Source organism: Pantoea sp. sgz302252 (assembly GCF_047713085.1).
Lineage (GTDB): Bacteria > Pseudomonadota > Gammaproteobacteria > Enterobacterales > Enterobacteriaceae > Scandinavium.
In genome coordinates this window covers 1-56,280 of the sequence record NZ_JBLFJW010000032.1, presented here as the reverse complement: position 1 = coordinate 56,280, position 56,280 = coordinate 1, and the positions used below count along the sequence as shown (strand labels likewise).

Genomic DNA, 56,280 nt, shown 5'->3' with positions numbered 1-56,280 from the left:
AAATCAGTGTTTGGAACTGCTCCGTTAAATCGTTCCCTAGTTGATCAGGATAAAGCGCTGGAAGCAGCAATCAAGGATATTTCATGAATTCAGTTGAACAAAAGCCGATATGCTCACGGTTTGTCAAACCCGAAAAACTGGCAGATTTACGTACTAAACAAGAAATTGAGGTGATGAACGGCAGACCCTGGACACGAGAGCTGCCTCCTCCACCGGTATTACCGCCTTATGGGCCTCTGGAAAAAATCAGTGGGCGGCTGGAATCCTTCAGCAGTGAATACTTTAGAGAGTACTTTGACGTAAAAGCCTACAGGACCAGCAGTCTGCCGGAGATATCCGATGCTCAGCGTGGCGCGGCGGCGGCGGCGGCAATCTCTGCAGGAAGCCCCGGCGTTGGGATTGCAATTATGGCCGAGAGCGAATCTTCGAATGATTCAGCGGAGTACGTCCAGGGGATGATTAATGGCAGGCCGTTTCGTGGCTGGGTCGGAATAACCCGGCTTAAAGCAGGTGATGATGTTGATATGGTGGTTGAGTGGCAGCATGACCACTATGAGGTGTATGCCATTGCACTACCAGAGGAAAGAATAGTTTCAATTTGCCCAAAATGCGATATGGGCCATATGGCTCATATGCTTTGGCGAATAAAAAATATGTTTATTCTCACTGCAATATTCATTTTCACAGTGACGCTATTTGGCATTATTAGTGATGTAATGGATGGCTCCTGGAGTGGATTTTACAATTTTATTTTTATATATCACTGGTTATACATTATCGCTTTGCTGGGGGGAGGGGGGCTTTCTGGGTTGATAGCACTTTCCGCCTATAAAGCCTGTGCTCCCACTCGCTGCAAACTGACAGAGGAAATATGTCAGTTTCTATGTGTGCAAAACGTTGCAACTACTAATCTTAATAAAACAACAAAAGAACGAGAGCAACAGTTGAAAGATAAAGGTATGTGGCATGAGCCTGGTGATAAGAATAAGCCTGCATGCCCTAGTGGAAAGGTCCTTTATTCGGCGGAATATTGGTTCTATTACTAATTGTCATCTTTAAACGTATCAGGCTAATAAAGATAAAACGCTGGAAGCAGCAATCAAGGATATTTCATGAATTCAGTTGAACAAAAGCCGATATGCTCACGGTTTGTCAAACCCGAAAAACTGGCAGATTTACGTACTAAACAAGAAATCGAGGTGATGAACGGCAGACCCTGGACACGAGAGCTGCCTCCTCCGCCGGTATTACCGCCTTATGGACCTCTGGAGAAAATCAGTGGGCGGCTGGAATCCTTCAGCAGTGAATACTTTAGAGAGTACTTTGATGTAAAAGCCTACAGGACCAGCAGTCTGCCGGAGATATCCGATGGTCAGCGTGGCGCTGCTGCGGCGGCGGCAATCGCTGCAGGGAGCCCCGGCGTTGGGGCTGTAATCATGGCCGAGAGCGAATCTTCGAATGATTCAGCGGAGTACGTCCAGGGGATGATTAATGGCAGGCCGTTTCGCGGTTGGGTCGGAATAACCCGGCTTAAAGCAGGCGATGATGTTGATATGGTGGTTGAGTGGCAGCACGACCATTATGAGGTGTATGCCATTGCGCTACCAGAGGAGAGAATAGTTTCAATTTGTCCAAAATGCGATATGGGCCATATGGCTCATTTCCTTTATCGCTTAAGGAATATGTTTTTTTTGACCATGATGTTAATAATGATGTTTATTATTGTATGCCTGATAAAATCAGTGACTGGAGCTGGTTGGGGAAGTGTCGAGTTCTGGAAATATTTTGGGTTTCCTATTTTTATATTTTCATGTGGAAGTTTTGTTGTTTCAGGATTAATTGCATTTTCTGCTTATAAAGCTTGTGCGCCAACGCGTTGTAAATTGGCAGAGGAAATATTTTATCTATTGGGTATGAAAAAAATAGAGAGAGTTAACCTTAATAAAATCACAAAAGACTACGAGCAATATCTTATCGCTAAAGGTAAATGTCATGTCCATGGTGATAAAAATAAACCTGCTTGTCCCAGTTCGAAATTCATCTATTCTATGGAGTATTGGTTTTATTATTAGTTCTTTTTTACAAAATGTGGTGCTTGAATGTTAATTGGCTAGGTAAAATAATTTACGGTATCGTACTACAGACATGAATTTATTCTGAACTGGATATCGGATGGTAAGCTTCAAAACCAGTCTTTGGCACGGCTCCATTCAATAGAATGCATGGCAGAGCAGGACACGGACCTGGAAGCAGCAATTAAGGATATTTCATGAATTCAGTTGAACAAAAGCCGATATGCTCACGGTTTGTCAAACCCGAAAAACTGGCAGATTTACGTACTAAACAAGAAATCGAGGTGATGAACGGCAGACCCTGGACACGAGAGTTGCCTCCTCCGCCGGTATTACCGCCTTATGGGCCTCTGGAGAAAATTAGTGGGCGGCTGGAATCCTTCAGCAGTGAATACTTTAGAGAGTACTTTGACGTAAAAGCCTACAGGACCAGCAGTCTGCCGGAGATATCCGATGGTCAGCGTGGCGCGGCGGCGGCAATCGCTGCAGGGAGCCCCGGCGTTGGGGTTGTAATCATGGCCGAGAGCGAATCTTCGAATGATTCAGCGGAGTACGTCCAGGGGATGATTAATGGCAGGCCGTTTCGCGGTTGGGTCGGAATAACCCGGCTTAAAGCAGGCGATGATGTTGATATGGTGGTTGAGTGGCAGCATGACCATTATGAGGTGTATGCCATTGCGCTGCCAGAGGAGAGAATAGTTTCAATTTGTCCAAAATGCGATATGGGTCATATGGCTCATATGCTTTGGCGGATCAAAAATATGATTGTACTAACGGTCATAATAATTACTGTGATTATGGTTATGCTTCTGATTAGAGATATAATAAATGGCTATGCAGTGATTTATTATTGGGAGAGATATGCGGGCCCGATATATATGTTTTGGGGTGGTGCTTTGGGTGTCGCAGGCTTAATTGCTTTCTTCGCTTACAAGGCCTGCGCCCCTACCCGTTGCAAATTGACAGAGGAAATATGTCATTTGTTAGGGGTGAAAAACGTTGCAGCAACTAATCTAAATAAAACAACAAAAGAACGAGAGCAACAGTTGAAAGATAAAGGTATGTGGCATGAGCCTGGTGATAAGAATAAGCCTGCATGCCCTAGTTCTAAGTTAATTTTCTCAGGTGAGAGCTGGTTTTACTATTAAAAATAGTGCATTTGTGGGACCTGGCTTAATTGATGATGTTTTTGTAATGCTGTAGGTGTTAGCAAGCTATGGCAGATAACTTCAGGTTGGCTTGATGGGGTTTATTATGGAAAGTGAATCTTTTTACGATCTAAAAGAAAAAATCACTAATGCAGCATTTGGAAAAAGTGGAGAATGTTTTCTTTTAATAGATGCATCTTTAGCGCAATATCAATCAGATACATCTCTGCATGATGTGCTGAAAGACTATAAATCATATCCTGTTATATTCCATCAGGATGAACTCCTTGGCGCTTTACCGCTTTTCATTTTTCCTCTTCATGCAATGGATGAAATAGATGGAAAGTTATTTGAAAATAGTATTCAGCATGCGTTAAATGAGTTGAAAGCTGAGCGGCTTGATGCAGGCGAAGGACGCAGTGTCTGTGCGTGGATCTCGACGGAATTAACAGGGGAACAGCTTGCCGAACAAATCGCTTTGTCTGCTGTTCAGTCGATTCAATCTGTTGGTGATATACTGCTGCGTTTTTTCGACCCCTCTGTATTTGGGCCGTTAATGCCTGTTCTCGATAGCTGGCAAAAACAACAACTGCTAAGCAACATTAATACATGGACTTTCATCGATGGGGATGGTGTTGTGCAGGTAGTGAATGGCGACAGTGAGTGCAAGAAAAAATTGAACTACTCACTTGGACTAACCGAGCTAAATTTATCAGAAATGAGTCGGGTGTTGGTTGTCAATAAAATTTTGCGCGTATACAGAAAAATAAATTCGGATGATAAGCTCAGTGAGCGTGAAGTGGTAGAGTTATTGCATCCTGCACTGAAGTATTATTATTCATCTTTCACCCCATCCGATAATGATGCTGTAGAATTTGGCCTTGATGTGCTGAAAGTTCAACGCCTATTTTATCAAAATGGGGTGCTTGATAAATACATATCTAACAATCGTAACAAAAATCTTCAGTCATACTCAGATGTGAAATCCAGAATTGATAGACAGATATATTAAGAAATGGTGCTTTAGCTTAATGGAAGTGTGCCATTGATAATGATGGAGAGTGATATGAGTTGGCCGGTGCAAATAATTCCTCCTGGTGATAAGATTCCCTCCATAAAATGGAAGCGGTGGTTTTATTTTTTTATCTGTTTTTTAATGGTAATGATTGTGGCTTGGGGGAGTGTTAAAATCATTGCGCCCGCCGAAGAGCATAATTTTTCAAAAACATTCACTATGTTGTTCTTTATATGGTTGTTTGTCTACTCTGTTATTCTTTCCATTAGAACTTATTACTATGGTGTTTGTTTGTCGGCATACGAAGCAAGAGAGCAGGAGGCTATGTTGACAAGGCAGGGTTGGACGGAATGGGCTAGTCGAAAGTTTTATGTTCCTGCTTATAAGTTATTTCTCCCTTCTGTCATATCACAATCTGATATAGCGACCTCTCATTTCGTTGAAATATATAGCGAGCAGCAATTAAAATTACGTGGCCATAATGGGGATGCTTACACAGAAGAACAATTAATTTATGAGCTATTAGCGTCCGTCAGAGCGCAACTGATAAACTTGAAGAAAACATGCGTATTTGACGTAATATTCACCTATGGTAGTGGCTATGCTACGTTCTCAACATTCAAAGAATGTTGGACTGCAATCGGTTTTTCAGATGACTGCCTTGGTAATTGTTTTTATTGGAACGATATATTAGAGCCAGAATTCGACTCGCTATCTAATATTGAGGCTGGCAGAGTGTCGATAATAATATCTGCAAACATTGAAAGTATTGAGAGATATTGCTCAGACTCAACCGAGTTTGCTTCAATTTTGTTGGTGGCGCACCGAGAAATACTGGCAAAGAACGAAAGTGGTGGCGTGGCATTGCGAACGATGGCATGCGACAAAGATTCAATGAAACAAGAGGTTATTCAAATGATGACTTACCAGCCGGATGTATTTAAGTCGTCAAAGGTACTTTTTAGCAATATGAGTGTGAATGATGCTTTAGATGTTTCGGAGGTGCTAAGAACGTTAAGCTTATCCATGGATATCAAGTGGGAGTATGAGACTCAGCATTTAAATTTAATACTGGGTAAGTTAAGCGATACTCATTTTTGGTTGGTGTTTGCACTGGCTCTCTTCATATCTGAAACAAACAATGAGCCGGTTTTGATAGTCGCCAGCGTTGGTGATGACTATGTGTTTAATGTCATTGGACCGTTTGATAATAGCAGGGAGCTTTAAATTGAGAACCTCAGCAAAATGGAGAGTCATCGGACTTGTATCCTGTCTTATTATTTTTGGCGTGCTGATTTTTATTGGATGCTACTACTATGGGGATACCTTTGGGTGGGCATCACCTAAAGAAAAAGTGAGTCTTTGGTTCTTATGCATGTTTTTGTTCTCCGTGTTCCTGATGTTAATGAATTTCGGAGTGTGGTTCTACCAAAGGGAGCCTCGTTTTCAGCCTAATAAAATAGGTGGGGCAGGCGCAGCTAACTTCCATGGTAAAGATAAAAAGTCCAACAAAAAAGATCCTTTAAAAGCCCACCTCCGCCGCCGCTATGGCATCTTCTGGCGAAACAAAACCCGCCTGCTGTTAGTGACCGGCGAAGAGACAGCCATTGAACAGCTGGTTCCTGGCTTACAAAGCAGTCAATGGCTGGAAGGTGACCGTACGGTATTGATTTACGGCGGCAGTCTGACTGTTGAGCCCGATAAGGAAAAATACTCTGCGCTGCGTAAATTGCGGCGTGGACGCCCGCTGGACGGCATTGTCCGGGTGATCAGCGAAGAGCAGAATCTCACGCCTCAGGTGAGCGACAACGATTTGCGCGGGCTGGAGAAAATCAGCGAAGCATTACGTTACTCTGCGCCCGTCTGGCTGTGGCAACTTTGTGGCAGTGAGTGGTCTCAGTCTGGGCGTGAAGCACAGTCTGTGGGTATCACTCTGCCGTTACGGGCGCTGCCGGATTCCGTGTCAACACAGCTCAGAACGCTACTTCCGCAACTACGGGAACAGGGGATTTCTCAGATTGCTGAGAAGCGTCAGTTCGATTTTCTGTTGCGTCTTGCTCAGCAACTTGAGCAGGGGGAAAGCAAGCTCTGGGCATCCCGCCTGATGCCATGGTTATACGGTTCTCAACAGCGCGTCCCGCTGCGGGGGCTGATGTTCAGTCAGATCAATAAGCCAGAACTGTTCAGCGATGAGACTGAAAAAGAAACGGCGTATCTGCAGCCTTTACACCAACACGCACTGACTTTGCCGGCCACCTGGCTTGGGGTTACTGAAGATTGCACTCGTGTTCGTGGCCGCCGTGTTGGCATGGCCTGGGAACAGATTTTGGCCTGGTGCCTCATGGCTGTAGTGGGGTTGTGGGGCGCTGGTCTGCTGCTCTCTTTTGCTCTGAATTACGGCCAGATTTCTTCGGTGGCGGGTAAAGCTCGCGCCCTGGTGAATCACCCGTCCGTTTCTGACTACCAGCTTACGGCGTTGCATGAACTGCGAAACGCCGCGGGTCGCTTGCAGCATAACGTCCAGGAAGGGACTCCGTGGTATCAGCGTTTTGGCCTTGACCATAATCAGCAATTGCTTAGCGCAATGTTGCCCTGGTACGGCGTGGCGAATAATCGTTTGATTCGTGATCCGGCCAGTGAAGCTCTGATGCAAAAGCTCACTGCGTTGGCAAATTCAGCCCCGAACAGCGATCAGCGCACGCAACTGGCGAAACCAGGTTACGACCAGTTGAAAGCCTGGTTGATGATGGCCCATCCGGACAAAGTGGATGGCGCGTTTTATGCCCAAACCATGAAAACGGTGCAGCCAATACGCATGGGGATTTCTACCGGTCTCTGGCAGAGTCTTTCACCAGATTTATGGGCGTTCTCTATTTCTGAACTGCCGCAACAGCCACAGTGGAAAATTACTCCAGACCCGTCGCTGGTCAGCCAGAGTCGACAGGTTCTCTTGCAGCAGATTGGCCGCCGCAACGCGGAAAGCACCCTCTATGAGAACATGCTCAAATCCGTGCGCCGCAACTTTGCTGATGTCTCACTGGAAGACATGACGGGTGGCACAGATGCCCGGCGCCTGTTCAATACCGATGAAGTCGTGCCCGGTATGTTTACCCGTCAGGCCTGGGAAGGCGGCATTCAGCAGGCGATTGATAAAGCGGCAAATTCACGTCGGGATGAGATTGACTGGGTGCTCAGTGACAGCCGCAAGGCGGTGTCAGTCGACCTCTCACCGGAAGCGCTAAAGGAACGTCTGACACAGCGTTACTTTACTGATTTTGCGGGTAGCTGGCTGAGCTTCCTCAATAGCCTGTCCTGGAACCCGGCTTACAACATTGCGGATGTGACGGACCAACTGACATTGATGAGCGATGTTCGTCAGTCGCCGCTCATTGCCTTGATGAATACGCTCGCCTGGCAAGGGCAGACCGGCCAGCAAAGCGAAGGTATTTCCGATTCACTTATCAAGTCAGCGAAAAACCTGATCGGCAACAAAGATAAACTCGCTATCGATCAGAGCGCTGCAGGTCCACAGGGGCCGCTCGATGATTCATTTGGGCCGATCCTGACGCTGATGGGCAAAAACAATGCCAGCAATGTTATGTCAGCTGACAGCACCTTGAGTTTGCAGACGTATCTGACCCGAATTACCCGCGTCCGTTTGCGCCTGCAACAGGTGGCAAGTGCCTCTGATCCGCAAGAGATGATGCAAACGCTGGCGCAAACCGTGTTTCAGGGGAAAAGCGTTGATCTCACCGATACCCAGCAGTACGGCAGTCTGGTTGCGGCGAGCCTCGGTGAAGAATGGAGCGGTTTTGGCCGTACCATGTTCGTGCAGCCGCTGACCCAGGCCTGGGAAACGGTTTTGCAGCCGTCTGCCGCCAGCCTGAACGATCGCTGGAGTCGTTCGGTGGTTGCCAACTGGCGCACCGCCTTTGATGGCCGCTTCCCCTTTGCTGTAAGCAAAAGCGATGTTTCATTGCCTATGTTGGCCGAGTTTATCCGCAAAGATACGGGCCGTATCGACAGATTCCTGACGACTGAACTGAGCGGTGTGCTGCACAAAGAGGGGAGTCAGTGGGTGCCAGACAATACACACAGCCAGGGATTGACGTTTAATCCAGCCTTTCTCCGCGCGGTTAACCAACTGAGTCAACTGTCGGACATTCTGTTTACCGACGGCAGCCAGGGGATCAGTTTTGAGCTGCAGGCACGCCCGGCACCGCAGGTGGTAGATACGCAGTTAACGATTGACGGGCAGCAACTCCATTACTTCAATCAGATGGCGGACTGGCAGTCCTTCCGCTGGCCGGGTGATACCTACAAACCAGGCACGATGCTGACCTGGACCTCGACCAACGCAGGTGCACGTCTGTTTGGTGATTACGGAGGAACCTGGGGCTTTATTCGCTGGCTGGATCAGGGCAAGCGACAGCAGCTCGACCGTAGCCAGTGGATGATGAGTTTTACCGCCCCTGATGGACGCACGTTGCAGTGGGTTCTGCGATCTCAACTGGGTAGTGGGCCGTTAGCCCTGCTGGAATTACGTAACTTCAGTCTCCCGGCACAGATATTCAGTGTCGATGCTTCTGCTACGGCACAGGCTCTGGCTGGCGGCGATCACTTAGCCATGGATGGAATGGAATAATGGCAACACTACAAAGCGTGCTTCTCGCCTGTGGATCTGATGAAGAAACCCTACTGAATCAGGCTCGAATTCGCAGCGCTGAATGGGAAAGTTGGCTGTTGCCGATTACAGGGCAAGAACCCGCCGGGGAAGATCCTGGTTATGACGATGATTTCCAGCGCATCCGTGAGGAGGTCAACAAGCTTTCCGGCATTGATACTGGCCTGATTTGCCAGTTGGCTGAAAAGCTGTTGACCCACACCTGCAAAGATCTGCGGGTGATCACTTTTTATGTCTGGGCGCGTCTTCATCAGGACGGAGAGACGGGTTTTGCGCAGGGCGTTGAGCTTCTCGCGGCCATGCTTGAACGGTTTGGTAGCCAACTGCACCCTCAGCGTGACCGCAGCCGTAAAACTGCCCTTGAATGGCTTGGCAGCAATCGTGTCACAGACAGCCTGTCTCTGTACCCTGAAGTCGATATGTCCATCATGCAACGTATTGCCGCGGTGCTGTTGCTGGCGGAACAGTCGTTTTTGTTATTCAGCGAAGACGCCCGTCCGGATCTCGGCGCGTTGTATCTGGCTCTGGATAATCGGCTGGTACAAAGCGGGGGAGCCAATAGCATGGTGCCGCAGACCAGCCGTGAAGAAAGCTCTTCAGCTGCGGCAGCGCCTTCTGCACCTGTGATGAACGCAGTCACTTCAGGGCGTGATTTGCTCGATCAGGCCAAAGTGCTGGCTAAATACCTGCGCGATCAACCTGGTGGCTGGCTTGCGGGGCATCATCTGTTGAAAAGCGTCCGCTGGGATACGTTGACGGAGTTACCGCCTCTGGATGCCTCAGGACGTACCCGGCTCGTCCCGCCAAAGCCTGACAATAAAGCTCATCTCAAACGGCTTTACCTGCAAAAAAGCTGGTCTGAACTGCTGGAACATACTGACACATTGTTGGCGCAGGGCGTGAATCATCTGTGGCTGGATGTGCAGTGGTACGCCTGGCAGGCGCTGGTGAAACTGGATAGCGACAGCATACGCGCAGATATCCTTTGTCGAGACTTACAAGGCTTACTGGCCCGTCTTCCGGGGTTAGAAGCGCTGGCTTTTAATGACGGAACTCCCTTTGCCGATGAAGTCACCACCAACTGGATTAACGAAAGCGTGCTGGATGACATGCCAGGCTGGAAAGATGAGCCCGTTACGTCGACGGCAGCCAGCGGTGATGATGTGTTAACGCTGGAACCTGAAGTACTGGCTAAAGCCGACAATGAGGGCGTTGAAGCTGCGCTCAATTGGTTGCAGATACAACCGGGCTACAGTTCCTGTCGGGACAAATGGCTGATGCGCCTGCTGATGGCCCGAGTCAGTGAGCAGTACGGCAAGAATGAAATGGCACTGCATCTGCTGGGAGAACTCGACAGTAGCGCTCAATCGTTGACGCTTCAGCAATGGGTGCCAGAGCTCATGTTTGAAGTCAAAGCCCGCCGGCTCAAGTTGCTGCGTGGTAAAGCCGGACGCAATGAGGCAGATAAAATCCGCCTGCAACCTGAAATGGACTCATTGCTCTCCGGGCTAATCTCTTTGGATCCTGCTCGTGCCGCGGTGCTGTGCAGTTAACTCCCAGACTATAAAGATTATAAATATGGACGATTTAACCCTGCGTTATTATGACGCTGAAATGCGCTACCTGCTTGAGGCGGGTGAAGAGTTTGCCCGTGCTCACCCCGAGCAGGCAGCAATGCTCAATCTCGATAAAGCGGGGGCGCGCGACCCTTACGTGGAGCGGCTGTTCGAGGGCTTTGCCTTCCTGATGGGCCGGCTGCGCGAAAAGCTCGATGACGACCTGCCTGAGCTGACCGAAGGGCTGGTCAGCCTGCTGTGGCCGCATTACCTGCGTACCATTCCTTCTATGTCGGTGGTCGAGTTCACCCCTGACTGGCGCGAAATGAAAGAGCAGATGCGCATCGCCAAAGGCTTCGAGGTCAATTCCCGGCCGATTGGTGAAAAAGGAACGCGTTGCCGGTACACCACCACAAAAGAGATTCATCTCCAGCCGCTATCGCTGGATTCAGCTCACTTGACCACCGACTCTGATGGTCGTTCGGTTGTAAAGCTTCGCTTCAACTGTAGCGATTTGGCTGACTGGAGCCGTATCGATCTTAGTTGTATATCTCTGTATTTCAACGCCGATGCCCCGTTGGCTTGCGCAATGCACGAAGCCTTCACGATGAATGTGGCTCGCATGTGGTTACGGATGCCGGGGGATGTGGACAGAAGGCCATTTGATGGGCACTTTACCGCGCAAGGCTTTGGCGATGACGATACGCTGTGGCCGAAGGGCAACAGCAGTTTCAGTGGCTATCAGTTGCTGCTGGAATATTTTACCTTCCGTGAGAAGTTCATGTTCACCGGCTTGCGTGGTCTGGAGACGGTAGCCTTCCCTGCGGAGATCCCCTGGTTTGAAATCGACGTGGTACTGGCGGAGCGCTGGGAGCATGACTTCAGCTTTACCGAAAAGCATTTGCGCCTGAACTGCGTGCCGGTGATTAACCTGTTCCCGCTGGAATCTGACCCGCTGACGCTCAACTCCCTGCAGACCGAATACATGCTGCGCCCGATGCGCGTGCAGGATGGCCATACGGAGATATACGCGGTGGATTCGGTGATGTCATCGAGCCAGCACACCTACGTGCCGTTTTCGAGTTTCCGCCACAAAGGTGGAATGATGCGTCATGAAGCGCCGGAATATTACTACCACACCCGCGTGCGCCGTGGCCCGTCCGGGCTGCATAACACCTGGCTTATTCTTGGTGGCGAAGCGTTCGATAATCACACGGTGCCAGAGGATGAAAGCCTTTCATTAACCCTCACCGGAACCAATGGACAATTACCACGACGCGCCCTGCAAAGTACGGTGCTTGATACGGTGATGAAAACCACCTCAGCCAGTATTGCCGTACGTAATCTGTGTGCCCCAACGTTGCCTTGTTATCCACCCGATCAGGATCGTTTTCACTGGCGAGTGCTGAGCCATCTCGGCAGTGGTTTCCTGTCGATGATGGATAACGCCGAAGTACTGCGCGGTACGCTGGCACTGTATGAATGGACGCACAGTGAGATGAACCGCCGCCGTCTGGAAGCCATCATCGATGTGAAACACAGTGAAGCAGAACGCTTCGAACAAGGGTATCTGGTGCGTGGTGTGCAGATAGAAGTCACGCTCGATAGCCACGGCTTTGCCGGGCGGGGTGATATCTGTTTGTTTGGTGAGATGCTGAGCCGCTTCTTCGCGCTCTACACCGACATCTACCTGTTTAACCGTCTGGTTATCATTTTGCAACCCACTGGAGAACGCCTGGAATGGGAAGAGAAGCACAATCGCCGCATTCCCGGCTGAGTCCGCGGCTGGAAGCCGACCTTCATCGTATAAATTTTTATCGCTTTTGCCAGCTGCTGGAAAAACGTCAACCAGGTAAGCCGTTGATGGGCTCGACCAGCCATCCTTCCGACGATCCGGTAAGGTTCAGCCCGCATCCAGGAATGGGGTTTCCGGCCAGTGAGCTAAGAGCCGTTGAATACGATGAAGAGGATGAGAGAAAACCACCGGTTATTCGTACCACTTTTTTGGGAATGTACGGGGTTGATTCTCCGCTGCCGACGGCCTATCTCGATGATATTGCCCAGCGCAGGGAAGGTCATGAGGCGCTGCAGGGCTTCCTCGATATCTTCAGTCACCGCATTCTGACGCAGTTTTACCGTATCTGGCGCAAATACTCTTATCCGGCGACGTTTGAACCCGGAGGAACAGACAGTATTTCTCAATCACTGCTGGGATTGGTGGGATTGGGTATTCCCGGCACAGCAGAACACATCGCCACCCCAGTATCACGTTTTCTGGCATTGCTGGGCGTACTTCGTCAGCCAGGTAAAACCCAGGAAGGGATGCAGGCATTGGTCAGTTTGCTGGCACCGGACACGACGGTAAAGGTGAGTCCGTACTGTTTGCGGCCCATTGAAATTAGCCAGCCTCTAGGATTCTACGGTGATGAAGATTTTCTTCTGGATGGCAACACGCCTCTCGGCGATGAAGCGATGGATGCCAATAGCCAACTGCTCATTGCCTTGAAGACAGATAACGATCAAGAAGCGAAGGGCTGGAAGCCAGACGGTAAGCTCTACCAGGATTTTCTGGTGATGCTTCGGGTTTATCTGGGTTGGCGATTCAAGGCAAAGATGACGCTGACGGTCAGCACTCGCTTGCTGACAGTGCCTCCTCTGGGAGAGGGGCCTTTCTGGCTGGGCATGAATGGCGTGTTAGGTGCAGAAGAAGAGAATCCCTCAGACGATATTCCACAGACTTTTACCACGGAACTGGGCTATTACAGTGGCCTGCAGCCTGCAAAAATACAACAAGGAAACCGACGTGTTACGTATAAGTTTGACTAAATCCGCACGCTGGCTGCTGCCAGTCATCGCCCTCAACCTGGCAGGCTGTGGGCTGACGCAGAGCGTTGCCGACGGGAGCAAGTCGGCATTCAACGCTGTTTTTTACAAGAAGATTAAAGTGCTTCATCTGGATTTTACCGCCCGTGAAGCACTGAATACCGATGCCCGAGAGAGTAATTCGTTGTCCGAGCCGGTGGTGGTGCGTGTTTATCAATTAAAAGACCGCAAAACCTTCGATAAGACCGTCTATCAACAATTGCTCAAAGACGGTGAGACCTACCTTAAAGCGGATTTACTGGCTAGCCGTGATGTTGTTGTGAAACCAGGTGGTGACGCCACTCTTGATATGCCAATGGAGACAGAAGCTCAGTTTGTGGCTGTCATCGGTTTGTTCCGCCATCCGGATATGGTGAATAACACCTGGAAGATGGTTATCCACCGTGAGGACCTCGATCCTGATAAACCGCGCATCCTGGAGGCCGGAAACAACCATCTGACGCTACAGCCCCTTAAGGACGACTGATGCCACAGGGACACAACACCCCCTCACTCTACGAAATCCTCTACGGTAATTTCACCGGTGGTCTCGACCTGCATCAGGTTAACGAGCAGAACCAGGTGATTTTGTCGGTGCTGGATAACATGCAGCGCATTCTGAACTGTCGCGCGGGCACGCTGGCGCATCTGCCGGATTACGGTTTGCCGGACATGACCAAAATCCTGCAAGGCATGCCGGGTACCGCGCATCAGTTGATGAATACGCTGTCTTTGGTGCTGCTTAAGTATGAGCCGCGTCTGAAAAGTATCTCGGTGGTGCTGCTGGAGCAGGAAATCCCCGGTGAGCTGTGTTATGCCATTGATGCTGAATTAAAAGGGATCGGCCTGGTGCGCTATGGCACAGATTTTATGCCAGAAGGACGCGTGCTTATCCGTCACCTGAAACAGCAAAACTACCTCGATAAGCAGACGTCACTTTGACGTTGGCGAGGTCAAGCGATGAGGATGTCTCCGCCAAATGGGCGGAGGGGATGAACCAGTATCAGCGTCGCGCTGATTTGATCCCGAATCTGGTCTCCACGGTGAAAGGCTATGCTGCGCACGAAGAGAGCGTCTTTGGGGGATGATTTTTTTCTGAATCTTCCGGGCGCTGGTAAGCATTCGACTAAACACATCAAGTCAGGTCGTTAAGAACGCACAACGCAGGTAAACATGACAGCAAAAGCGCAGTTTCTAAAAAAGCTCCAGGAGCAAAAATCCAGAAAAGGAGCATCGACAGGCAGTAACCAGGCAGATATAACGGAGTTTCGCCAGCGTATCGGCGAGCTTCAGGAAAATATGGAAGCCTGGTTGGCGGGTACCGGGATTGGCATTGAAAGTACAGCGGTGTCATTAATTGAATATTTGATTGGCGGGAAAGCATTTAATGTTCCTGGCATTCTGCTTCGTTATGAAAATAAAACGGTGGAGTTTACGCCGGTGTTTTTATACGGGCAGGGCGTGACAGGTTGCATGGAGGTCATCTTCTGTGCAGACAGAAACAGCACCTCAGCTTATCGACTGTTTATGCGTTCAAGTGAAAATACTCGCTGGACGTGGGGCCCGACGGGACCTGGCTGGATGCCACGTTGTGAATTTAACGAGGATGTATTTTTTGACATGGTAAGCCGCTTGCTCTCATAACAGGCGGGTTTTCGTCGAAAAATAAAGTTTGCTGCCTATGGTTTTTTTCTTCTTTTATCTTGGTCTGCTGTTGTGGTTATTCACCCTGCTGGCCTGGGTTCTGTTTCAGCCTTATATAGCCGGAATGCTCGCTATTTTATCGGCTGGAGCGTTTATTGTTCATGGTACAAAAAGGATACCGTCACTGATGTTTGGAAAAAATATGACGAAGAAAGAGAATATCACGCTTAATTCTGCGACAAGTGTCGATCCGACTCAGGGCACCGTGATTGCTCAGGGCGTTATTTTTGAAGGGAATATCACCACCACCGGGCAGGTTTTTATTTACGGCCAGGTGAACGGCAACATTCATGCGAAAGACGGGCAAATTACCGTCATGCGGGATGGTCTGGTCACCGGGAATGTGGCATCGCCAGTTTTGGTGGTAGACGGCACCCTCGACGGTGAATGCAGTGCAGAAAGCGTTGAGGTTTGCGAGCACGGGCGAATTGAGGGCAAGTTGCGCTATGTCACCTTGTCGGTCGCTCAGGGCGGCGTGCTGGTAGGACAAATGGAGCATTGTGCGGATATGCAGGCCAGTAATGTGGTTGATTTTTCGCATGATCAGGAAGACAACCAGACGGTAGCGTCGGCCTGAAACGCATCCTGCGCTACTCTCTCCTCTCTCATTTCCAGGACATGACTATGCATGATGTACAACCTCGTCCCGTTAAAACGGGCAGCGATCCTCGTTCGTTAGCCGATTTTATTGCCTTGCGTGAAGAGATGAGCAAGTTGACACATCCGGCCCGCCCGGATGTGAACTGGAAGCTCGTTGAAACGCTTTCTCTTTCGCTGTTTGAGCTGAACGGCGTCGAGCTTCAGACCGGGGCGTGGTATACCCTCGCGCGCAGCCATCTGGCGCGCGTTCAGGGCATGAATGAAGGGCTGGCCATTCTGAACGCGTTACTGAGCCATCAGTGGGCGCAGCTTTGGCCGCAAACCGTGCACGCCCGGGCGGAAATTCTGAATGGTCTGTTCCAGCGGCTGCAGAAAATATTCCGGACTTTCTCTCTCAGTCACAGTGACTTACCATCGCTGGATCAGGCTGAAAAACTGTTGGTCTCACTGGATGAGATCCTGACTCGCCAGGCGTTAAAACATGCCTGTCCGGCGACAGCACTGGCGCAGCAAGTGCGCAGCGCCTTGACCCGGCTGGAAAACAGCTCACCGCAGGACGCGAACACTCCCGCAGTAACGCTTCCGCCTCAGGCACTGGCTTCTGTGCCCGCCGATGACTCAGTGCCGCCGGTTAGCCGCCTGGTGTATGTCATTCGCCCAGAGCCGGAAGTGAGTGTTGAAGTGGTGCATGAAACGCTGCCACCGCCAAAGCGTTGGCCGGTATTTCTGGCAGGCGTTTGCTCCGCGCTGGTGGTGGGCGCGATTGCGCTGTGGGGCTGGCAATATGTGAATCGTGTCGATACGGCATCACAGGCTTTAACCGCCTCCGTTGCGCCATTGCCGCAAGCGCTGACAGGTGAACAGGTGCAAACGCTGAGCCAGGCAAAGGAAAACACTGTCGACCAGTCAAAATGGCTGGCGAGCGCCACGCAACAGCTGGAATCCTTATCTGCGCTTTCACCCGATTGGGCCTTTCAGTATGGCAATGCCTTGCTGAAGCAGGCGAACACCCTCTGGCCTGAAAGCCCGGAAGTGGCGGAAATGCAGAAGCAATGGCAGCAGAGGCAAGCAGTGAATGCACTGCCAGAGGTCACCTTAAACGGCTGGCACAATGGCATGCAGCAGTTGCAGACGCTGGTGGATAAACTCAATGCGCTGGACGGGCAGAAAGGCAAATACATCACCGTCAGCGAGCTGAAATCAAGCGTTTACGAAATGATGAACAGCTTCCGTCAAACGGTCCCTCTTGAAGAACAGCTCCGTGTCCTCCAAAACCAATCCAGTGATGAAGCCGTGGCAACGCATCAGCAAGTACAACAGCATTTAAAAGGATTGATTCAGACCTGGTCGAATCAAACGCAGCAGTCAGATAAGTAATTTATTTTCTTTTAACGTTTTCGTGAATGGTCCCGACAGGGGCCATTTTTTTGGCTGCAATCACCTACAACGCGATAGAGCTGATGATTACTCAACCACCACTTTCACCTTCGGTTTAGACAGCAGGATTTTGACCAGCTCAGGAAGCGGAACGGGTTTGAAAAAGTAGTATCCCTGGAGAAAAGTGATGTTATTTCTATTGAGATAGTCGAGCTGCTCTTTTGTTTCCACACCTTCAGCGACGATGCTTATTGAAAGTTTACGTGCGAGGTCCAAAACGGAATCAAGAATTCGGGTAGAGTCCTCGTGGGCATTCACCCGGGCGACAAAACTTTGGTCAATTTTGATGTAGTCGATATGCAAATCCTGTAAATAAGACAGCCCTGAATAACCGGTGCCAAAGTCATCCAGCGCGATGGTAAAGCCATTGTTATGCAGAACATTTAGGGTATTAACAAGATGCTCATCGACATCCAGAGGTTCGCGTTCCGTGACTTCTATAACCAGGTTTAAATCTTGTCGGCTAAAACTGCGCTTATAGCTGAGGCATTCCTCCACGAAGGTAGGGGAGGTGATATGCGACGCGCTGAAATTAATGCCCACATGAAAACCTTCCGGCAACTTACTGGCAATGGCATTCATGTTTTTGACCACCTGAGCCATCAGGTTTTGCGTTAATGGCACGATTAATCCGGTTTTCTCCGCCACCGGAATAAAGACCGCAGGAGAAATATACCCTCCGCCAGGAACCTTCCACCTTGCCAGCACTTCAACCCCACGCAGTGTCCCTTCTTTACCGTTTACGACGGGCTGATAAAAAGGGACGATCTCATTTCTGGCAATCGCTCTTCGCAGCGCTTCATCCGGTAAGGTATTTTTGTTCAGATACTTATAAAGGATGCAACCCGCGACGCAGGACGTCAGCAGTAAAAAAAGCAATATGCTCCCGCCCTTGTTAATGAGCCTCGCCAGGCTAATCATCGGTGGAATGTTGTATTCAATACTGTAGGGATAGTTTGTCGCCACAGCGCGGCCAGAAAAATGCTGTGTATCGTCTAACGCCGAAACCCCGCCAGTTACCCCTATCACGCTATTTCCCACTTTTAAGACATAGGAGACATCTTTCAGCGGAATGTTCAGGGCATCACGTATATGCTGGTCACTCATGGACACCACAATGCGGCTATCCGCAAAATTGGTCTGATAAATAAGAACGGGAAGGCCGTTCACCGTACCGTCGGCAGGAACGAGTAATAAAGGCTCATTCGGTAAAGCGGTGACGTTGACCAGCAAAACGCGGTTGCCAGGCAGAGAAGAGCACTGAACCGTATCTTGTTTAAGGATCATGATCGTCCTCAGATGGGGCTGCAAAGCAGCTTCGGTGCCGAGTCGATACTGCTCTTCCAAACCACAGCCTTGTTGCGCAATATCCATCGCCGACCGAGTGGCGCGGTGGGCCTCATCCAGAATGACATTCATGTTCTTTATGGCATAGCGAGCACCCGCAAGACTGTCTGCGCGCGCAGAATACCAGAGCTGCGTATTCAGAATAAAAACGCCCAACATAAACATGGCTACGGCTACGAGGACGGGCATAAGTGCATTGCGCATTTACAGATCCTGAGGATGAAGCGCCGGTAACAAGGGTTGATTTGAGAATTACAAAAAGCATGGCCGACAAAATAAAAAATAACCATAGTTCTGGTAGCAATTCTTCCAGATTGGCTTAGGCGGGGGAGGTTACGGCGGATTATCGAACCCATTTCGATGAAGAGTCCGGATCGCACAAAAGCAAAACCGAGACTGTAAACAAAATCACGCCTGCTCACTCCCACATAAATCCACTCATTGTTGGCCCTTCACACCCGCATCCCTTACTATATCCCACAGGAAATTATTGTCGGGAAACCATGAGCATGCAGCAAACTACCCTTGCCGAATCCGTCACGCAACATCTCGCCAGCCGTATCCTGCACGGCGACCTCCATCCGGGGCTTTCGCTGCCGGGCGAGAATGAGCTGGCGGGCGAGTACGGTGTCTCCCGCACCTCTGTGCGCAATGCGCTACAGTTTCTTGCCGCTAAAGGGCTCATCACTATCCAGCCCAAAAAGCGCACAATGGTTAACCACCGTGAGATGTGGAATCTGCTGGATGCCGACGTACTTAACTGGCTGGCTGAGGGGGAAGTCGGGCCGGAACTCGTCGAGCAGCTTATGGTGACCCGCCTTATTTTCGAACCGAATGTCGCCACGCTGGCGGCACTGAATGCCACAGGCCACGATCTGGCCGCCCTCGAAGATGCCCTGGGTTTGATGCGGCAGGGGCAAACCGAAGCTGAACGGGCGCTGTTTGAAGAAGGCGACCTCGCATTCCATCAGGCGCTGCTACGCGCGACCCACAATCCGTTCCTGCTGGCGCTGGGAAATGCTCTGTCTGCCGCCATGGTGCTGTCATTCCGTCAGACGCTGGAAAAGGACGTCCGCGAAACTTATCCCGCCGTGGATGATCATTTTTTACTGTTTGAAAACATTCGCTTAAAGCGCCCTGATGCCGCCCGCCAGCAGATGCGAGCCATCCTTATCAATGCCGCTCGTAAGCACATCTGGAAAGAACTCCCGGAACACCTCCACCTCTTCGCCTGATCCCTCCTTAGAATAATTTCGATCCGCCTCACAGATCGTGGGGATTTTTTGCTCTAACATTCTTGTATTACAAGATTTAAATGGTTGTATTACCTGATGAGCAAGTACTGGATTGCAGTAGACTGGGGCACCACCAACTTCCGCGCTTTTTTGATGCATGAGACGCAGCAGACAGAGCGTCTCAGCCATCCCTGCGGGTTGTTATCTGTTGAAAACGCACAGTTCGCTGCCACGCTTCACGCCTTACTTGCGCCCTGGCTTAATCGCCTTGGCGAGCTGCCCGTAATGATGGCGGGCATGGTCGGATCGCAGCAGGGCTGGCATGACGTGCCTTACGCGCAGCAGCCCTGCGATGCGGGCAATCTGCTGGATTGCATGCATAGTTTCACTACCCCGTGGGGCAGCCCGGCGTGGATCGTGCCGGGTGTCAGCGGAACCAGCCTATTCGGTCAGCAAGATGTTATGCGCGGAGAAGAAGTACAGCTTTTGGGGCTTTGTCAGCGGCATCCCGCAGAGCACCACTTTGCGCTGCTACCCGGCACTCACAGCAAGCACGCGGAAATGGTTGACGGGAAAATAGCCCGCTTCTCCACCTTTATGACCGGGGAAGTCTTCTCTCTCCTGAGCCAGCACTCCCTTCTTGGTAAAGCGTTGCCAGAGCAGCAGGAGGACAAAACAGCCTTTCTGCTCGGGGCGAAAGCGGCCCTTCAGGGTTCTCCCTTCACGCATCTTATTTTTTCTGCCCGTACACGCCGCCTGGCGGGGGACATCGCCGCGGCGCATGTCCACAGCTATCTCTCTGGCCTGACGATTGGCTATGAGCTTCTGGCTTTACCCGCCGGGCAGCACGCCTGGGTGGTGGGAAGCCCTGCGCTGGCGGAGCGTTACCAGCTGGCTGCCACCCTGACGGAGCTGAAGCTGACTCCGGTTAACGGCGACGACTGCTTTATCCGCGGCCTGAGCCACCTTTTCTCCCTGACTCAAGGAAATGCCTGATGAATTCAACATCGTTTATGGCCCGCTGGCAGCAGGAGTCGCTGCCGCTGGTCGCTATTCTGCGCGGCATCACGCCCGCACAAGCCAGCGAGGCGGCAGAGATTTTGCTGGACTGTGGTTTTCACTGGCTGGAAGTGCCGCTGAACAGCCCCGAGCCGCTCAAATCCATCCGCCTGATGCGCGAAACGGTGGCCGGACGCGGGTTTGTCGGGGCAGGCACGGTGCTCTCCGTTGAGCAGGTTGCGCAGGTTGCGGACGCTGGCGGTCAGCTGATTATTTCGCCGAACTGCGATCCGCAAGTGATCCGCCACACGGTGGAATGTGGGCTGGTCAGCCTGCCGGGCGTGATGACGCCGAGCGAGGTCATCAGCGCCATCGCCGCAGGGGCCAGCGGGCTGAAGCTGTTTCCGGCGGAGCACATCACGCCCGCCATCACCAAAGCCTTCCGAGCTGTCATTCCGCATGAGATTGCCTGTCTCCCGGTGGGCGGCATTCAGCCGGATGCCGCGCAGATGCGCAGCTATATCCGGGCGGGAGCCAACGGATTTGGCCTTGGCGGCGGGCTGTATCAGGCGGGCATGAGCATGGCGTTGCTGCGTGAACAGGCTCAGGCCTATCAGCGCGCCTGGCTTGAATGCGTGGCGTAACGCGATGAAAAGCGTCGTCAGTTCGCCGATAAAAGCCCACGGTTCTTACCGTGCGCGGCTTGGGGAAACGCCGGTGTGGTGTCCTCGCAGCCAGTCTTTGTTGTGGGTGGATATCCTTGAGCAGCGCCTGCTGCGCTATTGGCCCGGCGCTGGTGGACGAACAGAAATACACGCGATGCCGCTGCTGACCAGCGCGGTGCTGCTGACGACGCAAAAAGAGACATTTTTGGTGGTCAGCCAGAGTGGCATCTGGCTGTACGACTCTCTGCATCAGCGGCTGACTGCTCGTTGTGAGTATCCGCCAGAGGCGGCCGGAACCCGACCAAATGAAGCGGCGATTGCCCCGGACGGCGCACTGTGGTTCAGCACCATGGATCCGGCAGCGCAAAAACCGACGGGCAGCTGGTATCGGCTTGCCTCTGGTGAACGGCAGGCAAGGTGTGTACTCAGCAACCAGCTTGTACCCAACACATTGCAGTGGCATGAGGGGACTATCTGGTTTGCCGATTCGCTGCGCCATCATATTTATTGCGCGCAGTGGTCCGGGATGCAGTTGGTAGAGCTTGCTGCACACCGCGTTGAGGGTATCCCGGATGGTTCCGCACTCACCACCGAAGGACAACTGATTAATGCCCGATGGGGACAGTCGCAGCTCGTGCGATACCAGCTTTCAGGGACCCAATTACAGGCGCTGGACAACCTGAGTCTGCCCGTCACGCAGCCGAGCAGCTGCACCTTCGGCGGCCCTGATTTCTCTGATCTGTACATCACTTCCGCCCGTGAAGGGCTGGTCCAACCCAGTGAGACTGACGGGGCATTGTTAAGCCTGTCCACAACGTTAACCGGCCTGCCTGCCGGTCTTTTTGGGATTTAAAAAAGCGATAACAATCAAGGTGTCATTATGAACACAGCTCTTAACCCTACAAAAACCAACCGGCAAACGTTGCTTGTTTGCTTCCTGGCCGCTCTGGCGGGCCTGTTGTTCGGCCTCGATATGGGCGTCATTGCCGGTGCTTTACCCTTTATTGCCAGCGAATTTAATCTCAGCAGCCATCACCAGGAAATTGTGGTCAGCGTGATGATGTTCGGTGCAGCCCTTGGTGCGCTGTGCAGCGGCCCGATGTCTTCAGGGCTTGGGCGCAGAAAAAGCCTGTTGTTGGGGGCGGTGCTGTTTGTTATCGGCTCCGTGGGCTGTGCGATGGCCGACAGCATGATAGCGTTGTCCGTAAGCCGTTTTATTCTTGGGCTGGCGGTGGGCGTTGCTTCTTTTACCGCGCCTCTCTATCTCTCTGAAATTGCGCCAGAGCGTATCCGTGGCAGCATGATTTCACTGTATCAACTGATGATCACCATCGGTATTCTCGCCGCCTTCCTGTCGGATACCGCATTGAGCGCTGGCGGCCACTGGCGCTGGATGCTCGGCGTGATCACCTTCCCGGCGCTGGTGCTGTTTATGGGCGTACTGACCCTGCCGGAAAGCCCGCGCTGGCTGATGATGAAAGACCGTCATGCTCTGGCTGGCAACGTCCTGAAGCTGTTGCGTAATTCCGATAAAGAGGCTCAGTACGAGCTGGAACAGATCCGCGAAAGCGTGAAGATGAAACAGCGCGGCTGGCAGCTGTTTCGCCACAACCCGAACTTCCGCCGTTCCACCTACATGGGAGTGGTGTTGCAGTTCATGCAGCAGTTCACCGGCATGACGGTGATCATGTATTACGCGCCGAAAATCTTCGAAATCGCGGGCTTCTCCACCACTCGGGAGCAGATGTGGGGGACCGTGATTGCGGGCCTGACCAACGTGCTGGCGACGTTTATTGCCATTGGCCTGGTCGACAAATGGGGGCGCAAACCGATCCTCAAGCTGGGCTTTGCTGGAATGGCAGTGTGCATGGGTATTCTTGGCTACATGTTCCACAGCGGTATTACCAGCCCGACTGAACAGTACACCGCGGTTATTGTCCTGCTGATTTTTATCACCGGTTTTGCCATGAGCGCTGGCCCGCTTATCTGGGTGCTGTGCTCGGAGATCCAGCCGCTGGCAGGGCGAGATTTTGGCGTAACCTGCTCCACGATGGCGAACTGGATAGCCAATATGATTATCGGTGCGACCTTCCTGACATTGATTGACACCATTGGCAGTCCAAACACCTTCTGGCTGTACGGCTTGCTGAACGTGGTGTGCATCGTACTGACCCTCCTGTTTGTGCCCGAAACCAAAAACATTTCGCTGGAAAACATCGAACGCAATCTGATGAGCGGTGAAGCCCTGCGTGATATCGGACAGAAAAAAGCAGGCACCCAGACAGGCCGTGATGTCGCGACCGAATAACCCCTCTGCGGTCTGCCACATTGCCAGGCCGCGCGATTGCGGAGAACGCCATGAACACCCGTCTTTCGAAAGCCCCTTTAGAGAAGAGAACAAGCATATGAGTGGATGTGGAGGATGTGCCAGTTGTGGCACGCATTTCAGCCCAATCCTTGAAGGTGACGACGGCGCGCTGAAACGTGCGCTGTATAAATCAATGGGCCATACCGACGAACAGCTGCGCCGCCCGGTGATTGCCGTGGTCAACAGCTACACCAACGCCACCGCCGGTCACGCCAACCTGAATGAGCTGACGTCCAGAGTGCTGGAGGGTATTGAAGAGGCAGGCGGCGTCGGCATGGTGTTCGGTACCATCGCCCCGTGCGATGGCATCGCCGAAGGGCATCTTGGTATGCGTTATATTCTCGCCGCTCGTGAGGTGATTACCGCGTCCATCGAAGTGATGATGCGCGCGCACCGTTTCGACGGCATGGTGCTGCTCGGGTCGTGCGACAAAATTGTACCGGCGATGCTGATGGCGGCAGCGCGGCTGGATATTCCGGCCATCATGGTCAACGGCGGCCCGATGTACCCGGCGGAATACAAAGGCAAGCACTGGGACGGCAATATCGTGACCGAAGCGATAGGCTGGAAGAAACGCGGTGAAATCAGTGAAGAAGAGTTCGCCCATATTGAGAACATTGCCGAACCGGGGCCGGGTTCCTGCACCATGTACGGCACGGCTAACACCATGTGCTGCATTGGCGAAGTGCTGGGTATGAGCTTGCCCGGCAGCAGCACGCTGCCTGCGGTTTCACCGGCGCGTCGTGAATGCGCCGTGGCGACCGGACGTCAGGCAGTAAAACTGGTTCAGGAGGGCGTTAACGCCCGGCAAATCATCACCCGGCAGTCGATCCGCAATGCGATGATCTATCTGCTGGCGACCGGAGGCTCCACCAACGCCATCCTTCACCTACAGGCGATTCATTACGAAGCCGAACTGGGGCATCTGCCGCTTTCGGCCTTCGATGAACTGAGCCATCAGGTGCCGCTGGTGGCCTCGCTTTATCCAGCCTCCGAATATGACATGATCGACTTCTGGGAAGCGGGCGGGGTGCAGGCCGTGGAGAAGGAAATCAGCTCGTTGATGGATCTCAATGCCCTGACGGTGAGTGGGAAAACCAAAGGCGAGCTGGTGGCGCAGGCTCAACGTAGCAGCCGCCCGGATGTTATCCGTACCCTTGCTGTTCCGGTGCGTAACGAAGCAGGCGTGGCCGTGCTGCACGGCAATCTGTCACCGCTCGGCTGCGTCGTGAAACCGGCAGCGGTGCCGGAAAACCTGATGGTGTTCCGCGGCCCGGCGGTTGTTTTCAACAGCGAGCAGGAATCTGTTGAGGCGATTATGTCTGGCCAAATTAAACCAGGCAGCGTGCTGGTGCTGCGCTACGAGGGGCCAAAAGGCGGTCCGGGGATGCCGGAGATGTATAAGCCGATGAAGTCGCTTGAAGGCATGGGGCTTTCTGATTCCTGCGCGTTGATCACCGACGGGCGCTTCTCCGGCTCCAACCGGGGGCTGTTCGTCGGGCATATTTCGCCGGAAGCGGTGGACGGCGGCGAGCTGGCGCTGGTGGAAGATGGGGATGAGATTTCCATTGATATTCCGACCCGCACCCTGACGCTTCACGTCACAGAAACGGTACTCGCCACGCGTCGCGAAAGCTGGAAACCCGTCAATAAAGATGTGCCGCGTGGCTTCCTGCGTCTTTACCGGCGCTGGGCATTGCCTGCCGCACAAGGTGCCGTACTGGCGGACAGGGAGGACGACTAATGACCATACGTTACAGTGCTCAACAGATTATTGGGGTTAATCCCATTACCGCCATGCCGTTTACCGCGCAGGGCGAAGTGGATGAAAAAAGCCTGGTGCGACTGCTGGAACATCTGGCGACCAGCGGCGCACAGGGGACCACGCTGTTCGGCATCGCCAGCGAGTTTCCCAAGCTCAACGACTATGAGCGTGATCGGTTGGCGCAACTGTTTGTCTCGACGCTGGCGGGCAGCCCGCTGTACCGGGCGATGTCGGTAACAGACCACAGCACCGAGCAGGCGGTTAAGCGTGCGCAGGATTATGCGAAGCTTGGCGCGGATGCCCTGATGCTGCTCCCACCGTTCTTCCTGAGCCCGAGCCCACAGGCTATTCAGGCACACATTTTTGCCGTGCTTGAGGCGGTAGATATCCCGGTGATGGTGCAATATGCGCCGGGTGAAACGGGTCTGCCCATCACCCCGGAACAGCTTGCCGACGTGGCGGCCCGCTACCCGCATGCGGTGTTTAAAATTGAATGCAATCCGCCAGTGGAGTACACCCGTGAATTCCTGACCAAAGCCCCACAGGCCAGCGTCCTCAACGGGTACGCCGGGCTGTATATGCTGCAAATGCTCGCGGCAGGCGGCAAAGGCGTGATGCCGGGATGCTCTTTCACGGACGTTTATGTGCGTATTTATCGCCACTGGCTGAACGGCGAAGCCGAAAAGGCTGAAGCGCTGCACCAGCGTCTGCTGCCGTACATTCAGCGCTGGATGAGCCACTGCGAATACATCATCCAGGTGGAAAAAACCATTCTGCAACGCAGGGGCATTATCGCCACCGATTATTGCCGCCGCCCGGGATGGCTGCTTACGCCGGAAGACGCCCAGCTTATTGACCTGTTCATTCACCAGTTCGAACTATGATCATCAAGGCAGCGGCTCAACCGCAGCCTGTTCCGAGGTTATTATGACAACCAAAACATCAGAGCGTATTGTCCTCATTACCGGCACCAGTCAGGGGATCGGCCAGGCTATCGCACAAACTTTTTTAGACAACGGTGATATCGTTATTGGCGGCGCATTTTCTGCGCCCGAAAGTGCGCCCGCCGTTCAGCAAATGCTGGCCGATTATCCACAGCGCTATTTTTATCATCCCGTTGATGTCACCCAAACTGAGTCCATTAACGCGTTTGTAGTCTGGGCCGAAGGGCTGTTCGGTAAAATCGATATTGTGGTGTCGAATGCGGGGAAAAACGTGTTCAAAGGCATCGACTGCGAAGAAAGTGACTGGGAACATAACTTCCGACTTAATTTGCGCTCGCACTGGTATCTGGCGAAATGCGCCCGCCCGACATTGCGTAAAAACAAAGGCACCATCATCGTCATCACTTCAAACCATGCATTTTCAACCATGCCTGGCTGCGCGCCGTACAACATCAGCAAGCGGGCATTACTCTCGCTGGTTCAGAGTCTGACCATTGAATGGGGGCCGGACATTCGCACCGTTGGCATCGCGCCAGGTTTTATTGATACAGCGGGAAACCAGGCCTGGTTTGATTCGCACCCTGATGCTCAGAAGGTGCGTGAAAGAACCATCAAAAAGCACCCGGTGGGACGTATTGGGCGACCTGAAGAAGTGGGCGAGCTGTGCCTGTTTTTAGCCAGTGACAAGGCTGGCTTTATTGCTGGCACCACCATCGTGATGGACGGTGGCCGCAGCGCTATCATGCAGGATGAAGAAGATTGTTAAGGCTGACAAACTGAGAGTGTCTGGTCAATATCGGGGCTGAAAAAATGGTCAGCCCCGATTTTTCTGTGCACAACGAAAAACGGACGTCAGGCGACGTCCGTTGATACTGAATTTGGTGCGGACTCGGAATCATATCCATGATTAACATGCTGTTTATTATTGGTTTTATTGAAGAAATAACCAAACAGCGCCCCCACTAAAGCCCCCATAAAAAATCGCTTTATTTTTGTGATGGTTATCACGAAAAAGGCGTTTTAGCGAATAGGGGCTTGGCTATGTATGGAGCCAGGTCCACATTACGTGGGTAGGATCACTTTTTGGTCACAAGCCGAACCAAATACGTGTGCGAATGGTTGAATATACCCCAGGCTACCTTGCGGATCATTGGTGCAGTAAAGGCCATGTTCTTTTCTGCATAGAGGGAGAACTCGAAACACTGCTCGCAGATGGCCGTACATTCACTTTAAGTGCGGGGATGAGTTATCAGGTTGGTGATAACGCAGAACCACATCAGTCCAGAACAGCGACAGGAGCAAAACTCTTTATTGTGGACTGATGTATTCGTCGTTATTGCTTGCTACGTCCGCCCTTGGCACGGAGCGGACCATCGGACTGAAGTGACGGTCCGCTGTGAGCGAAGAGCGGAAGTTCTGTATATGTAGCGCTTCAATGCGGCCTTGCGATACCAGGGATAAATGGCTCAGTGCCTGATATATAAAATCAAGTCACCTTGACCTGAATATGCCCCAGTCATCAGAAATAACAGGTTATTACCAAAGATTCATCAAACAGACCTTCTGTCAGTTACTGAACGCGATCAAACACCAAAAAACATAATTGGATCCTTCATTTATTCAAAATTGGTACTCGATTGCAGGGTTTCCTGGGAAGTAAAACTAGGCCTTGTTGTAAAAATGCTAACAACAATCCGCGGCATAACTGATGAGGCACGGTTCGGCGTAGCTACCTGATATCCCTCTCATTCTCGGTACTGATTTCCCACAAAGGAACCTGTCATTTTGAGCAATGTAGACGAATTAAATACCTGGCAAGAACATACTGCGCCAAACCGGGAGTTAAAAGGCGGCCTTAAATCCCGCCACCTGACCATGATGTCGATTGCCGGTGTGATTGGTGGCGCCCTGTTTGTCGGTTCCGGTAAAACTATCGCTCTCGCCGGACCGGCCGCTATTCTCGCCTACCTGGGAGGCGGGATTCTGGTGGTACTGGTGATGAGGATGCTCGGTGAAATGGCCGTTGCCCAGCCTGATACGGGCTCTTTTGCCACCTACGCGGATCGAGCGATTGGTCGCTGGGCCGGTTTTACTATCGGTTGGCTCTACTGGTATTTCTGGGCGCTGCTGATGGGTTGGGAGGCTTATGTTGCTGGCACTATCCTGCACAGCTGGTTCCCGATGGGGCCGGGATGGGGTTTTGCTCTGATTGTTACACTTTCGCTCATTGCTGTGAATTTTATGAATGTGCGTAGCTACGGTGAGTTCGAGTTCTGGTTCGCATTGATTAAAGTGGTGGCGATCGTCCTCTTTATCTTGTTAGGGAGCCTTGCGATTGTTCACCTGTGGCCGTGGGGTAATACCTCTGGATGGTCGCACCTCACCTCAACCGGCGGGTTTATTCCTAATGGCGGCAAGTCGGTGGTGGTTGCCCTGCTGGGGGTGATGTTCGCTTTCCTCGGTGCAGAAATCGTCACCGTTGCAGCAACTGAGTCAGCTAACCCCGACAAGGAAATCATCAAAACCACCAAGTCCGTCATCTGGCGTGTCTGTCTGTTCTATATCGGATCCATCTTTATCGTGGTTGCCCTGGTTCCGTGGAACGATCCTCGTCTGGGCGATTCCACCTGGGGCTCTTACCGTGTTGCCCTCGACGCATTAGGGATCCCCTATACGGGCCTGGTTGTTAATTTTATCGTTCTCACTTCTGTCTGTAGTTGCTTCAACTCGGCGTTGTACACCACTTCACGGATGCTCCACTCCATGGCCCGCCGGGGTGATGCCCATCGGGTCATGCAAATTACCGGCAGGACCACTGGCACGCCGTGGGTAGGGGTGCTGGTCTCCAGCTTTTTTGCTCTGCTGGCCGTCGTTCTTTCTGCCCTGAAGTGGATGGATGTCTATGATGTGCTGATGCAGGCCACCGGGACTATCGCTCTGCTGGTGTACCTGGTTATCGCCTTTTCCCAATTGCGCATGCGACGCAAGCTTGAAGCGGAGGGTAAGCACATCCGGCTCCGGGTCTGGTTGTTTCCATGGCTGACCTACGCAGTGATCGTTTTGATCATCGGCGCGTTCATCGTCATGATCTGGGAAGGAACCTATTTTAACGAGGTGGTGTACACCCTGCTGCTTGCAACGATTATCGTGGTAATGGGCATGATTGCGCAGAAATTTAATATCGGTGCGCAAAGCCGGCAGGGCCAACAGCGCGGATAAATAACCAATGGCGAGTGGCCAGTCGGCCTGCTTCCGCGAGGGGTTTTGTCGATTTTTAATGGTCCACATCGAATGTGTTCTGCGAACAGGGGCTGAAAAGCTGAACATTTTCATCGGTAAACACCTCGCTCCCTGGCTGCTGAAGGCCGATACATTCAGGCAATAGATATTGCCTGAATGTCATTTTTGTCTGCTAACGTTTGCCGGTTATGCGATGTTTGCTTTAGATTTATGTTTGAACCACGATGCAGTTATCGTAAGCGAGTGTGTTGCGTCCATCGGTTGAACTCACAGCGAGAAGCGGACATCGTGGCTCGAACAGGATTCCTGCTAAAATGACGCACTGATGAAAAAAATTCAATTGCCAGAAGTTGGCGAAGACAATGAAAGGGAGGCGTAATGTTTACCCCGGAGTTTATAAATGAAGAACGCGGCGAGTTTTTACTAGTTGCCAACCACAGTCTTGAATCTCCGGAATCGATAAAACTCAGTATTGCGTACAATATTGCCAGAATATGCTGGGGACTATCGCAGTTGCCACCGCACATTCAAACTTGCCGGGTCGTCTATGATATCAGAGGGCAATCCATCCCTAACCAGGTTCAGGCCCAGGTCAGGCAAGCGCTTGAGCAGGTAGCAATTGTGGAGTTTAAAAGCTGATGGGACTTCAGTTACTTATCAAAGCAGAACGTAACAAGATAGAAAAAGCATTAGGAACGCTGACATCAGAATGTGAAATATTTCCGGTAGATGAAGGCCTTTTCGGTATTTCCATTTCGGAGCACAATCTCTTATCCGCAGGTGAGGCTGCCGTTCTAAAAAAACTTGAACAACTCACACGTTTTGATCTGTGGCAGGGAGCTTGGCAAGAACCCCGGCGACGTTGGGATAGGCATACAAGTTGGAAATAGTGTTTATTGACCGTTTGAAGCCGAACAGACAACGACACTGTGACCGGAAGGGCAGGGAGTCGCTAAAGGGAAATGCTCGAGTGGGGCACAAGGGGTAAAGCAGCGGGCATCTGTGACTTGAACACCCAGAAATCTACCGGAACCCTAAAAAGCAAAAACCCGCCTTGTGAGCGGGTTCTTTAGAATAGTGGTGCCCGGACTCGGAATCGAACCAAGGACACGGGGATTTTCAATCCCCTGCTCTACCGACTGAGCTATCCGGGCAACGGGCCGCATTAAACTAAATTCAGCCGGACTCGTCAACGAAATTTGTTAATTTCGCTACGGAGTGCGCATTCTCTCACCATTCTGGTCGATTCTTGTTTTATTTTAGCGCGCTGTGTTATGACGTTTTATGTGATTTGCCTGCATTGATATGTTCTCGCGTTCTCTGCGAGGACAGGGCCGTAAACGCCTGTCATGGGTTGCACGCTCTGGCGAAAGGTGTAATCATTGCGCGAATTTTCTCCTTCTTCTTTCGGGGGCGCCTGAATGGTTTTATTCACTCAATGTTGCCATTACCGCATTGCTCATCCGCAACGGTTTCCCCGTCATTCTGCTGAATCCTCTATGCTCACCATGCGGTGAGGCAAGCGTACGCTCACTGCAGGACAGCAGTAAAATCAGAGTGCTTCTGCTTTTACTGATGTCTGGCGGTCGGAGCTGGTTACCAGTCGGACCCTGACAGTTTATGGGCGTGGTGTTTACCGCGTCCGGGCCTTTTACTCTCCCGATTTGGGTAGTCGCGCTTATGAAATCAATGCACATTGCCGCAAGCCTCGAACTTGTCTCACGCCTTTCTACGCACCGTCGTGTTGTCGCGTTGGACAGGACTGATTTTACCGATGTGGCGGCAGTCGTCATCAGTCTCGCCGACAGCCGCAGCGGCATTCTGGCTTTGCTTAAACGCACCGGTTTTCATTTACCGGTCTTTGTTTTTTCCGACGAAGAGTTTGAAACCCCTGAAGGGGTGGCTGCGGTGATCAACGGCAACGTCCAGCAGTGGCTTGAAGTTGAAGCTGCTGCTGTCCGTTACGAAGAAAATCTGCTACCGCCGTTTTTTGACACGCTGACTCAGTACGTTGAGATGGGCAATGCTACTTTTGCCTGTCCTGGGCATCAGCATGGTGAGTTCTTCAAAAAGCACCCGGCGGGCCGTCAGTTTTATGATTTCTTTGGTGAGAATATTTTCCGCGCCGATATGTGCAATGCGGACGTAAAACTGGGCGATTTGCTCATTCACGAAGGTGCCGCCAGGCGAGCGCAAAAATTTGCCGCGAAGGTCTTCAACGCCGATAAAACCTGGTTTGTGCTGAACGGAACTTCTGCGGCAAATAAGGTCGTGACGAATGCGTTACTGACGCGCGGCGACCTGGTGTTGTTCGACCGTAACAACCATAAATCGAATCACCATGGCGCATTGATTCAGGCCGGGGCGACGCCTGTTTATCTGGAAGCAGCGCGCAATCCTTTCGGGTTTATTGGCGGTATTGATGAACACTGCTTTGACGACAAATACCTGCGCGAATTGATCCGCGAAGTTGCGCCTGAGCGTGCAAATGAAGCTCGCCCCTTCCGTTTAGCGGTGATTCAGCTTGGCACTTACGACGGCACGATTTACAACGCCCGGCAGGTGATCGACAAAATTGGCCACCTGTGCGACTACATCCTGTTTGATTCCGCCTGGGTCGGCTACGAGCAATTTATTCCGATGATGGCAGATTGCTCGCCGCTGCTGCTCGATCTCAACGAAAACGATCCGGGGATCTTCGTCACTCAGTCGGTCCATAAACAGCAGGCCGGTTTCTCGCAGACTTCGCAGATCCACAAAAAGGACGATCACATTCGCGGCCAGGCGCGTTTTTGCCCTTATAAGCGTCTGAATAATGCCTACATGCTGCATGCTTCGACCAGCCCGTTCTATCCACTTTTTGCAGCCCTTGATGTGAACGCCAAGATCCACGAAGGTGAAAGCGGCCGTCGCCTGTGGGCGGATTGTGTGACGCTCGGGATTGAAGCGCGCAAGGCCATTATCGCCAATTGTAAGATGATCAAACCGTTTATTCCGCCGGTGGTGGCGGGGCGGCCATGGCAGGATCATGCGACACAGACCATTGCCAGCGATCGACGCTTTTTCAGCTTCGGGCCGGGCGATCGTTGGCACGGTTTTGAAGGGTACGCGCAGGATCAGTATTTTGTCGATCCCTGCAAACTGCTGCTGACCACGTCGGGGATCAACGCCGATACGGGCGAATACAGCGAGTTTGGCATTCCGGCCACCATTCTGGCGCATTACCTGCGTGAGAATGGCATCGTGCCTGAAAAGTGCGATCTCAACTCGATTCTGTTCCTGCTGACCCCGGCAGAAAGCTCAGAGAAGCTGGCGCAACTGGTGGCGATGCTGGGCCAGTTCGAACAGCATATCGAAGACGACACGCCGCTGGCCGACGTGTTGCCGTCCGTCTACAACAAATATCCGGTGCGTTATCGCGATTACACCCTTCGTCAGCTTTGCCAGGAGATGCATGACCTGTACGTCAGCTTCGACGTGAAGGATTTGCAGAAGGCGATGTTCCGCAAAGCCAGCTTCCCGGCGGTGGTGATGAATCCTCAGGATGCCAATATGGAGTTTATCCGTGGTAATGTGGAGCTGGTGCGACTGAGTGAAGCAGAAGGGCGCATTGCGGCGGAAGGCGCGCTGCCTTATCCGCCGGGTGTGCTCTGTGTGGTGCCGGGGGAAATCTGGGGCGGAGCGGTGCAGCGCTATTTCCTCGCACTGGAAGAGGGCGTGAATCTGCTGCCAGGCTTCTCCCCGGAGTTACAGGGCGTGTATAGCGAAAAGGATGCGGATGGGATTAAGCGATTGTACGGATATGTGCTGAAGTAATGCCTGATGGCGGCGCTGGCGCTTCTTATCAGGCCTACGGTTTTGTAGGCCCGGCAAGCTTAGCGCCGCCGGGCAGTTGAAGGGGATTAGTGAGTCACCGCTTGCTGCGCACCCGCAGGTACACGCACGTGTTTGTACTTAAACAGTGCAACGAACGCGAAAGCCAGTACTAGTGAGTAAGCCGCGAAAATCAGCCACACGTTCTGCCAGTCAGTGATGCCGTTAACGGTGTACATCTCCACCACTTTACCGCTCGCAATCCCGCCGAGAATACAGCCGAAACCGTTGGTCATCATCAGGAACATGCCCTGCGCGCTGGCACGAATTTCTGGCTTCACTTCTTTTTCCACAAACACGGAACCGGAAATGTTGAAGAAGTCGAACGCACAGCCGTAGACAATCATCGACAGCACCAGCAGCACGGTGCCAAACGGCGTTGGGTCGCCATAGGCGAACAGGCCAAAGCGCAACATCCATGCGAAGATACTGATAAGCATCACGTTCTTAATACCGTAACGGCTCAGGAAGAACGGGATAGTCAGAATGAACAGCGTTTCGGAAATCTGCGAAATCGACATCATCACCGAGGCGTGCTGCACGATAAAGCTGCTGGCAAACAGCGGATCTTTATCGAAGCTGTGCAGGAAGGTGTTGCCGAACATGTTGGTGATTTGCAGCTCCGCGCCCAGCATCATCGAGAAAATAAAGAAAATGGCCATGCGTTTGTTTTTGAACAGCGCGAAAGCGTCCAGACCCAGCATGCTGCTCCAGCTCTGTTTCGCCTGCTGGTTCGATACCGGAATGTGCGGCAGCGTCAGGGTAAACAGCGCCAGTACCACGGACAGCGCCGCGCCGATGTAAAGCTGCATGTGGCTTAATTCGAAACCAGCAAAGCTCACAGCCCACATCGCAATGATAAAGCCGATGGTGCCCCAGATACGAATCGGCGGGAAGTCAGTGACGATGTCCATCCCTTCCGATTTCAGGCGATAGTAGGAAATGGTGTTGATGAGCCCAAGCGTAGGCATGTAGGCCAGCGAGTTGAGCAAAATAATGATAAACATTGCGCCCGGCGTGGTCACTTCTGCCGCCATAAACAGTGTGCCTGCTCCGACTAAATGGCACAGCATGTAGACCCATTTGGCGCTGATCCACTTATCTGCCACGATCCCGAGCAGCGTTGGCATCAAGACGGCTGCAATCCCCAACGAACTGTATACGGCACCGATATCCGCCCCGTCGAATTTCAGGGTGACGAACATATACGAGCCCAGCGTCGTCAGCCAGCTCCCCCACAGACAGAATTGCAGAAACGACAAGATTTTGAGCTGCAGCTTAAGGTTCATGTTAATTTTCTCACAAAGGCATTGGGGGTTATGTTGTTATTAAAACATTCATGGCGATGATTTGAGGCGATTCTAGCGGTGAGACGTCTGGCGTTTTGTTAGCTGCCGCAAGAAAATGCAATGATTATTCTTTTGCAGAGCAGTTTAGTGACGCAAATAACATTTTCGTATGACGAAGAGGCAAGCGGAGAGGACTCAGGCCCGGAATCGAGCCTGAGTTAGGGAAGTTTTACTTGCGACGATAGCTTTTCTGCGCAGAGTTGACCTTATAGAGATAACGACGGGATTCGGCTGATGGATGGCGAGTCGTTAACGTCTGATAGACATCGCCCGGCGCCATGCTGTTGATGATAGCCGCCGCCTGCACTTTATCGCTTGAGAAGACGCGAAGTACGCTGCCCGCCCCGCCGTTATACGCCGTTATCACCGCATAGCGACGTGAGGTTGGGTTATCAATGCCGCCCAAATAAACGTTGCTCAACATGGCCAGATAGGCGGTGCCGGTATCGATGTTACTGGCCGGATCAAACAGGAAGCTGCGGCTTGGCGTACCAGATTTACCCTGTGCTTTGAACACATCCTTCCCGGCAGAATGTTGAACCACCTGCATCAGGCCCAGAGCGTCGGCGTTGCTGACGGCGTAAGGGTTAAAGGAAGATTCAGTCTGCATAATGGCCAGAATCAGGGATTCATCCACGCCATACTTACGCGAAGCCTGACGCACCATGCCAATGTATTTATGCGCACGTTTGTCGAGGTGATTCGGCACCAGGTTAATGGTCACGCTGTAGATAATGTGCAGCCCGTTATTGCGGCTTTTCAGGCGGTTTTGCAGCAGCCAGTCAGCGTAGTTCGATGCGCGGCCTTGCCAGCGAATCGGCTGTCCGGTGTTATCCACCACCTGCCCGTACAAGAACGGCTCTTTGGAAATCTGGATGTCATCGGCATCGGAATAGAGATCGACCGAGCCTGGATCGTCGCCCATCAACAGCGTTTTGATGATCGTCTGACGCAGGCGGCCGGCAGGATCGGTTCCGGCGATGGTTTCGAAGGTGATCGTGCCTTCGTCAAAGTTGATGTGGCTACGGGTGTAATACTGATCGGAATACTTCACGTAGTCCTTCGGCCCTGCGACCAAAACTTCGTTGTACCCCCAGATATTTTCGATGTTGTGGGCGAACTGGCCCATCAGGATGTCAAAACCGTTGGTGTCCTTTACCCAGGCCTCGTTATAGGTATCGTTTTTTTTAGAGCCTGAACACGAAATGAGCAACGGCGCAATCAGGGCTAGCGCTAAATATTTTTTCATCATTCCGGGAGTGCTTGTGGTGTTGTGATAAATGCATCGGCAATGCCGGGTGGCGCTACGCTTACCCGGCCTACAGCGATAACGTAGGCCCGCGCAAACGAAGTGCCGCCGGGCAATCCTGCCTTACTGTTTTTCCGGCGGCGTATAGCCTTCGATATGCACGTCTTTGCCTTCAAACAGGAAGTTGATCATCTCCTGCTCCAGCAGTTTGCGGTGCTCCGGATTCATCATGTTGAGTTTTTTCTCGTTAATCAGCATGGTTTGCTTGTGCTGCCATTGCGCCCAGGCATCTTTCGAGATTTCGTTATAGATGCGTTTGCCGAGCTCGCCCGGGTAAAGCTGGAAGTCCTGACCTTCGGCATCGCGCTGCAGGTAGGTACAAAAAATGGTTCTGCTCATGACTCTTCCTCTTTTAGGCCGTCGCTCAAACCAGAGCGCCGGCGCGTAACTGCTGTAACAGGCGTTCAACGGGAGCGGCAAGCCCCACGGACGGTGGCTGGGCTAAGTTATACCAGAGAGCGTTGCCTTCATCCATGCATGCGCCAACAGACTGCACGCTGAGCCACATTGGCACAATATCCAGATGGAAATGGCTGAAGGTATGGCGGAAGGCGGTTTGCTGTTCGAGCTTGTCGGCTTTTATCTGACGCGCAGCCAGCCATTCACGTAATTCTGCCTCTGAGGCGAACTGTGGAAAACAGAACAGGCCGCCCCACAGGCCACTTGGTGGACGCTGAAGTAAAAGCACTTCGTTATCGTGCTGCATGATAAGGAAATAACCTTCGCGTTCAGGCAGCGTCTGTTTCGGTTTTTTGCCGGGATACTGCGCCCAGCTGTGATGGGCATAGGCCACACAACCGGTGTTTAAAGGGCAGAGTTCGCATTTCGGTTTCGAGCGCATACAGACCATCGCGCCCAGGTCCATCATCGCCTGGTTAAAACGCTCCACGCCTTTCGCGGGCGTGACATCTTCGCTGATTGACCACAGGCGCTTTTCCACGTCTTTCTTGCCCGGCCAACCGTCGACAGCGTAGCAGCGTGCTAAAACGCGCTTCACGTTACCGTCGAGGATCGGGAAATGTTTGCCTAAAGAAAGCGAAAGGATGGCGCCCGCCGTAGAGCGGCCAACGCCCGGTAAATCGGCAACTTCTTCAAACGTTTCAGGGAATTTGCCTTGGTGAAGCGTGGCAACCTGTTGAGCGGCTTTATGCAGATTGCGCGCACGAGCGTAATAGCCAAGGCCTGTCCACAGATGAAGGACTTCATCAAGCGGGGCATTGGCTAAATCGGTGACTGTCGGAAAGCGCGCCATAAAGCGTTCAAAATAGGGAATGACCGTCGCCACCTGCGTCTGTTGCAGCATCACCTCAGAGAGCCATACTTTGTACGGCGTTTTTTCTGTTTGCCAGGGCAGGGTCTTACGCCCATATTTGTCGTACCAGTCCAGTACCTGGGCTGAAAATTGAGAGGCTTGCATGGTTACCGATTCGCTGTATCAGGGACGCAGATTGCAGCACAGCGACAGCCTCGCTGTAAACCGGATCTTTCCCATGCTTGCATCCTCTCATTAACTTTGGATAATGCCCGTTTCCTTAAATACTCATCAGGTAGACTGAATTTTTATGAACAACGACGTCATTTCACCGGAATTTGATGAAAACGGCCGCCCGTTGCGCCGTATTCGCAGCTTTGTCCGCCGCCAGGGCCGCCTGACCAAAGGGCAGCAGCATGCGCTGGATAACTATTGGCCGGTGATGGGCGTTGAGTTCAGCGAAGCGCCGGTCGACTTTGTCGGCCTGTTCGGTCGCGAAGCCCCGACTACGCTGGAAATCGGTTTCGGCATGGGCGCATCGCTGGTCACCATGGCGAAAGCCAGGCCTGAACAGAATTTCTTAGGCATCGAAGTGCATTCCCCGGGCGTGGGCGCTTGCCTCGCTTCTGCGCACGAAGAGGGCGTGGAAAACCTGCGCGTGATGTGCCACGACGCGGTGGAAGTGCTGCACAAAATGATTCCTGACAATTCTTTGAACATGGTGCAGCTGTTTTTCCCTGACCCATGGCACAAAGCACGTCATAATAAGCGCCGTATCGTTCAGGCGCCGTTTGCCGAACTGGTGAAAGCTAAGCTGAAGCTGGGTGGTGTTTTCCACATGGCGACCGACTGGGAACCTTATGCGGAACATATGCTGGAAGTGATGTCCTCGCTCGAAGGGTATAAAAATGTCTCCGAGAGCAACGACTATGTTCCGCGTCCGGAATCGCGTCCGGTAACCAAATTTGAACAACGTGGCCATCGTCTTGGTCACGGCGTATGGGACTTAATGTTCGAGAGGGTGAAATAATGGCGAAAAACCGTAGCCGTCGTCTGCGTAAAAAAATGCACATCGACGAATTCCAGGAAGTGGGGTTCTCTGTTGCATGGCGTTTCCCGGAAGGGACTGACGTTGAGCAAATCGACAAAACCGTCGACCGCTTTATTGATGAAGTGATCGAGCCAAACAAGCTGGCGTTTGATGGCAGTGGCTATCTGGCCTGGGAAGGTCTGATTTGCCTGCAGGAAACCGGCAAATGTACCGAAGAGCACCAGGCCATTGTGCGTAAATGGCTGGAAGAGCAGAAGCTTGAAGAGGTACGCACCAGCGAACTTTTCGACGTCTGGTGGGACTAAGTCGCTATAAAGGGCCAGCAATCGCTGGCCCGTTTTGTCTTTACAGGAGTTTCTATGATGCGCAAAACGTTGCTGGCGGCGGCCCTCTCCATTACGGCTTTCGCCGCACAGGCGGATTATCAGTGCAGCGTCACCCCGCGTGACGATGTGATCCTCAACCCGCAAACCGTGCAGGTGAAAGGCGAAAACGGCAATCTGGTGATCACCCCAGACGGCAACGTGATGTTCAACGGCAAACAGTACACGCTGAGTGCCGCCCAGCGCGAACAGGCGAAAGATTATCAAGCCGAATTGCGCAGCGCGCTGCCATGGATTGACGAAGGCGCCCGCTCCCGCGTGGACAAAAGCCGTGCCGCGCTGGATAAAATCATCACCGAGCAGGTGGGAGCCAGCAGCAGCATGCATGGGCGTCTGACCAAACTGGACGCGCAGCTCAAAGAGCAGATGAACCGCATCATTGAGCACCGTACCGATGGCCTGACGTTCCACTACAAAGGTGTTGAGCAGGTACGAGCCGACGGCCAGAACCTGGTGAATCAGGCGATGGGCGGATTGTTGCAGGACAGCATCAATGAAATGGGCTCGAAAGCGGTACTGAAAGGCGGCGGTAACCCGCTGCAAAACATCCTCGGCAGCATGGGCGGTTTGCAAACCGCAGTGCAGAACGAATGGAAAAACCAGGAAGCGGATTTCCAGAAGTTCGGTAAAGACGTGTGCGGGCGAGTCATTTCACTGGAAGACAGCCGTAAAGCGCTGGTGGGGTCTTTGAAGTAATTCCGTGCCAGCCCCTCTCCCCGGCCCTCTCCCGCAGGGAGAGGGAGAAATAGCAGCCCACGGCTTTGGCTCCTAATCCCGCGGGGAGAGGGTCTTGATTTTAGTCCCCTCTCCCTTGGGGAGAGGGCTAGGGAGAGGGGGAGCAAGCGGTGAGGTGTTCCAGAATTTTCATCAATACCCCCTCCTCATTCTCCCTCAACTCATTATTCCAGAAGCGTAAAACTTCCCACCCTCGGGCATTTAGCCACGCCGTCCTTTGCCTGTCATAGTCTGCATTTTCTGCGTGTTGCCCTCCGTCGAGTTCGACAATCAATCTGGCGCGATAGCAGACAAAGTCCGCAACAAAGGGGCCGATCGGCATCTGTCGTCGAAACTTATACCCATGAAAGCGTTTTGCTCTCAGCAGATACCATAGCTGCTGTTCTTCTGGTGTTTGGTTAGTACGAAGTTGTTTTGCGATTTCCATCTCCCCACTCTGCCAGCAAATCAAACCACTGCCAGAGTGAGAAGAGGAAACGGGAAGCCAGCTTCCAGAATTTTTACATCAGACCCAATGCTTGCGGGATAAACAGTGAGATCTGTGGGATGTAGGTGATGAGCATCAGCGCGACCAGCAGGGCGGCGTAGAAGGGCAGAAGCGGCTTGATCAAATGCTGGATTTTCACCCCTGAAATCGAGCAGCCGACAAACAGCGCGCTGCCAACAGGCGGCGTCAGCAGGCCGATGCACAGGTTCGCCACCATCATGATGCCGAAGTGAACCGGGTCCATACCCAGCTCTTGCGCAATCGGCAGGAAGATTGGGGTGAAGATCAGTACTGCTGGCGTCATATCCATAAAGATACCCACGATCAGCAGCACGATGTTAATCAGCAGCAGAATGATCAATGGATTTTCTGAGATCCCCATCAGCGTGTCGCTGATCATGTACGGGATATCGGCGTTGGTCATTGCCCAGGACATGCCGACCGAAAAACCAATCAGCAGCAGAACGATAGACGTGGTCACCACCGATTCCAGAATAAGCTTTGGCAGGTCTCGCCATTTCACCTCACGGTAAATCAGTACCGAAAGGATAAAGGTGTAAACCACAGCAATGGCTGATGCTTCCGTGGCGGTAAAGATGCCGCCCAGAATGCCGCCCATCACGATGACGACCAGAAGCAGGCTCGGCAGCGCATCCAGCAACGCTTTCGCCGCCTGTGCACAGGTTGGGCGTTCAGACAACGGATAACCGCGACGTTTAGCGATAATGGCGCACACCGTCATGATGGCAAGACCCATCAAAATGCCCGGCAGATAGCCCGCCATAAACAACGATGCGACCGAAACGCCGCCCGCAGTCAGCGAGAACACAATCAGTACGTTTGAAGGTGGGATCAGCAAGCCAGTGATGCAAGACGACACGTTAACGGCTGTTGAAAACGCCGGGTCGTAGCCTTTTTTAGTCTGAATAGGATTCAGCGTGCCGCCAACAGCGGCGGCTGCTGCTACCGCAGAACCTGAAATGGAGCCAAACATCATATTCGCCAGCACGTTCACATGCCCGAGCGAGCCGGGTACGCGGCCGACCATCACCTGCGCCAGGTTGATGAGGCGTATGGCTATTCCGCCGCTGTTCATCAGCGTGCCCGCAAAAATAAAGAACGGGATAGCCAGCAGCGCAAAGTTATCCAGGCCGTTCGCCAGACGTTGAGACACTGTGATGACCGCGATATCCCACGGGAACATCAGCAACATAGATGCGACGGTAGCGATGCCGATAGAGAACGAAATAGGCACGCCGATAAAGACCAGCACGAAGAAACAACCGAATAAGGTCAGAGCAATTGACGCTTCCATTATTGCGAGGCCTCCTGCGGATGAGTCAGGCGAGTAATGCCCTGATAAATAAAGAACAGGGCGTAAAACATCATCACGAAGCCACACAGCGGCAAGATGAAGTAGACATAACCCATCGGGATTTGCATTGCTGCGGAAACCTGCGCGGTGGCCAGCGTTTTCTCAATCAGCTTGAGCCCACCGGTGACAATGACCAGCCCAGAAAATGCGAAAATGAGCAGATTGACGATCACGCTGAGGATGGCCTGACGCTGTGCATTCAGGGTCATCGCTAAGAGATCGATAGAGAGATGGCGTTGCGCGCCCACGGTGTAGGCCGCTCCGAGAAGCCCCACCCAAATCATCAGAAAGCGTGCCAGCTCATCCGTTATCGTGCTGGGCTGGTTCAGTACATAGCGGCTGAACACTTGCCACACTACGCAGATGACGAGTGCGACCATGACCGCCACGGAAAAGGCCGCGATGGTGCGATCCACCCCTTGCTTAATGCGGTTTAACATCATGATTATTCCCTGAAAAGGGCCTGAGACAGGCCCATGGCAGATTACTCGGCGGCTTGTTCGAATTTCGCCAGCAGTTCGGCTTGCTTTGGATCTTTTCTGAAGTCGTCATACAGCGGCTGTACGGCAGCACGGAACGGGGCTTTATCGACGCTGACAAATTCTCCGCCCATCGCTTTGGCCTGCGCTCGGGTTTCTTCTTCCACTTTTTTCCACGCCTGCTGCTGCCAGGCTTCGGAATCTTTAGCTGCTTTCGCGAGGATTTGCTGTTGTTCAGGCGTCAGCTTGTTCCAGGTTTTGGTGGAGATAACGAGGAAGTCAGGAATGGAGGCGTGTTCGTCCTCAGAGAAGACTTTGGCAATTTCGATGTGGCGAGTCTGAACCCAGGACGGCACGTTGTTTTCTGCGCCATCCACCACGCCCTGTTGCATCGCGGTATAGACTTCACCGAAAGAAATTGGGGTCGGTGCGCCGCCCATCAGCTCAATCATTTTCAGGGTGGTTGGGCTTGCCTGAACGCGAATTTTCAGCCCTTTTAAATCTTCAGGTTTAGTGATCGGTTTTTTCGCATAAAAACTACGGGTGCCGGCTACATAAGCTGACAGCGCAAAGAAACCTTTATCTTTGCTGGAATCCATAATTTCTTTACCGACGCTGCCAAAGACCACTTTATTAAAATGATCCTGGTCTTTAAATAAATAAGGCAGATTATAAATGGCGTAAATATTATCAAAGGATTCTAAATCACTGGCAGACCCTTTGGTCATATCCAGCGCGCCATTTTGTAATAATTCCATGGTTTCACGGGCGCTGCCCATTTGGCTGCTGGGATAAATGCGAATCGTCATTTTCCCGTCAGAAAGTTCTTTAACTTCTTTCGCCAGATGTTCAAACGTTTGGTGTACCACATGGCTACGTTCGAGGTTATGTGCCAGTTTTAACGTGACTTTTTCAGCAGCCTGCGCGCTCGTTGCAAACAGGGCAAGCAGAGAAGCGCCCAGCAGAGTACGGGTAAAAGAGGTCTTTTTCATTGATGGCTCCATGCTCATGAATACTCAGGGTGGTTTACAGATAATGCAATCCAGGAAAAATCTGTATGACATCTTATCCTGGTTGTCAGACATGCAGATCTCGTCGAGTTCACATTTTTTTACCTGTAAACGGACGGCACTTTATTTTTGTGCGCTGTGTTGGGTTTATTTATCGAATGTGAATGCGGGAGTTATTCAGGAAGTCATTATTAGTTGAATGACTAACAATAAATAACGAGGTGAATGCTCGGCTTTTACGAAATGATGAGATCGGCAAGGCGCAGATCTCATCAATAAGGATTATTCTTCGCTGAGGAAGATTTCCAATAGCGAGTTCAAAAATAATTTCCCGTGATCGGTAATTTGCCATTCGGTGGCGGTTTCAGTCTGCGCCAGCGCTTCAGATAGCAATCTTCCAGGAGACGCACAGGACCGGTTTTTAACGTGCGTGTTTTTGCCAAATCCCAGGTTATCGCCAAAGTGCCTGGTACCGATATTATGCTGGCGCTGATAACCTGGTTTTGTGTGAACCGAAATTTCGGCGTATTGATTTTCAGGAGGCGATAAGTCGCGAGCATTTTTGCTCGGAAATAATATTTCCCGGCATATTCAAAAATATTCATCAAATCAATAATATTTTAACATTCATAAATAATATCACCGTTGGCCAGTGTGAACATTATTTCTCAGTCAGTTATTCCTGGCGTAGCAACCAGGGCAAACCATGAAGTGAATATTGCCTAAGCAACACAATTTGTGGTAGAGGTAACAGGGCAATACGGGGGAGATAATTGCCAGATTGTCAATCGGGGTTTGCTGTTTTTGGCTCGTGATGCTGTGAAGGTTAACCTGCGGATTATGTGCTGCCAGCAAATAACAAGATTATGGATTTGTGCTGATTGTTTAAAAAAGGCAGTGATTCCGTCTTCGCTGTCTTGAGTATTGAATTGATAAAATGCTTCTGCCGGGACTGGTTGACATTTGTTTCGCATTCGCCGTTTTTGCTTTTACATTTCCTCAGGGACAGGAGAAAAATATTGAAACCCTCAGCCGCTAATGAAGACACCGCAGAATATTCCAGGCTGCATCCTCGAGTTTTTGAACCCTCTACGCTAATCGTGTTAGTCGGTCTTAGCATATTTGGAGCGATGATCGGTATTCAGTTGCTCACCACCCTTGGCGTCACGCCTAATACAGCCATTATCGGTGCCATGATCGCGATGATAATTGCGCGTATTCCGATGCAGATGTTTATGCGATTCCGCTCGATTCATGTGCAGAATCTGGCTCAAAGTGCTATTTCCTCCGCGACCTTTGGTGCCGCAAACTCGTTGTTGCTGCCAATCGCAATCCCTTGGTTATTTGGACGTGAGGATTTGGTGATGCCGATGTTCATTGGTGTCTCGCTGGCAATGCTGCTCGATGCATGGATGCTCTATCGGTTGTTCGACACCCGCATTTTTCCGGCGGAAGGCACCTGGCCACCGGGAGTAGCAGCGGCTGAATCTATTAAAGCTGCCGATCGCGGTGGTAAGCAGGCGGCGCTGCTCGGCACGGGTATTGCCATCGGCGCTGTCGGCTCCTGGCTGAAATTCCCGATGGCTGCGCTTGGCACCGCTTTTATCGGCAACGTCTGGGCGCTAGGGATGCTTGGCGTTGGCTTCATGTTACGCGGTTATTCTGAGCCGCTGTTTAGTATTGATCTCAATAAACTTTATTTGCCCCACGGAGTGATGGTCGGCGCCGGACTGGTGGCACTGCTGCAAATTATTCGACTGATGCGCCACAGCAAGCACCAGCCTCGTGTTAAAACCGATTCAAAAACGTTGTCGGAGACGCAAAACGATTGCATTGCTAAGACCCTGCGTATGGGCGCATTAGGCTTTGTTATCATTTCGGCGCTGATTGCCTTGACCTGCGGCTTGTATGCCAATATGACGTTGCCCTGGCTACTGGCCTTTATCCTCTACGCTGCTTTTGCCGCTTTTGTGCACGAAATCATCGTGGGGCTGGCAGCAATGCACTCCGGCTGGTTTCCGGCGTTCGCCGTTGCCCTCATCACACTTATTGGCGGGATACTTATCGGATTTCCTCCGGAGACACTGGTGGTGTTATGCGGCTTTTCGGCGGCAACCGGGCCAGCGTTCGCTGATATGGGGTATGACCTGAAGACAGGCTATATCCTGCGCGATAAAGGCCGCTATACGACTTTCGAACTTGATGGACGCCGTCAGCAACTTTTTGCCGCTATGCTGGCGTTTGTCGTCGCGATACCGGTTGTGCTGTTTACCTTCAACGACTTCTTTTCTCGAGGGCAAGTGCCGCCGGTGGCGAAAGTCTATGTGGCGGCCATCAATGCTGGTGTTTCCGCCGACATTGCCCTGTCGTTGCTGTTATGGGCTGTGCCCGGCGCCATCATTCAATATATTGGCGGGCCAAAGCGACAGATGGGCGTTCTGCTGGCTACGGGGTTACTTATCAGTAATCCACTGGCGGGATGGGCCGTACTAAGCGGTCTGGCAATTCGCGTCATCGCCCTGCGGGTTTATGGGGACAAAATACGAAACAATATGGAAATCATTGCCGCCGGGCTTATCGCCGGTGATGTGCTGTTCAACTTCTTTAACTCGTTATTCACGAGCGGAAAGAAATAGTTAATACACAACAGGGAGTTCGATAATGAGCCTGAAACACACTCTACAGGTTTTTGACATTCTGGACAGCGCATGGGCTAGCGGTGAAAAAGTGGCTGCGCTATTCGCCGACTATGCTGATGTGTCGCTGAGCGTGAAAACGATCCATGGCCCACGTGGTAAAACCGATTTTATTCGTATCATTATTCCTGGAAGTGAAGGAAAACGCGGCGGCGGTAGCGCACCCACTTTAGGTGTTATTGGACGTCTTGGCGGTATTGGTGCTCGTCCCGGTCGCATTGGCCTGGTTTCTGATGCTGATGGTGCCATTGCGGCTATTGCCTGCGCATTGAAACTGGCTGACATGCAGCGCCAGGGAGATGTCCTGTCGGGAGATGTCATTGTGACAACCCATATTTGCCCTGATGCGCCAACTCGCCCGCATGAACCGGTAGACTTTATGGACTCGCCCGTTGAAATCGAAGATATGAACGCGCAGGAAGTTATCCCGGAGATGGATGCGGTATTGTCTATCGATACGACAAAAGGAAATCGCATTATCAACCATAAGGGGTTTGCTATCTCCCCTACCGTGAAGCAGGGATATATCCTGCGAATTGCAGACGATTTGCTGCGTATCATGGAGATGACGACCGGCCAGTTGCCAGTGACGTTCCCCATTACAACGCAAGATATCACGCCCTATGGCAATGGGTTGTACCATCTCAACAGTATTCTGCAACCGTCTACCGCCACGGCAGCACCGGTAGTTGGGGTGGCTATCACAACCACCAGCATAGTGCCCGGCTGCGGTACGGGCGCCAGTCATGAAGTCGATATTGCGCTGGCGAGCCGGTTTGCCATCGAAGTAGCAAAAGAATTTACTCGCGGCGGCTGCCCATTCTACTGCCCTCAGGAATACCAACGCCTGCTGGATATGTATGGTTCAATGGCGCATCTGCAAAAACGTCCATAGCCACATCTGGCCTGACAGTTACCGTTTCTCGATACAGGTAACTGTCAGAATGCATCTGACTTAATTCTTCTCAGTCAGTAGAGCATGATGCAGCATTCTGAATCAGGACTTTTCTGCGAGAAACCACTCAAGAATGGCGTTCAGGAACAGCTTTCCATTGTCAGTAATTTGCCATTCGGTGGCGGATTCAGTTAGATAGCCCTGCGCCAGCACCCGATCAATCTGTGGCCGAATGGTTGATTCGGGTAACCCGGTGAATGCGGTGAATTCTGCACGCGGCGCAGGCTCCAGCAGGCGGAAGCGGTTCATGAAGAACTCTAAGGGTTTATCCTGAGCTTCCACATTGTGCTGACGCTCCAGATAGCGACCTTCCATATAACCGCGCGGATGACGCGTTTTAGCCGTACGCAGAATGCGCCCATCCGGGAACGTCACTTTGCCGTGTGCGCCGCAGCCAATGCCCAGGTAATCGCCAAAGCGCCAGTAGTTCAGATTGTGCTGGCACTGATAGCCCGGTTTGGCGTAAGCGGAGGTTTCATACTGCTGATAACCTGCGGCAGTCAGCAACTGATGGCCTTGTTCGTAAATATCCCACAGCGCGTCGTCGTCAGGCAGCTTCGGCGGGCGCGAACCAAACAGCGTGTTGGGTTCGATGGTTAACTGATACCACGACAAATGTGGTGGGTTGAGCTCAATAGCCTGGCGCAAATCGTCCAGCGCTTGTTCCAGCGTTTGATCCGGCAGGCCGTGCATCAAATCCAGGTTAAAGCTACGCAGGCCAAGACCTGTTGCCAGATGTGTGGCGCGCTTAGCTTCGTCTGAATCGTGAATACGCCCGAGGCGCTTGAGCTTCGGTTCGCTAAAGCTTTGCACACCGATGGAAATTCGGTTTACCCCGGCGCGCTGATACTCCACAAAGCGATCCGCTTCTACAGTACCCGGGTTGGCTTCCATGGTGATTTCTGCATCCGCGGCCAGATTAAGGCGCGCGCGAACTCCATCAAGCAACGTGTGCATGGCCGGGCCAGAAAGCAGGCTTGGCGTGCCTCCGCCGATAAAAATCGTTTTTACTTCGCGTCCCTGCGCGTAAGGTACGTCTTCATCCAGGTCAGCGAGCAGATGCTGCACATAATCATCGTGCGGCACTTCGCCTTTCAGGGCGTGCGAATTGAAATCGCAGTACGGGCATTTCTGCACGCACCAGGGAATATGAATGTATAAACTCAGCGGAGGTAACACGGTCATTAACGCAGGGCTTCCAGTAACAATTTCAGCGCCTGTCCACGGTGGGACACGGCAATTTTTTCTTCGCGGCTCAGTTCAGCGGCGGTTTTACCCGCTTCTGGCACGAAGAAGATCGGATCGTAGCCAAAGCCGCCGTTGCCTGCTGCTTCGCGGGTGATAATGCCCGGCCAGCTGCCGTGACACACCAGCGGCGTTGGATCTTCAGCATGACGCATATAGACCAGCACGCAGTGGAACTGTGCCTGGCGTTGGTCTTCAGGCACGTCTTTCAGCGCAACCAGCAGCTTTTCCAGGTTCTGCTGATCCGTTGCCTCCTCACCGGCATAGCGTGCGGAATAGATGCCAGGCGCGCCGCCAAGCACATCTACCGCCAGGCCGGAATCATCGGCAATGGCTGGCAGGCCAGTGACTTTCGCCGCGTGGCGCGCTTTCAGAATGGCATTTTCGATAAATGTCAGCCCGGTCTCTTCCACCGACTCAACGTTCAGCTCAGTCTGTGCCACGACGTCGAGCCCGAAATCACTCAGCAGCGAGGAAAGCTCGCGCACTTTACCGGCATTACCGGTAGCCAGAACTACTTTTTGCATGGGATGTCCTGCTTTATGAGCGCTTCCACGCCCGAAGGGAGTTGTTGCGGATGGAGAATTTTTACCTGTTTGTGGCGTCCAGTCTCACCTTTCTCAATTATCACCTGGCTTTTTGCCACGCGAAACTGTTTGCCGAGAAATTTCACCAGGTGGGCGTTGGCCTGACCATCAACAGGTGGGGCGGTGATGGCGACTTTCAGTTCGTCGCCATGCAGCCCAACAATGCTGTCACGGCTGGCTTTAGGCTGAATATACAGCCGTAAAACCAGCCCGTCGTCGCACAGGTCGACGGCACTCATAGTGCCATCCACAGCCCCGGCAGCAGCATATTTCCGGTGGCCTGAAGCAGTTCGGTGATGCCCATGTTGATGACATACAGCAGCAACACGAGGATCATCGGCGAGAAATCAATGCCACCCATTGAAGGCAACAGGCCGCGAATTGGGCGCAGCAGCGGGTCAGCAAGCTGCATCAGCACGAATTCAACCGGGCTGCGGCCACGGCTGACCCAGCTCATGATAGCCATCAGCATCAGCACCCAGAAAATCAGCAGACCGATCGTTTTGATGAGGATAAGCACCGCGGCAATCCAGATAATCGGCTCGAAGGTGATGACCATAAACAGCACGATAGCCTTGAGTACGCAGAGCACAAAGGCTATCAGCAGCGATGAGCTGTCAATCGGGCCCATCGCCGGGATAACACGGCGCAGCGGCCCGACAATCGGCTGCGTGGCTTTCACCACGAACTGCGAAAACGGGTTGTAAAAATCACAGCGGGCCCACTGCATCCAGACGCGGAGCAGCATCACCATGGTGTACAGCTCAATCACGGTCGAAAGCAGGAAAGTCAACGTCTTCATGGCGTTCCTCAGTTTTCCTTATTTATTGTTTTGGGTAATCGCGTGCGCCAAAAATGGCGGTCCCGATGCGTACCATTGTGCTGCCTGCAGCAATCGCGGCAGCCATATCGTCTGACATGCCAAGCGACAGCGTGTCCACGTCAGCGTAGCGTGTTTTCAACCGGGCAAATGCTACCGCCATTTGTTGGGCTACCGCAAATTGCCTTACATATTCTGACTCAGGAGCCGGAATAGCCATCAGCCCACGAAGGCGCAGGTGAGGCAACGCGGCAATGGCTTCTGCCAGCGCATCAACGTCTTGCGGAGCAATACCTGACTTGCTGGATTCGTCGCTGATGTTGACCTGAATAAGCACGTTCAACGGCGGAAGGTGCGCCGGGCGCTGCTCGCTCAGGCGCGTGGCAATGCGCAGGCGATCAACGGTATGGCACCAGTCAAAATGCTCGGCCACCAGACGGCTTTTGTTCGACTGCAAAGGGCCGATAAAGTGCCATTCCAGTTCAGTCTGACCGGTTTCCTGAAAATAGCGGATTTTCTCCACGCCTTCCTGAACGTAGTTTTCACCAAACGCTCGCTGGCCTGCACGGATAGCTTCTTCGATCGCGCTCGCAGGTTTGGTCTTACTGACTGCAAGCAGAGTAATTTCTTCTGGAGCACGGCTGCAAAGGGCAGCAGCGGCTGAGATTTTCTCCCTGACCTGTGCCAGGTTATGCGCAATGTCGTTCATTTTCAGGGTGATCATATGGATATGCAGGAAATTGTGGCCCTTAGTGTAAAGCATAATGTCTCGGATCTACACCTGTGCAACAGCGGCGCTGTGCGCTGGCGGCGGCAGGGCAGGCTCGAACCCGCCCCCTTCGAGGCACCCGATCCGCAAATTCTGCTGCTGGACTGGCTCAGTGATGCAGTACGGCTTCAGTGGCAGCAGGAAAATCAGTGTGACTTTGCGGTTCAGGCGAGTGACGGCAGGCGGCTACGGGCCAGCGCTTTTCGTCATGCCGAAGGTGTCTCCCTGGTGCTGCGCCTGCTGCCTGAAAGATGCCCGCAGCTCGCCGAACTTGATGTTCCGGTTGCCATTACCGAGCTGTTAAACGAAGAGAGCGGACTGATTCTGGTGACGGGGGCAACGGGCAGTGGAAAATCAACGACGCTGGCGGCGATGGTCAATCACCTGAATCACCACCGCGACGGACATATTCTGACGCTGGAAGATCCGGTGGAATTTGTTCACCACAGCGAGCGCTGCCTGATTCATCAGCGAGAAGTGGGGGCTCACTGCGATTCTTTCGCTGCGGCGTTACGCGTTGCATTGCGGCAAGATCCCGATGTGATTTTATTGGGAGAATTGCGTGATACCGAAACCATTCGTCTGGCGCTTACAGCAGCAGAAACCGGGCATCTGGTGCTGTCCACATTACACACGCGCGGCGCGGCGCAAGCTATCGAGAGGCTGGTGGATGTCTTTCCCGCAGGTGAAAAGGAACAAGTACGCAGCCAGCTGGCAGGCAGCCTATGTGCGGTGTTAGCGCAAAAATTGCTGCCTGATAAACAGGGGGGCAGAGTCGCGCTGTATGAGCTGCTGGTTAACACGCCTGCGGTTGGCAGCCTGATTCGCGAAGGGAAAACGCATCAGTTGCCCGGCGTGATGCAAACCGGGCAACTGGCGGGCATGTTGACGTTTGCGCAGAGCTATCAGCAGCGGCAAGTCGCCGGAAGGCTCCAGGCGATATTCAGTGAATAAACGGCAGGAAGTGCGCCAGCCGTGGCGAGAATTTCCAGCCGTATTTCACGGGTACGCAGCGGCGTGGTAAAGCGGTGGGTGCAGACGGAATGGTGATTGTCGGTGACTTCTGCCAGCAACGTTTCACCCGCCCATAGCCGATAGTGCGTAATGCAGTGAGGTGTCACCGCGTTAACGTGGCCCATTTGCACGGTTTCCATCGCGTTGTCGAAATCGTTGTCCTGAACCAGCGTCAGGCTGTGGAGGGTCTGGTCTTGCTCCCACTGCCAGCGAACGGTAGGGGTTTTATCGGTGAGGGCGGGCTTCCACATGGTGCCTGTCTGGCAGTCGGTCATTGGGATGTCTTTGCTCGCCCATGAAAGTGATGAGCAGCTTCAGCAGCGTTTTTCTGCTGAGCAGTGGCAACAGCTCGCGCCACATGTTCAGCAACAGCGAGAGCTTGGGCATGTGGTCTGGCATCACAGCGATGGCGAAGTGTCGATGGCGCAGCCATTGGGCGCTCATTCCGCCGCGCTCGCTTTTGCGGGGTTATGGCATCCCGACACTGATGATGTTGAGCATCGCCTGCAGTCTCTTCACGCACTGGCCCAGGATCTGATGGCTCATAGCTAATTTGTTTCTTTTATAGAAACAGTTAACGATATGCAAAGAACAGGACAAAGAACTGTGAGCGCGATCGCGCGTGCGTTGTTTATCAGTGAGAATACGGTCAGAACCCACCTGTACAATGTTTTTCGCAAACTGAGCGTGAAAAACAGAACACAGGCAGTGAGTTGGGCGAACGAGAATCTACACCACTGATTTTATTGCCAGTTTCCCTCTCCCCGAAAGGGGAGGGGGATTAAAAACCCTGCTCGAAAAAGCTTTCCAGAATGACGACCGCGGAAGCGGAGTCGACCTTTCCTTTGTTCAGCGCCCGATAGCCGCCTTGTTCAAACAGGCCCGCTTTCGCTTCTACCGTGCTGAGACGCTCATCATGCAGAATGATTTTCACACCAAAACGGCCATGGATTTTATTGGCAAAGTTACGTGCGCGTGCGGTGAGCGGTTGTTCGGTGCCATCCATGTTCAGCGGTAAACCGACGATCACCGCTTCAGGCTGCCACTCTTTAAGCAATTTTTCGATAGCGTTCCAGTCGGGGGTGCCATCCTGCGCCTTGAGCGCGCCAAGCGGACGGGCCGTGCCAGTGATGCGCTGCCCAACGGCAACGCCAATACTGCGTGTCCCGAAATCGAAACCAATCAGTGTGCCGCTCATTATGCGTGCCCCGCCACACCAGACATGGTCTGGATATCAATCCCAATCAGACGAGCCGCATCACGCCAGCGATCGGCTATCGGGGTTTTGAACAGAATGTTCATGTCGGCCGGTGCAGTCAGCCAGGCATTATCGAGAATTTCCTGCTCCAGCTGGCCCTTCTCCCAGGACGCGTAGCCCAGCGCAACCAGCACTTCTGTCGGTTGTTCCGCTGTGCCGATTGTCTCCAGCACATCACGGGAAGTGGTGATCACCGTGTTGTCTGAAATGCGGATGCTGGAGGAAAACGTTGACGGAGGCGTATGCAAAATAAAGCCTCGATCTTCTGCCAGCGGGCCGCCGAGCATGACGGGCTTATCGAGACGAATGTCGGGATCGCGAGGATCGGGCGTAATCTTGAGCTTTTCCAGAATCCCTTCAACCTTCAGATTTTCCATCGGTTTATTGATGATGATCCCCATCGCTCCGTCGTCATTGTATTCACAAATGTAGACCACAGCGCGGCGAAACATCGGGTCCTGGAGAGCAGGCATGGCAATAAGAAAGTGGTGCTGTAAATTCATTGTCAGAGGTTCTGTTTCCTGGTTTAAAAAGCAACAACGGCCAGTATGAGGGGAAACCAGGGCGCTGTCGAGAGAAGGCGGGATCCCTCCCGCCCTGGCGGTTACTTGCCCAGACGCTTTTCAATAGCGTCCATCAACATACCGGTGATGGAGACAGGGAATTCCGCTTCGATTTCGCGGATGCAGGTCGGGCTGGTGACGTTAATTTCTGTCAGGCGATCGCCGATAATGTCGAGGCCCACGAAAATCAGCCCTTTCTCTTTCAGCGTTGGCGCAACTTTACGGGCAATTTCCCAGTCGCTTTCAGACAGTGGACGCGGCTCGCCACGGCCACCGGCGGCCAGGTTACCACGGGTTTCGCCACCTTGTGGAATACGCGCCAGGCAGTACGGAACCGGCTCACCGTCTACAACCAGAACACGTTTGTCACCGTCTTTAATGGCGGGCAGGTAATTCTGCGCCATGCAGTAGCGGGTGCCGAGTTCGGTCAGGGTTTCGGCGATAACGCCGATGTTTGGGTCATCCTGCTTCACGCGGAAAATCGATGCGCCGCCCATGCCGTCCAGCGGTTTCATAATGATGTCACCGTGCTGCTGCCAGAAGGCTTTCAGCTGGGCTTTGTTGCGGGTGACCAGTGTTTCCGGCGTCAGGTCAGAGAACCAGGCGGTGAACAGCTTTTCGTTACAGTCGCGCAGGCTCTGCGGTTTGTTGACGATCAGCGTGCCTTTTTCTTCTGCGCGCTCAAGCACATAGGTTGCATAGATGTATTCGGTATCGAACGGAGGATCTTTACGCATCAGAATGACGTCGAGATCGGCCAGCGCCAGATCCTGTTCGCCGTTGAAGCTATACCAGCCGTCATAGTTCTGCTCAACGCTGAGCAGGCGAGTCTGCGCGCGCGCTTCACCGTTAATCAGATAGAGATCGTTCATCTCCATATAGTGGAGTTCGTAACCACGACGCTGCGCTTCCAGCAGCATGGCGAAGCTGGAATCTTTCTTGATATTGATCTTCGCGATGGGGTCCATCACGATGCCGAGCTTGATCATTACTCTTCTCCTGTAACGCGAGTATTAGCCCAGATCGCCAAAACGCACCTGCAGTGCGGTGATGGCGGTGAGCGCAGTGGTCTCAGTACGCAGAACGCGAGGTCCCAACAGAATATCAGTAAACTGGTAACGAGCGGTCATGGCAATTTCCTCTGCCGACAGCCCGCCTTCCGGACCAATCAGCAGGCGAACACGTTCCACCGGTAACGGCAGCGTGTTGATACTGGCGCTGGCGCGAGGATGCAGATTGAGTTTCAAGCCGCTCTCTTCTTCGGCACACCAGGCTTCCAGATCCATGGCCGGACGAATTTCCGGCACCACGTTACGGCCTGACTGTTCGCAGGCGGCGATGGCAATTTTCTGCCACTGCTGGAGCTTCTTGTTCAGGCGTTCGGCGTCCAGTTTAACGCCGCAGCGCTCGGAAAAAAGTGGCGTAATGAGGCTTACACCCAGTTCAATGGATTTCTGGATGGTGAATTCCATTTTCTCCCCGCGCGACATCACCTGGCCGAGGTGAATGTGCAGCGGCGATTCGCGGTCATCGAGTTGAGCACTGAGCACATTCACCCGCACGCTCTTTTTATCCGCCTGAGTAATTTCAGCCTCAAAGACCTGATTGCTGCCATCAAACAGCTGAATCGCCTGGCCTTTGCCCATGCGCAGCACACGGCCAACGTGATTGGCGGCGTCATCGCTCAGGGCAATTTCATGGCCTGCGGTAACAGGCTCAGGGTGATAGATGCGGGGAATGCGCATAGGCTCAAAATTTCCGGATATCAGTTAACATTTGACGCTAGTGTAGGGTAGCTCTTTTGCGCCTGGCAAGCCTGCTGGACGTAAGGGTTATGATTCCCCTGAATTTCCGCAATGCGGGCATCGCGCTTGCACTCCCAGGCTGTGACTGGGTACATCTTATTCCAGGCGGTGAAGAGCTGCGATTGCTGGCGCGAAAGCGTGAGTTTATAGCGGTCAAGCATATAGAAGTAAGTGCGGGCAATGGCACCGCGTGCGCGTTCCGGCGGCTCGGCGACTTTGCCTTTGAAGTCCACCTTCATGGTGCACTGACCGTACTGGCCTTCGCCACCATTCCACTGGCTGTACATGAAGTTATTACGATCGCCATTCACTTCACCCACCGCGGGTTGCAGATTGTGCATATCGCTTTCCATCTGGCGATAAACGGGATCTTTCACGCAGTTTTTCCTTCCGCCATCCTGCCAACACTGGCGCTGATGGCCGAATTGCCAGGCAGGTACCACGTGCTCCCATTCGACGCGGCTGGCGCGGGTTTCATTTTTACGCACTTTATAGCCGCACGATCCCAGATCGATAACGCCTTTTTTCCCCTGCCAATTGATTTTACAGCCGCAGTAAAAATCGCCAGGGGCGTCGGCATTGACCTTCACGCCCGCCGCTTTGGCCTGAGAAAATGAGCTGATTCCAGCGGCCAGCGCATGGCCTGAAAGAGCTGAGCTAATCACTGCCAGCGTCAGAATAAATTTACGGGACATCACGAACTCCGTATCAAAACGAGCCCGCAACGTAACGAAACAGATTGTCAGATGCAATCAGTCAGATCAGAAAACTTCCAGTTATTTCCGATGGTTACTTTTCAGCCACCAGAGGATCGCCGCAGTGAACGCAGCGGTAGACAGCCTCACCGCGCAATACGCGATTGTGCCGACGAACGGTAAGCTGGTGCTGCTGGCAGCCGCAGCGATAGGGGAAGGTGTTTTTACGCACGGACTCCAGTTCAAACTGATGCGTACGACGAGCCGGCACGCCAAGCACGCTTTCCATCATCCATTTCCACTCTTTACCGTGCGGCGCGACACGGCCAAACCGCTTCCACACCAGCAGGTGTGCCAGTTCATGCGGCACGACTTCTTCGATAAATGCCTGCTGATTCTCCAGCAACAGCACAGGATTCAGGCGGATTTCATAGCTTTCCAGCCAGGCGGTACCCGCCGAGGTTCCCCGCTGGGTCCAGTTTAGCGTTGGCTCCGGGTAATCACGCCCGAGTGTCAGGTTTGCCTGGGCGAGTTTTTCCCGCAGGCTGCGCATGACAGCTTGCTGAACGGCGATGGGGAGGCGTGGGGTTTTCATAGCCGGGAAGGATAAAGCGACGAAAGGTGGAGTGCAAGGTGGAGATTTTTGTGCCGGGTGGCACTCCGTTTACCCGGCCTACGTTTCATTTGTAGGCCCGGCAAGCGTAGCGCCGCCGGGCATCAGACCGCACGAGGTAAATTGCAAACCCTTCTCTTTCGAGAAGGGTTTCAGACTGCTGACAAAGTCCTGGTCGAAAGGCCGGGACTTTGATCTAATAGGGTCAGTACAATTAATGGACTGACCGCCATGCTCAGAGAACTCTCCCCGCAGCAGTACCAGTTTGAAACCATCACCCTCGATGAACTGGTCCCTGAAGACCACCTGGTCCGCA

The 56,280-nt window shown here is 52.6% G+C and carries 55 protein-coding genes, 1 tRNA gene and 5 pseudogenes (1 of these 61 only partly in view); 37 read left to right on the top strand and 24 right to left on the bottom strand.

Annotated features, from left to right (window positions below):
- The 16 genes and pseudogenes from ACLW56_RS20335 to ACLW56_RS20260 all read left to right on the top strand — a co-directional run.
- Nucleotides 1-87 carry the final stretch of a T6SS effector BTH_I2691 family protein gene (locus ACLW56_RS20335; RefSeq protein WP_330985520.1) on the top strand. The gene continues 2,670 nt to the left of window position 1, outside the view, so 87 of the gene's 2,757 nt are visible here — the last part of the coding sequence; its start codon lies beyond the left edge, outside the window; the stop codon is at nt 85-87.
- Nucleotides 84-1,046 (top strand): putative type VI secretion system effector, encoded by a 963-nt coding sequence (locus ACLW56_RS20330; RefSeq protein WP_330985519.1) that lies wholly within the window; start codon nt 84-86, stop codon nt 1,044-1,046. Before ACLW56_RS20335 ends, ACLW56_RS20330 begins: the two co-directional genes overlap by 4 nt.
- 66 nt (nt 1,047-1,112) lie before the next feature.
- Nucleotides 1,113-2,072, top strand: coding sequence for a putative type VI secretion system effector (locus ACLW56_RS20325; RefSeq protein WP_330985518.1), 960 nt, complete (start codon nt 1,113-1,115; stop codon nt 2,070-2,072).
- A 197-nt stretch (nt 2,073-2,269) separates the two neighbouring features.
- Nucleotides 2,270-3,220 carry a putative type VI secretion system effector gene (locus tag ACLW56_RS20320; RefSeq protein ID WP_330985517.1) on the top strand — a complete coding sequence of 317 codons (951 nt, stop codon included), beginning with the start codon at nt 2,270-2,272 and terminating at the stop codon, nt 3,218-3,220.
- Nucleotides 3,221-3,326: 106 nt separating this feature from the next.
- Nucleotides 3,327-4,232, top strand: coding sequence for a hypothetical protein (locus ACLW56_RS20315; RefSeq protein WP_330985516.1), 906 nt, complete (start codon nt 3,327-3,329; stop codon nt 4,230-4,232).
- Nucleotides 4,233-4,286: 54 nt separating this feature from the next.
- On the top strand, nt 4,287-5,462 hold the full coding sequence (locus ACLW56_RS20310; RefSeq protein WP_330985515.1) for a hypothetical protein: 1,176 nt from the start codon (nt 4,287-4,289) through the stop codon (nt 5,460-5,462).
- Between the two features lie 148 nt (nt 5,463-5,610).
- Complete coding sequence (locus tag ACLW56_RS20305; protein WP_330985514.1) at nt 5,611-8,880, top strand: ImcF-related family protein; 3,270 nt, start codon at nt 5,611-5,613, stop codon at nt 8,878-8,880.
- A complete protein-coding gene (gene tssA, locus ACLW56_RS20300; protein WP_330985513.1) occupies nt 8,880-10,472 on the top strand; it encodes a type VI secretion system protein TssA in 1,593 nt (530 codons plus the stop codon). The genes ACLW56_RS20305 and tssA overlap by 1 nt, the downstream gene beginning before the upstream one ends.
- Before the next feature lie 25 nt (nt 10,473-10,497).
- Nucleotides 10,498-12,252 (top strand): type VI secretion system baseplate subunit TssF, encoded by a 1,755-nt coding sequence (tssF, locus tag ACLW56_RS20295; RefSeq protein WP_330985512.1) that lies wholly within the window; start codon nt 10,498-10,500, stop codon nt 12,250-12,252.
- A complete protein-coding gene (tssG, locus tag ACLW56_RS20290) occupies nt 12,216-13,301 on the top strand; it encodes a type VI secretion system baseplate subunit TssG (RefSeq protein ID WP_330985511.1) in 1,086 nt (361 codons plus the stop codon). Before tssF ends, tssG begins: the two co-directional genes overlap by 37 nt.
- The gene (gene tssJ, locus ACLW56_RS20285; RefSeq protein ID WP_330985510.1) at nt 13,279-13,824 is read left to right on the top strand and encodes a type VI secretion system lipoprotein TssJ; all 546 of its coding nucleotides are present in this window, start codon (nt 13,279-13,281) and stop codon (nt 13,822-13,824) included. Before tssG ends, tssJ begins: the two co-directional genes overlap by 23 nt.
- Complete coding sequence (gene tssE, locus ACLW56_RS20280; protein WP_330985509.1) at nt 13,824-14,279, top strand: type VI secretion system baseplate subunit TssE; 456 nt, start codon at nt 13,824-13,826, stop codon at nt 14,277-14,279. The genes tssJ and tssE overlap by 1 nt, the downstream gene beginning before the upstream one ends.
- Nucleotides 14,276-14,413: pseudogene (locus ACLW56_RS20275) on the top strand (LemA family protein); the annotation flags it as partial. The gene tssE and the pseudogene ACLW56_RS20275, both read left to right, overlap by 4 nt.
- 97 nt (nt 14,414-14,510) lie before the next feature.
- Complete coding sequence (locus tag ACLW56_RS20270; protein WP_330985508.1) at nt 14,511-14,981, top strand: hypothetical protein; 471 nt, start codon at nt 14,511-14,513, stop codon at nt 14,979-14,981.
- A gap of 187 nt (nt 14,982-15,168) precedes the next feature.
- On the top strand, nt 15,169-15,618 hold the full coding sequence (locus tag ACLW56_RS20265; RefSeq protein ID WP_330985507.1) for a bactofilin family protein: 450 nt from the start codon (nt 15,169-15,171) through the stop codon (nt 15,616-15,618).
- A gap of 47 nt (nt 15,619-15,665) precedes the next feature.
- Complete coding sequence (locus tag ACLW56_RS20260; protein ID WP_330985506.1) at nt 15,666-17,018, top strand: VasL domain-containing protein; 1,353 nt, start codon at nt 15,666-15,668, stop codon at nt 17,016-17,018.
- Between the two features lie 87 nt (nt 17,019-17,105).
- Here the strand turns inward: ACLW56_RS20260 and ACLW56_RS20255 are convergent, their stop codons facing one another.
- Nucleotides 17,106-18,629 (bottom strand): EAL domain-containing protein, encoded by a 1,524-nt coding sequence (locus tag ACLW56_RS20255; protein ID WP_330985505.1) that lies wholly within the window; start codon nt 18,627-18,629, stop codon nt 17,106-17,108.
- Nucleotides 18,630-18,934: 305 nt separating this feature from the next.
- Here ACLW56_RS20255 and ACLW56_RS20250 point away from each other — a divergent pair, with 305 nt between their 5' ends.
- From ACLW56_RS20250 to ACLW56_RS20195, 12 genes are all read left to right on the top strand, one after another.
- A complete protein-coding gene (locus tag ACLW56_RS20250; protein WP_330985504.1) occupies nt 18,935-19,660 on the top strand; it encodes a FadR/GntR family transcriptional regulator in 726 nt (241 codons plus the stop codon).
- 96 nt (nt 19,661-19,756) lie between these two features.
- Entirely contained in the window at nt 19,757-20,656 is a 900-nt protein-coding gene (locus ACLW56_RS20245) for a 2-dehydro-3-deoxygalactonokinase (protein WP_330985503.1), read from the top strand.
- The gene (locus ACLW56_RS20240; protein WP_330985502.1) at nt 20,656-21,303 is read left to right on the top strand and encodes a 2-dehydro-3-deoxy-6-phosphogalactonate aldolase; all 648 of its coding nucleotides are present in this window, start codon (nt 20,656-20,658) and stop codon (nt 21,301-21,303) included. Before ACLW56_RS20245 ends, ACLW56_RS20240 begins: the two co-directional genes overlap by 1 nt.
- Nucleotides 21,304-21,307: 4 nt before the next feature.
- Nucleotides 21,308-22,177, top strand: a complete 870-nt coding sequence (locus ACLW56_RS20235; protein WP_330985501.1) for an SMP-30/gluconolactonase/LRE family protein — start codon at nt 21,308-21,310, stop codon at nt 22,175-22,177.
- Between the two features lie 27 nt (nt 22,178-22,204).
- On the top strand, nt 22,205-23,632 hold the full coding sequence (locus tag ACLW56_RS20230) for a sugar porter family MFS transporter (protein ID WP_330985500.1): 1,428 nt from the start codon (nt 22,205-22,207) through the stop codon (nt 23,630-23,632).
- A gap of 97 nt (nt 23,633-23,729) precedes the next feature.
- Nucleotides 23,730-25,436, top strand: a complete 1,707-nt coding sequence (ilvD, locus tag ACLW56_RS20225; protein ID WP_330985499.1) for a dihydroxy-acid dehydratase — start codon at nt 23,730-23,732, stop codon at nt 25,434-25,436.
- The gene (locus tag ACLW56_RS20220) at nt 25,436-26,341 is read left to right on the top strand and encodes a dihydrodipicolinate synthase family protein (protein WP_330985498.1); all 906 of its coding nucleotides are present in this window, start codon (nt 25,436-25,438) and stop codon (nt 26,339-26,341) included. Before ilvD ends, ACLW56_RS20220 begins: the two co-directional genes overlap by 1 nt.
- Before the next feature lie 43 nt (nt 26,342-26,384).
- The gene (locus ACLW56_RS20215; RefSeq protein ID WP_330985497.1) at nt 26,385-27,167 is read left to right on the top strand and encodes an SDR family NAD(P)-dependent oxidoreductase; all 783 of its coding nucleotides are present in this window, start codon (nt 26,385-26,387) and stop codon (nt 27,165-27,167) included.
- Between the two features lie 295 nt (nt 27,168-27,462).
- On the top strand, nt 27,463-27,723 hold the full coding sequence (locus ACLW56_RS20210; RefSeq protein ID WP_415378026.1) for a DHCW motif cupin fold protein: 261 nt from the start codon (nt 27,463-27,465) through the stop codon (nt 27,721-27,723).
- Between the two features lie 463 nt (nt 27,724-28,186).
- The gene (locus ACLW56_RS20205) at nt 28,187-29,620 is read left to right on the top strand and encodes an amino acid permease (protein ID WP_415378021.1); all 1,434 of its coding nucleotides are present in this window, start codon (nt 28,187-28,189) and stop codon (nt 29,618-29,620) included.
- Between the two features lie 399 nt (nt 29,621-30,019).
- On the top strand, nt 30,020-30,280 hold the full coding sequence (locus tag ACLW56_RS20200) for a hypothetical protein (protein WP_330985496.1): 261 nt from the start codon (nt 30,020-30,022) through the stop codon (nt 30,278-30,280).
- A complete protein-coding gene (locus tag ACLW56_RS20195; RefSeq protein ID WP_330985495.1) occupies nt 30,280-30,531 on the top strand; it encodes a hypothetical protein in 252 nt (83 codons plus the stop codon). Before ACLW56_RS20200 ends, ACLW56_RS20195 begins: the two co-directional genes overlap by 1 nt.
- 188 nt (nt 30,532-30,719) lie before the next feature.
- On the opposite strand, the gene ACLW56_RS20190 is transcribed toward ACLW56_RS20195, so the two are convergent.
- Nucleotides 30,720-30,795 (bottom strand) — tRNA-Phe (locus ACLW56_RS20190).
- A gap of 526 nt (nt 30,796-31,321) precedes the next feature.
- On the opposite strand from ACLW56_RS20190, the gene ACLW56_RS20185 reads away from it, so the two are divergent.
- Nucleotides 31,322-33,457, top strand: coding sequence for an ornithine decarboxylase (locus ACLW56_RS20185; protein WP_330985494.1), 2,136 nt, complete (start codon nt 31,322-31,324; stop codon nt 33,455-33,457).
- 86 nt (nt 33,458-33,543) lie between these two features.
- Here ACLW56_RS20185 and ACLW56_RS20180 read toward each other — a convergent pair whose 3' ends face one another.
- The 4 genes from ACLW56_RS20180 to mutY all read right to left on the bottom strand — a co-directional run bounded on the left by ACLW56_RS20180 (nt 33,544) and on the right by mutY (nt 37,589).
- Nucleotides 33,544-34,803 (bottom strand): nucleoside permease, encoded by a 1,260-nt coding sequence (locus tag ACLW56_RS20180; protein WP_330985493.1) that lies wholly within the window; start codon nt 34,801-34,803, stop codon nt 33,544-33,546.
- Between the two features lie 229 nt (nt 34,804-35,032).
- The gene (mltC, locus tag ACLW56_RS20175; RefSeq protein WP_330985492.1) at nt 35,033-36,112 is read right to left on the bottom strand and encodes a membrane-bound lytic murein transglycosylase MltC; all 1,080 of its coding nucleotides are present in this window, start codon (nt 36,110-36,112) and stop codon (nt 35,033-35,035) included.
- 123 nt (nt 36,113-36,235) lie between these two features.
- Nucleotides 36,236-36,511 (bottom strand): oxidative damage protection protein, encoded by a 276-nt coding sequence (locus tag ACLW56_RS20170; RefSeq protein WP_330985491.1) that lies wholly within the window; start codon nt 36,509-36,511, stop codon nt 36,236-36,238.
- Nucleotides 36,512-36,536: 25 nt separating this feature from the next.
- Complete coding sequence (mutY, locus tag ACLW56_RS20165) at nt 36,537-37,589, bottom strand: A/G-specific adenine glycosylase (protein ID WP_330985490.1); 1,053 nt, start codon at nt 37,587-37,589, stop codon at nt 36,537-36,539.
- Nucleotides 37,590-37,734: 145 nt separating this feature from the next.
- On the opposite strand from mutY, the gene trmB reads away from it, so the two are divergent.
- The 3 genes from trmB to ACLW56_RS20150 are packed head-to-tail and all read left to right on the top strand — an operon-like array spanning nt 37,735 to nt 39,554.
- Nucleotides 37,735-38,454, top strand: coding sequence for a tRNA (guanosine(46)-N7)-methyltransferase TrmB (gene trmB, locus ACLW56_RS20160; protein WP_330985489.1), 720 nt, complete (start codon nt 37,735-37,737; stop codon nt 38,452-38,454).
- Nucleotides 38,454-38,780 (top strand): YggL family protein, encoded by a 327-nt coding sequence (locus ACLW56_RS20155; RefSeq protein ID WP_330985488.1) that lies wholly within the window; start codon nt 38,454-38,456, stop codon nt 38,778-38,780. The genes trmB and ACLW56_RS20155 overlap by 1 nt, the downstream gene beginning before the upstream one ends.
- Before the next feature lie 54 nt (nt 38,781-38,834).
- Nucleotides 38,835-39,554 carry a DUF2884 domain-containing protein gene (locus ACLW56_RS20150; RefSeq protein WP_330985487.1) on the top strand — a complete coding sequence of 240 codons (720 nt, stop codon included), beginning with the start codon at nt 38,835-38,837 and terminating at the stop codon, nt 39,552-39,554.
- A 127-nt stretch (nt 39,555-39,681) separates the two neighbouring features.
- Here ACLW56_RS20150 and ACLW56_RS20145 read toward each other — a convergent pair whose 3' ends face one another.
- The 5 genes from ACLW56_RS20145 to ACLW56_RS20125 all read right to left on the bottom strand — a co-directional run bounded on the left by ACLW56_RS20145 (nt 39,682) and on the right by ACLW56_RS20125 (nt 43,549).
- Nucleotides 39,682-40,020, bottom strand: coding sequence for an endonuclease domain-containing protein (locus tag ACLW56_RS20145; protein ID WP_330985486.1), 339 nt, complete (start codon nt 40,018-40,020; stop codon nt 39,682-39,684).
- A 73-nt stretch (nt 40,021-40,093) separates the two neighbouring features.
- Complete coding sequence (locus tag ACLW56_RS20140) at nt 40,094-41,395, bottom strand: TRAP transporter large permease subunit (protein ID WP_330985485.1); 1,302 nt, start codon at nt 41,393-41,395, stop codon at nt 40,094-40,096.
- A complete protein-coding gene (locus ACLW56_RS20135) occupies nt 41,395-41,898 on the bottom strand; it encodes a TRAP transporter small permease (protein ID WP_330985484.1) in 504 nt (167 codons plus the stop codon). The genes ACLW56_RS20140 and ACLW56_RS20135 overlap by 1 nt, the downstream gene beginning before the upstream one ends.
- Nucleotides 41,899-41,939: 41 nt before the next feature.
- Complete coding sequence (locus ACLW56_RS20130) at nt 41,940-42,926, bottom strand: TRAP transporter substrate-binding protein (protein ID WP_330985483.1); 987 nt, start codon at nt 42,924-42,926, stop codon at nt 41,940-41,942.
- 335 nt (nt 42,927-43,261) lie between these two features.
- The gene (locus ACLW56_RS20125) at nt 43,262-43,549 is read right to left on the bottom strand and encodes a hypothetical protein (RefSeq protein WP_415378016.1); all 288 of its coding nucleotides are present in this window, start codon (nt 43,547-43,549) and stop codon (nt 43,262-43,264) included.
- 459 nt (nt 43,550-44,008) lie between these two features.
- On the opposite strand from ACLW56_RS20125, the gene ACLW56_RS20120 reads away from it, so the two are divergent.
- A complete protein-coding gene (locus ACLW56_RS20120) occupies nt 44,009-45,580 on the top strand; it encodes an OPT/YSL family transporter (protein WP_330985526.1) in 1,572 nt (523 codons plus the stop codon).
- A 25-nt stretch (nt 45,581-45,605) separates the two neighbouring features.
- Nucleotides 45,606-46,535 (top strand): DUF1177 domain-containing protein, encoded by a 930-nt coding sequence (locus tag ACLW56_RS20115; protein WP_330985482.1) that lies wholly within the window; start codon nt 45,606-45,608, stop codon nt 46,533-46,535.
- A gap of 102 nt (nt 46,536-46,637) precedes the next feature.
- Here ACLW56_RS20115 and hemW read toward each other — a convergent pair whose 3' ends face one another.
- From hemW to ACLW56_RS20090, 5 genes are read right to left on the bottom strand one after another with little or no spacing between them, the layout of a single operon-like run.
- Complete coding sequence (gene hemW / locus ACLW56_RS20110; protein ID WP_330985481.1) at nt 46,638-47,780, bottom strand: radical SAM family heme chaperone HemW; 1,143 nt, start codon at nt 47,778-47,780, stop codon at nt 46,638-46,640.
- Nucleotides 47,780-48,367: an XTP/dITP diphosphatase gene (locus tag ACLW56_RS20105; RefSeq protein ID WP_330985480.1), complete on the bottom strand. Its 588-nt coding sequence runs from the start codon at nt 48,365-48,367 to the stop codon at nt 47,780-47,782. Before ACLW56_RS20105 ends, hemW begins: the two co-directional genes overlap by 1 nt.
- Nucleotides 48,355-48,666, bottom strand: a complete 312-nt coding sequence (gene yggU, locus ACLW56_RS20100; RefSeq protein ID WP_330985479.1) for a DUF167 family protein YggU — start codon at nt 48,664-48,666, stop codon at nt 48,355-48,357. Before yggU ends, ACLW56_RS20105 begins: the two co-directional genes overlap by 13 nt.
- Nucleotides 48,663-49,229: a YggT family protein gene (locus ACLW56_RS20095; protein WP_330985478.1), complete on the bottom strand. Its 567-nt coding sequence runs from the start codon at nt 49,227-49,229 to the stop codon at nt 48,663-48,665. The genes yggU and ACLW56_RS20095 overlap by 4 nt, the downstream gene beginning before the upstream one ends.
- Nucleotides 49,230-49,251: 22 nt before the next feature.
- Complete coding sequence (locus ACLW56_RS20090; protein ID WP_330985525.1) at nt 49,252-49,956, bottom strand: YggS family pyridoxal phosphate-dependent enzyme; 705 nt, start codon at nt 49,954-49,956, stop codon at nt 49,252-49,254.
- A gap of 15 nt (nt 49,957-49,971) precedes the next feature.
- On the opposite strand from ACLW56_RS20090, the gene ACLW56_RS20085 reads away from it, so the two are divergent.
- Entirely contained in the window at nt 49,972-50,970 is a 999-nt protein-coding gene (locus tag ACLW56_RS20085) for a type IV pilus twitching motility protein PilT (RefSeq protein WP_330985477.1), read from the top strand.
- On the opposite strand, the pseudogene ACLW56_RS20080 reads toward ACLW56_RS20085, so the two are convergent.
- Nucleotides 50,922-51,278: pseudogene (locus ACLW56_RS20080) on the bottom strand (FAD-dependent oxidoreductase); the annotation flags it as partial. The gene ACLW56_RS20085 and the pseudogene ACLW56_RS20080 sit on opposite strands and share 49 nt — an antisense overlap.
- On the opposite strand from ACLW56_RS20080, the pseudogene ACLW56_RS20075 reads away from it, so the two are divergent.
- Both ACLW56_RS20075 and ACLW56_RS20070 read left to right on the top strand, forming a co-directional pair.
- Nucleotides 51,268-51,582: pseudogene (locus tag ACLW56_RS20075) on the top strand (IclR family transcriptional regulator); the annotation flags it as partial. The pseudogenes ACLW56_RS20080 and ACLW56_RS20075 overlap by 11 nt on opposite strands.
- Before the next feature lie 63 nt (nt 51,583-51,645).
- Nucleotides 51,646-51,771: pseudogene (locus ACLW56_RS20070) on the top strand (LuxR C-terminal-related transcriptional regulator); the annotation flags it as partial.
- Between the two features lie 40 nt (nt 51,772-51,811).
- On the opposite strand, the gene ruvX reads toward ACLW56_RS20070, so the two are convergent.
- The 7 genes and pseudogenes from ruvX to ACLW56_RS20035 form a co-directional block, all read right to left on the bottom strand.
- Entirely contained in the window at nt 51,812-52,228 is a 417-nt protein-coding gene (gene ruvX, locus ACLW56_RS20065; protein ID WP_330985476.1) for a Holliday junction resolvase RuvX, read from the bottom strand.
- The gene (locus ACLW56_RS20060) at nt 52,228-52,791 is read right to left on the bottom strand and encodes a YqgE/AlgH family protein (RefSeq protein WP_330985475.1); all 564 of its coding nucleotides are present in this window, start codon (nt 52,789-52,791) and stop codon (nt 52,228-52,230) included. Before ACLW56_RS20060 ends, ruvX begins: the two co-directional genes overlap by 1 nt.
- A gap of 101 nt (nt 52,792-52,892) precedes the next feature.
- On the bottom strand, nt 52,893-53,840 hold the full coding sequence (gshB, locus tag ACLW56_RS20055; protein WP_330985474.1) for a glutathione synthase: 948 nt from the start codon (nt 53,838-53,840) through the stop codon (nt 52,893-52,895).
- A 24-nt stretch (nt 53,841-53,864) separates the two neighbouring features.
- Entirely contained in the window at nt 53,865-54,596 is a 732-nt protein-coding gene (gene rsmE / locus ACLW56_RS20050; protein WP_330985473.1) for a 16S rRNA (uracil(1498)-N(3))-methyltransferase, read from the bottom strand.
- A 20-nt stretch (nt 54,597-54,616) separates the two neighbouring features.
- Complete coding sequence (gene endA / locus ACLW56_RS20045; protein ID WP_330985472.1) at nt 54,617-55,351, bottom strand: deoxyribonuclease I; 735 nt, start codon at nt 55,349-55,351, stop codon at nt 54,617-54,619.
- Between the two features lie 94 nt (nt 55,352-55,445).
- Entirely contained in the window at nt 55,446-55,946 is a 501-nt protein-coding gene (locus ACLW56_RS20040) for a SprT family zinc-dependent metalloprotease (protein WP_330985471.1), read from the bottom strand.
- A gap of 78 nt (nt 55,947-56,024) precedes the next feature.
- Nucleotides 56,025-56,280 (bottom strand): annotated as a pseudogene (locus ACLW56_RS20035) (hypothetical protein); the annotation flags it as partial.

What these genes read in the sequence shown, in the direction of transcription:
- ACLW56_RS20095 (WP_330985478.1), bottom strand. Translation starts at nt 49,229, where the DNA reads ATGAAGACGTTGACTTTCCTGCTTTCGACCGTGATTGAGCTGTACACC.
- ilvD (WP_330985499.1), top strand. Translation starts at nt 23,730, where the DNA reads ATGAGTGGATGTGGAGGATGTGCCAGTTGTGGCACGCATTTCAGCCCA.
- ACLW56_RS20260 (WP_330985506.1), top strand. Translation starts at nt 15,666, where the DNA reads ATGCATGATGTACAACCTCGTCCCGTTAAAACGGGCAGCGATCCTCGT.
- ACLW56_RS20310 (WP_330985515.1), top strand. Translation starts at nt 4,287, where the DNA reads ATGAGTTGGCCGGTGCAAATAATTCCTCCTGGTGATAAGATTCCCTCC.
- trmB (WP_330985489.1), top strand. Translation starts at nt 37,735, where the DNA reads ATGAACAACGACGTCATTTCACCGGAATTTGATGAAAACGGCCGCCCG.
- tssF (WP_330985512.1), top strand. Translation starts at nt 10,498, where the DNA reads ATGGACGATTTAACCCTGCGTTATTATGACGCTGAAATGCGCTACCTG.
- ACLW56_RS20240 (WP_330985502.1), top strand. Translation starts at nt 20,656, where the DNA reads ATGAATTCAACATCGTTTATGGCCCGCTGGCAGCAGGAGTCGCTGCCG.
- ACLW56_RS20135 (WP_330985484.1), bottom strand. Translation starts at nt 41,898, where the DNA reads ATGATGTTAAACCGCATTAAGCAAGGGGTGGATCGCACCATCGCGGCC.
- ACLW56_RS20305 (WP_330985514.1), top strand. Translation starts at nt 5,611, where the DNA reads ATGTTTTTGTTCTCCGTGTTCCTGATGTTAATGAATTTCGGAGTGTGG.
- tssE (WP_330985509.1), top strand. Translation starts at nt 13,824, where the DNA reads ATGCCACAGGGACACAACACCCCCTCACTCTACGAAATCCTCTACGGT.
- gshB (WP_330985474.1), bottom strand. Translation starts at nt 53,840, where the DNA reads ATGATCAAGCTCGGCATCGTGATGGACCCCATCGCGAAGATCAATATC.
- ACLW56_RS20315 (WP_330985516.1), top strand. Translation starts at nt 3,327, where the DNA reads ATGGAAAGTGAATCTTTTTACGATCTAAAAGAAAAAATCACTAATGCA.
- ACLW56_RS20150 (WP_330985487.1), top strand. Translation starts at nt 38,835, where the DNA reads ATGATGCGCAAAACGTTGCTGGCGGCGGCCCTCTCCATTACGGCTTTC.
- hemW (WP_330985481.1), bottom strand. Translation starts at nt 47,780, where the DNA reads ATGACCGTGTTACCTCCGCTGAGTTTATACATTCATATTCCCTGGTGC.
- ACLW56_RS20255 (WP_330985505.1), bottom strand. Translation starts at nt 18,629, where the DNA reads ATGCGCAATGCACTTATGCCCGTCCTCGTAGCCGTAGCCATGTTTATG.
- ACLW56_RS20140 (WP_330985485.1), bottom strand. Translation starts at nt 41,395, where the DNA reads ATGGAAGCGTCAATTGCTCTGACCTTATTCGGTTGTTTCTTCGTGCTG.
- ACLW56_RS20090 (WP_330985525.1), bottom strand. Translation starts at nt 49,956, where the DNA reads ATGAACGACATTGCGCATAACCTGGCACAGGTCAGGGAGAAAATCTCA.
- ACLW56_RS20235 (WP_330985501.1), top strand. Translation starts at nt 21,308, where the DNA reads ATGAAAAGCGTCGTCAGTTCGCCGATAAAAGCCCACGGTTCTTACCGT.
- ACLW56_RS20185 (WP_330985494.1), top strand. Translation starts at nt 31,322, where the DNA reads ATGAAATCAATGCACATTGCCGCAAGCCTCGAACTTGTCTCACGCCTT.
- ACLW56_RS20085 (WP_330985477.1), top strand. Translation starts at nt 49,972, where the DNA reads ATGGATATGCAGGAAATTGTGGCCCTTAGTGTAAAGCATAATGTCTCG.
- tssA (WP_330985513.1), top strand. Translation starts at nt 8,880, where the DNA reads ATGGCAACACTACAAAGCGTGCTTCTCGCCTGTGGATCTGATGAAGAA.
- ACLW56_RS20265 (WP_330985507.1), top strand. Translation starts at nt 15,169, where the DNA reads ATGTTTGGAAAAAATATGACGAAGAAAGAGAATATCACGCTTAATTCT.
- tssG (WP_330985511.1), top strand. Translation starts at nt 12,216, where the DNA reads ATGGGAAGAGAAGCACAATCGCCGCATTCCCGGCTGAGTCCGCGGCTG.
- ACLW56_RS20040 (WP_330985471.1), bottom strand. Translation starts at nt 55,946, where the DNA reads ATGAAAACCCCACGCCTCCCCATCGCCGTTCAGCAAGCTGTCATGCGC.
- ACLW56_RS20215 (WP_330985497.1), top strand. Translation starts at nt 26,385, where the DNA reads ATGACAACCAAAACATCAGAGCGTATTGTCCTCATTACCGGCACCAGT.
- ACLW56_RS20330 (WP_330985519.1), top strand. Translation starts at nt 84, where the DNA reads ATGAATTCAGTTGAACAAAAGCCGATATGCTCACGGTTTGTCAAACCC.
- ACLW56_RS20155 (WP_330985488.1), top strand. Translation starts at nt 38,454, where the DNA reads ATGGCGAAAAACCGTAGCCGTCGTCTGCGTAAAAAAATGCACATCGAC.
- ACLW56_RS20220 (WP_330985498.1), top strand. Translation starts at nt 25,436, where the DNA reads ATGACCATACGTTACAGTGCTCAACAGATTATTGGGGTTAATCCCATT.
- ruvX (WP_330985476.1), bottom strand. Translation starts at nt 52,228, where the DNA reads ATGAGCGGCACACTGATTGGTTTCGATTTCGGGACACGCAGTATTGGC.
- rsmE (WP_330985473.1), bottom strand. Translation starts at nt 54,596, where the DNA reads ATGCGCATTCCCCGCATCTATCACCCTGAGCCTGTTACCGCAGGCCAT.
- ACLW56_RS20200 (WP_330985496.1), top strand. Translation starts at nt 30,020, where the DNA reads ATGTTTACCCCGGAGTTTATAAATGAAGAACGCGGCGAGTTTTTACTA.
- ACLW56_RS20320 (WP_330985517.1), top strand. Translation starts at nt 2,270, where the DNA reads ATGAATTCAGTTGAACAAAAGCCGATATGCTCACGGTTTGTCAAACCC.
- yggU (WP_330985479.1), bottom strand. Translation starts at nt 48,666, where the DNA reads ATGAGTGCCGTCGACCTGTGCGACGACGGGCTGGTTTTACGGCTGTAT.
- ACLW56_RS20325 (WP_330985518.1), top strand. Translation starts at nt 1,113, where the DNA reads ATGAATTCAGTTGAACAAAAGCCGATATGCTCACGGTTTGTCAAACCC.
- ACLW56_RS20250 (WP_330985504.1), top strand. Translation starts at nt 18,935, where the DNA reads ATGCAGCAAACTACCCTTGCCGAATCCGTCACGCAACATCTCGCCAGC.
- ACLW56_RS20115 (WP_330985482.1), top strand. Translation starts at nt 45,606, where the DNA reads ATGAGCCTGAAACACACTCTACAGGTTTTTGACATTCTGGACAGCGCA.
- ACLW56_RS20230 (WP_330985500.1), top strand. Translation starts at nt 22,205, where the DNA reads ATGAACACAGCTCTTAACCCTACAAAAACCAACCGGCAAACGTTGCTT.
- ACLW56_RS20245 (WP_330985503.1), top strand. Translation starts at nt 19,757, where the DNA reads ATGAGCAAGTACTGGATTGCAGTAGACTGGGGCACCACCAACTTCCGC.
- endA (WP_330985472.1), bottom strand. Translation starts at nt 55,351, where the DNA reads ATGTCCCGTAAATTTATTCTGACGCTGGCAGTGATTAGCTCAGCTCTT.
- ACLW56_RS20170 (WP_330985491.1), bottom strand. Translation starts at nt 36,511, where the DNA reads ATGAGCAGAACCATTTTTTGTACCTACCTGCAGCGCGATGCCGAAGGT.
- ACLW56_RS20145 (WP_330985486.1), bottom strand. Translation starts at nt 40,020, where the DNA reads ATGGAAATCGCAAAACAACTTCGTACTAACCAAACACCAGAAGAACAG.
- ACLW56_RS20060 (WP_330985475.1), bottom strand. Translation starts at nt 52,791, where the DNA reads ATGAATTTACAGCACCACTTTCTTATTGCCATGCCTGCTCTCCAGGAC.
- ACLW56_RS20270 (WP_330985508.1), top strand. Translation starts at nt 14,511, where the DNA reads ATGACAGCAAAAGCGCAGTTTCTAAAAAAGCTCCAGGAGCAAAAATCC.
- mltC (WP_330985492.1), bottom strand. Translation starts at nt 36,112, where the DNA reads ATGAAAAAATATTTAGCGCTAGCCCTGATTGCGCCGTTGCTCATTTCG.
- ACLW56_RS20195 (WP_330985495.1), top strand. Translation starts at nt 30,280, where the DNA reads ATGGGACTTCAGTTACTTATCAAAGCAGAACGTAACAAGATAGAAAAA.
- mutY (WP_330985490.1), bottom strand. Translation starts at nt 37,589, where the DNA reads ATGCAAGCCTCTCAATTTTCAGCCCAGGTACTGGACTGGTACGACAAA.
- ACLW56_RS20130 (WP_330985483.1), bottom strand. Translation starts at nt 42,926, where the DNA reads ATGAAAAAGACCTCTTTTACCCGTACTCTGCTGGGCGCTTCTCTGCTT.
- ACLW56_RS20125 (WP_415378016.1), bottom strand. Translation starts at nt 43,549, where the DNA reads ATGAATATTTTTGAATATGCCGGGAAATATTATTTCCGAGCAAAAATG.
- ACLW56_RS20180 (WP_330985493.1), bottom strand. Translation starts at nt 34,803, where the DNA reads ATGAACCTTAAGCTGCAGCTCAAAATCTTGTCGTTTCTGCAATTCTGT.
- ACLW56_RS20105 (WP_330985480.1), bottom strand. Translation starts at nt 48,367, where the DNA reads ATGCAAAAAGTAGTTCTGGCTACCGGTAATGCCGGTAAAGTGCGCGAG.